The organism is Streptomyces sp. NPDC048278, assembly GCF_040652195.1.
In the GTDB taxonomy this organism is placed as follows: domain Bacteria; phylum Actinomycetota; class Actinomycetes; order Streptomycetales; family Streptomycetaceae; genus Streptomyces.
The window spans coordinates 57,672-115,342 of the sequence record NZ_JBEZLP010000034.1; the positions used below are offsets into that span (position 1 = coordinate 57,672).

47 protein-coding genes, 2 pseudogenes and 1 riboswitch (1 of these 50 only partly in view) are annotated in these 57,671 nt (G+C 72.4%); of the genes and pseudogenes, 24 read left to right on the top strand and 25 right to left on the bottom strand.

The window, feature by feature from the left end; translation table 11 throughout:
• Positions 1-18 precede the first annotated feature (18 nt).
• Both AB0D74_RS39685 and AB0D74_RS39690 read right to left on the bottom strand, forming a co-directional pair.
• On the bottom strand, positions 19-1,560 hold the full coding sequence (locus AB0D74_RS39685; protein ID WP_362598168.1) for an amidohydrolase: 1,542 nt from the start codon (positions 1,558-1,560) through the stop codon (positions 19-21).
• A 156-nt stretch (positions 1,561-1,716) separates the two neighbouring features.
• A complete protein-coding gene (locus AB0D74_RS39690) occupies positions 1,717-2,469 on the bottom strand; it encodes an SDR family NAD(P)-dependent oxidoreductase (protein WP_362598171.1) in 753 nt (250 codons plus the stop codon).
• Between the two features lie 330 nt (positions 2,470-2,799).
• Here AB0D74_RS39690 and AB0D74_RS39695 point away from each other — a divergent pair, with 330 nt between their 5' ends.
• Positions 2,800-4,314, top strand: a complete 1,515-nt coding sequence (locus tag AB0D74_RS39695) for an NAD(P)/FAD-dependent oxidoreductase (protein WP_362598174.1) — start codon at positions 2,800-2,802, stop codon at positions 4,312-4,314.
• A 37-nt stretch (positions 4,315-4,351) separates the two neighbouring features.
• Here AB0D74_RS39695 and AB0D74_RS39700 read toward each other — a convergent pair whose 3' ends face one another.
• Both AB0D74_RS39700 and AB0D74_RS39705 read right to left on the bottom strand, forming a co-directional pair.
• On the bottom strand, positions 4,352-5,185 hold the full coding sequence (locus AB0D74_RS39700; RefSeq protein WP_362598176.1) for an isocitrate lyase/phosphoenolpyruvate mutase family protein: 834 nt from the start codon (positions 5,183-5,185) through the stop codon (positions 4,352-4,354).
• A 37-nt stretch (positions 5,186-5,222) separates the two neighbouring features.
• Positions 5,223-5,309, bottom strand: coding sequence for a hypothetical protein (locus tag AB0D74_RS39705; protein ID WP_362598302.1), 87 nt, complete (start codon positions 5,307-5,309; stop codon positions 5,223-5,225).
• Positions 5,310-5,393: 84 nt separating this feature from the next.
• Here AB0D74_RS39705 and AB0D74_RS39710 point away from each other — a divergent pair.
• From AB0D74_RS39710 to AB0D74_RS39730, 5 genes and pseudogenes are all read left to right on the top strand, one after another.
• Positions 5,394-5,525, top strand: a pseudogene (locus tag AB0D74_RS39710) (IclR family transcriptional regulator); the annotation flags it as partial.
• 59 nt (positions 5,526-5,584) lie between these two features.
• Positions 5,585-5,800: riboswitch (cobalamin riboswitch) on the top strand.
• Positions 5,801-5,952: 152 nt separating this feature from the next.
• Positions 5,953-8,262: a 5-methyltetrahydropteroyltriglutamate--homocysteine S-methyltransferase gene (gene metE / locus AB0D74_RS39715; protein WP_362598179.1), complete on the top strand. Its 2,310-nt coding sequence runs from the start codon at positions 5,953-5,955 to the stop codon at positions 8,260-8,262.
• 139 nt (positions 8,263-8,401) lie between these two features.
• Positions 8,402-8,953, top strand: coding sequence for a histidine phosphatase family protein (locus AB0D74_RS39720; protein WP_362598182.1), 552 nt, complete (start codon positions 8,402-8,404; stop codon positions 8,951-8,953).
• 95 nt (positions 8,954-9,048) lie between these two features.
• A complete protein-coding gene (locus AB0D74_RS39725; RefSeq protein ID WP_362598185.1) occupies positions 9,049-9,408 on the top strand; it encodes a DUF6204 family protein in 360 nt (119 codons plus the stop codon).
• A 227-nt stretch (positions 9,409-9,635) separates the two neighbouring features.
• A complete protein-coding gene (locus AB0D74_RS39730; protein ID WP_362598304.1) occupies positions 9,636-11,099 on the top strand; it encodes a hypothetical protein in 1,464 nt (487 codons plus the stop codon).
• 7 nt (positions 11,100-11,106) lie between these two features.
• Here the strand turns inward: AB0D74_RS39730 and AB0D74_RS39735 are convergent, their stop codons facing one another.
• Positions 11,107-11,541 (bottom strand): MazG nucleotide pyrophosphohydrolase domain-containing protein, encoded by a 435-nt coding sequence (locus tag AB0D74_RS39735; RefSeq protein WP_362598188.1) that lies wholly within the window; start codon positions 11,539-11,541, stop codon positions 11,107-11,109.
• A 118-nt stretch (positions 11,542-11,659) separates the two neighbouring features.
• Here AB0D74_RS39735 and AB0D74_RS39740 point away from each other — a divergent pair, with 118 nt between their 5' ends.
• Complete coding sequence (locus tag AB0D74_RS39740; RefSeq protein WP_362598191.1) at positions 11,660-12,658, top strand: TAXI family TRAP transporter solute-binding subunit; 999 nt, start codon at positions 11,660-11,662, stop codon at positions 12,656-12,658.
• A 97-nt stretch (positions 12,659-12,755) separates the two neighbouring features.
• Here the strand turns inward: AB0D74_RS39740 and AB0D74_RS39745 are convergent, their stop codons facing one another.
• The gene (locus AB0D74_RS39745) at positions 12,756-14,153 is read right to left on the bottom strand and encodes a HAMP domain-containing sensor histidine kinase (RefSeq protein ID WP_362598194.1); all 1,398 of its coding nucleotides are present in this window, start codon (positions 14,151-14,153) and stop codon (positions 12,756-12,758) included.
• A gap of 9 nt (positions 14,154-14,162) precedes the next feature.
• Entirely contained in the window at positions 14,163-14,855 is a 693-nt protein-coding gene (locus AB0D74_RS39750; protein WP_362598197.1) for a response regulator transcription factor, read from the bottom strand.
• A gap of 317 nt (positions 14,856-15,172) precedes the next feature.
• On the opposite strand from AB0D74_RS39750, the gene AB0D74_RS39755 reads away from it, so the two are divergent.
• The 8 genes from AB0D74_RS39755 (at position 15,173) to AB0D74_RS39790 (ending at position 21,750) form a co-directional block, all read left to right on the top strand.
• Positions 15,173-15,949: an amino acid ABC transporter ATP-binding protein gene (locus AB0D74_RS39755; protein ID WP_362598200.1), complete on the top strand. Its 777-nt coding sequence runs from the start codon at positions 15,173-15,175 to the stop codon at positions 15,947-15,949.
• 155 nt (positions 15,950-16,104) lie between these two features.
• On the top strand, positions 16,105-16,941 hold the full coding sequence (locus tag AB0D74_RS39760) for a glutamate ABC transporter substrate-binding protein (protein WP_362598203.1): 837 nt from the start codon (positions 16,105-16,107) through the stop codon (positions 16,939-16,941).
• Between the two features lie 168 nt (positions 16,942-17,109).
• Entirely contained in the window at positions 17,110-17,775 is a 666-nt protein-coding gene (locus AB0D74_RS39765) for an amino acid ABC transporter permease (protein WP_362598307.1), read from the top strand.
• On the top strand, positions 17,772-18,674 hold the full coding sequence (locus tag AB0D74_RS39770) for an amino acid ABC transporter permease (RefSeq protein ID WP_362598206.1): 903 nt from the start codon (positions 17,772-17,774) through the stop codon (positions 18,672-18,674). The genes AB0D74_RS39765 and AB0D74_RS39770 overlap by 4 nt, the downstream gene beginning before the upstream one ends.
• A gap of 236 nt (positions 18,675-18,910) precedes the next feature.
• A complete protein-coding gene (locus AB0D74_RS39775) occupies positions 18,911-20,548 on the top strand; it encodes an FAD-dependent monooxygenase (RefSeq protein ID WP_362598209.1) in 1,638 nt (545 codons plus the stop codon).
• A 78-nt stretch (positions 20,549-20,626) separates the two neighbouring features.
• Complete coding sequence (locus tag AB0D74_RS39780) at positions 20,627-20,698, top strand: putative leader peptide (RefSeq protein ID WP_311737274.1); 72 nt, start codon at positions 20,627-20,629, stop codon at positions 20,696-20,698.
• A gap of 72 nt (positions 20,699-20,770) precedes the next feature.
• Positions 20,771-21,325, top strand: a complete 555-nt coding sequence (locus tag AB0D74_RS39785; protein WP_362598212.1) for a cysteine dioxygenase — start codon at positions 20,771-20,773, stop codon at positions 21,323-21,325.
• Positions 21,322-21,750: a rhodanese-like domain-containing protein gene (locus AB0D74_RS39790; RefSeq protein WP_362598215.1), complete on the top strand. Its 429-nt coding sequence runs from the start codon at positions 21,322-21,324 to the stop codon at positions 21,748-21,750. The genes AB0D74_RS39785 and AB0D74_RS39790 overlap by 4 nt, the downstream gene beginning before the upstream one ends.
• Before the next feature lie 16 nt (positions 21,751-21,766).
• Here the strand turns inward: AB0D74_RS39790 and AB0D74_RS39795 are convergent, their stop codons facing one another.
• Positions 21,767-22,570, bottom strand: a complete 804-nt coding sequence (locus AB0D74_RS39795) for a TetR/AcrR family transcriptional regulator C-terminal domain-containing protein (protein WP_362598219.1) — start codon at positions 22,568-22,570, stop codon at positions 21,767-21,769.
• A gap of 128 nt (positions 22,571-22,698) precedes the next feature.
• Between AB0D74_RS39795 and AB0D74_RS39800 the strand changes: the two genes are divergently transcribed.
• Positions 22,699-23,088 (top strand): VOC family protein, encoded by a 390-nt coding sequence (locus AB0D74_RS39800; RefSeq protein ID WP_362598222.1) that lies wholly within the window; start codon positions 22,699-22,701, stop codon positions 23,086-23,088.
• A gap of 11 nt (positions 23,089-23,099) precedes the next feature.
• Here AB0D74_RS39800 and AB0D74_RS39805 read toward each other — a convergent pair whose 3' ends face one another.
• From AB0D74_RS39805 to recA, 3 genes are all read right to left on the bottom strand, one after another.
• Positions 23,100-25,628 (bottom strand): ABC transporter permease, encoded by a 2,529-nt coding sequence (locus AB0D74_RS39805; RefSeq protein ID WP_362598225.1) that lies wholly within the window; start codon positions 25,626-25,628, stop codon positions 23,100-23,102.
• 97 nt (positions 25,629-25,725) lie between these two features.
• Positions 25,726-26,580, bottom strand: coding sequence for a recombination regulator RecX (recX, locus tag AB0D74_RS39810; RefSeq protein WP_362598228.1), 855 nt, complete (start codon positions 26,578-26,580; stop codon positions 25,726-25,728).
• Between the two features lie 4 nt (positions 26,581-26,584).
• Complete coding sequence (gene recA, locus AB0D74_RS39815) at positions 26,585-27,718, bottom strand: recombinase RecA (RefSeq protein ID WP_362598231.1); 1,134 nt, start codon at positions 27,716-27,718, stop codon at positions 26,585-26,587.
• A 448-nt stretch (positions 27,719-28,166) separates the two neighbouring features.
• Here recA and AB0D74_RS39820 point away from each other — a divergent pair, with 448 nt between their 5' ends.
• The 4 genes from AB0D74_RS39820 (at position 28,167) to AB0D74_RS39835 (ending at position 31,629) form a co-directional block, all read left to right on the top strand.
• Positions 28,167-28,442: a polyprenyl synthetase gene (locus AB0D74_RS39820; protein WP_362598234.1), complete on the top strand. Its 276-nt coding sequence runs from the start codon at positions 28,167-28,169 to the stop codon at positions 28,440-28,442.
• On the top strand, positions 28,435-29,487 hold the full coding sequence (locus AB0D74_RS39825) for a polyprenyl synthetase family protein (protein ID WP_362598237.1): 1,053 nt from the start codon (positions 28,435-28,437) through the stop codon (positions 29,485-29,487). Before AB0D74_RS39820 ends, AB0D74_RS39825 begins: the two co-directional genes overlap by 8 nt.
• 65 nt (positions 29,488-29,552) lie before the next feature.
• The gene (locus tag AB0D74_RS39830) at positions 29,553-30,713 is read left to right on the top strand and encodes an oxygenase MpaB family protein (protein ID WP_362598240.1); all 1,161 of its coding nucleotides are present in this window, start codon (positions 29,553-29,555) and stop codon (positions 30,711-30,713) included.
• Between the two features lie 112 nt (positions 30,714-30,825).
• Positions 30,826-31,629 (top strand): hypothetical protein, encoded by an 804-nt coding sequence (locus tag AB0D74_RS39835; RefSeq protein ID WP_362598243.1) that lies wholly within the window; start codon positions 30,826-30,828, stop codon positions 31,627-31,629.
• 30 nt (positions 31,630-31,659) lie between these two features.
• Here the strand turns inward: AB0D74_RS39835 and AB0D74_RS39840 are convergent, their stop codons facing one another.
• Complete coding sequence (locus AB0D74_RS39840) at positions 31,660-32,931, bottom strand: AI-2E family transporter (protein ID WP_362598246.1); 1,272 nt, start codon at positions 32,929-32,931, stop codon at positions 31,660-31,662.
• Between the two features lie 60 nt (positions 32,932-32,991).
• Positions 32,992-33,186 (bottom strand): DUF3046 domain-containing protein, encoded by a 195-nt coding sequence (locus tag AB0D74_RS39845; RefSeq protein ID WP_362598249.1) that lies wholly within the window; start codon positions 33,184-33,186, stop codon positions 32,992-32,994.
• Positions 33,187-33,266: 80 nt separating this feature from the next.
• Here AB0D74_RS39845 and AB0D74_RS39850 point away from each other — a divergent pair, with 80 nt between their 5' ends.
• Entirely contained in the window at positions 33,267-34,211 is a 945-nt protein-coding gene (locus tag AB0D74_RS39850; protein ID WP_362598252.1) for a hypothetical protein, read from the top strand.
• 48 nt (positions 34,212-34,259) lie between these two features.
• On the opposite strand, the gene AB0D74_RS39855 is transcribed toward AB0D74_RS39850, so the two are convergent.
• The 3 genes and pseudogenes from AB0D74_RS39855 to AB0D74_RS39865 all read right to left on the bottom strand — a co-directional run.
• Positions 34,260-34,568 carry an AzlD domain-containing protein gene (locus tag AB0D74_RS39855; RefSeq protein ID WP_362598255.1) on the bottom strand — a complete coding sequence of 103 codons (309 nt, stop codon included), beginning with the start codon at positions 34,566-34,568 and terminating at the stop codon, positions 34,260-34,262.
• Positions 34,565-35,341, bottom strand: a complete 777-nt coding sequence (locus AB0D74_RS39860; RefSeq protein ID WP_362598258.1) for an AzlC family ABC transporter permease — start codon at positions 35,339-35,341, stop codon at positions 34,565-34,567. Before AB0D74_RS39860 ends, AB0D74_RS39855 begins: the two co-directional genes overlap by 4 nt.
• 28 nt (positions 35,342-35,369) lie before the next feature.
• A pseudogene (locus tag AB0D74_RS39865) lies at positions 35,370-36,203 on the bottom strand (AraC family transcriptional regulator); the annotation flags it as partial.
• Positions 36,204-36,586: 383 nt separating this feature from the next.
• Here AB0D74_RS39865 and AB0D74_RS39870 point away from each other — a divergent pair.
• The 3 genes from AB0D74_RS39870 (at position 36,587) to AB0D74_RS39880 (ending at position 43,338) form a co-directional block, all read left to right on the top strand.
• Positions 36,587-41,602 carry a DEAD/DEAH box helicase gene (locus tag AB0D74_RS39870; protein ID WP_362598261.1) on the top strand — a complete coding sequence of 1,672 codons (5,016 nt, stop codon included), beginning with the start codon at positions 36,587-36,589 and terminating at the stop codon, positions 41,600-41,602.
• Between the two features lie 96 nt (positions 41,603-41,698).
• Complete coding sequence (locus tag AB0D74_RS39875) at positions 41,699-42,541, top strand: DNA-formamidopyrimidine glycosylase family protein (RefSeq protein WP_362598264.1); 843 nt, start codon at positions 41,699-41,701, stop codon at positions 42,539-42,541.
• 32 nt (positions 42,542-42,573) lie between these two features.
• The gene (locus tag AB0D74_RS39880; RefSeq protein WP_362598267.1) at positions 42,574-43,338 is read left to right on the top strand and encodes an SDR family NAD(P)-dependent oxidoreductase; all 765 of its coding nucleotides are present in this window, start codon (positions 42,574-42,576) and stop codon (positions 43,336-43,338) included.
• On the opposite strand, the gene AB0D74_RS39885 is transcribed toward AB0D74_RS39880, so the two are convergent.
• The 9 genes from AB0D74_RS39885 to AB0D74_RS39925 all read right to left on the bottom strand — a co-directional run.
• Positions 43,286-43,564 carry a hypothetical protein gene (locus AB0D74_RS39885; RefSeq protein WP_362598270.1) on the bottom strand — a complete coding sequence of 93 codons (279 nt, stop codon included), beginning with the start codon at positions 43,562-43,564 and terminating at the stop codon, positions 43,286-43,288. The two genes, AB0D74_RS39880 and AB0D74_RS39885, sit on opposite strands and share 53 nt — an antisense overlap.
• 470 nt (positions 43,565-44,034) lie before the next feature.
• Complete coding sequence (locus AB0D74_RS39890; RefSeq protein ID WP_351484950.1) at positions 44,035-44,409, bottom strand: helix-turn-helix transcriptional regulator; 375 nt, start codon at positions 44,407-44,409, stop codon at positions 44,035-44,037.
• Positions 44,410-44,518: 109 nt separating this feature from the next.
• Positions 44,519-45,064 carry a CinA family protein gene (locus AB0D74_RS39895; protein ID WP_362598273.1) on the bottom strand — a complete coding sequence of 182 codons (546 nt, stop codon included), beginning with the start codon at positions 45,062-45,064 and terminating at the stop codon, positions 44,519-44,521.
• The gene (pgsA, locus tag AB0D74_RS39900) at positions 45,061-45,876 is read right to left on the bottom strand and encodes a CDP-diacylglycerol--glycerol-3-phosphate 3-phosphatidyltransferase (RefSeq protein WP_362598275.1); all 816 of its coding nucleotides are present in this window, start codon (positions 45,874-45,876) and stop codon (positions 45,061-45,063) included. The genes AB0D74_RS39895 and pgsA overlap by 4 nt, the downstream gene beginning before the upstream one ends.
• Positions 45,873-47,345 (bottom strand): 30S ribosomal protein S12 methylthiotransferase RimO, encoded by a 1,473-nt coding sequence (rimO, locus tag AB0D74_RS39905; RefSeq protein ID WP_362598278.1) that lies wholly within the window; start codon positions 47,343-47,345, stop codon positions 45,873-45,875. The genes pgsA and rimO overlap by 4 nt, the downstream gene beginning before the upstream one ends.
• 92 nt (positions 47,346-47,437) lie before the next feature.
• Positions 47,438-48,280, bottom strand: coding sequence for a RodZ domain-containing protein (locus AB0D74_RS39910; protein WP_362598281.1), 843 nt, complete (start codon positions 48,278-48,280; stop codon positions 47,438-47,440).
• A 291-nt stretch (positions 48,281-48,571) separates the two neighbouring features.
• On the bottom strand, positions 48,572-51,355 hold the full coding sequence (locus AB0D74_RS39915) for a DNA translocase FtsK (RefSeq protein ID WP_362598284.1): 2,784 nt from the start codon (positions 51,353-51,355) through the stop codon (positions 48,572-48,574).
• A gap of 124 nt (positions 51,356-51,479) precedes the next feature.
• Complete coding sequence (locus tag AB0D74_RS39920) at positions 51,480-52,163, bottom strand: response regulator (RefSeq protein ID WP_362598287.1); 684 nt, start codon at positions 52,161-52,163, stop codon at positions 51,480-51,482.
• A 274-nt stretch (positions 52,164-52,437) separates the two neighbouring features.
• On the bottom strand, positions 52,438-57,671 hold the 3' portion of the coding sequence (locus tag AB0D74_RS39925) for a HAMP domain-containing protein (RefSeq protein WP_362598290.1). Its footprint extends 223 nt past the window's final position; the window shows 5,234 of its 5,457 coding nt (coding positions 224-5,457); its start codon lies beyond the right edge, outside the window — the gene reads right to left on this strand; it ends in the stop codon at positions 52,438-52,440.

The window sequence follows — 57,671 nt, forward strand, 5'->3', positions numbered from 1 at the left end:
TCCGTCCGGCGGGCGGTGTCAGCAGGGGCCGTGGGTCCAGCGGCCGGCCGTCATCGTGGCGTGCACCGGCATCGCACGCAGGGCGTCCGGGCCGGCCGTCAGCGGATCCACGTCCACGACCACCAGGTCCGCGGGGTCCCCGACCCTGACGAGCCGGCGCCCGCGGGCCGCCGCGGCCAGCGCGTCCCGCACCGGCAGCCGCTGTTCCGGGTGCCAGGCGGGGCGGTCGTCGTCGGTACGGGTGACGGCCGACGCGACGGCGAGCCAGGGGTCCAGCGGCGAGACGGGGGCGTCCGAGCCGAACTCCAGCCGTGCCCCGGCGGCCAGCAGGTCGGCGTAGGCGAAGGCGCGTGCGGTGCGTCCGGCCCAGTACCGGTCCGCGACGTCGCGGTCGTCCGTCGCGTGCCGGGGCTGCACCCCCGCCGTGACGTCCAGTTCCGCGAAGCGCGGCAGGTCCTCGGGGCTGAGCAGCTGCGCGTGCTCGATCCGGCCGCGGCAGCGCACGGCCTCGAAGGCGTCCAGGGCCACGGTGTTGGCCCGGTCGCCGATGGCGTGCACCGCAGGTTCGATGCCGTGCGCGGCGGCCCGGCGCATGAGCCGTACCAGCTCGTCCGGTGCCGTCTGCTCGATGCCGTGCGCGCCGTCCGTGTTCTCGAGCCCCGGGTAGGGGTCGCGGCACAGCGCGGTACGGGTGTTGAGCGAGCCGTCCGTGAAGAGCTTGAGCGGGCCGACCCGCACCAGGCCGTCGGCCGCGCCGGTGCCGGAGCCGATCGCCGAGCCGGTGCGCAGCCCGCGCGCCACGGCCGCGTCCAGGTGGCTCGGGTAGACGGCGGCGGACACCCGCACGGCCGGCGGGGCCTGTGCCGAGCGCCGTTCCCAGGCGCCCACGGTGTCGCCGTACTGGAAGTCGATGACCCCGGTGACCCCGCGTGCGGCGGCGGCCCGGCAGGCGTCGGCGACCCAGTCGTCCAGGGTCTCGGCCGGCACCTCGGGCAGGGCCGCGAGCACCTCGTGTCCCTCCGCCTCCCGGATCAGTCCGGTCGGGTGGTCGCCGCGGCCGACCAGTGCCAGGCAGGCGGAGTTCAGCCACACGGCGTGCAGGTCGGCGCTGACCAGGACGACCGGGCGGTCCGGCAGGGCCGCGTCGAGGAGGCGCCGGTCCGGGGCGTCGGGCCAGAGCCCGTCCCGGAAGCCGTATCCGAACAGGACCGTTCCGGCGCCGGGTGCCGTACGGCCGTGGGCGCGCACCCGGTCGGCGACCTCGCGTGCGGAGGCGGTTCCGGAGAGGTCGAGCCGGCGGCGCGCGCTCGCCCACTCGGCGAGGTGGACATGGGCGTCCCACAGTCCGGGCAGCAGGACCCGCCCGTCCAGGTCGACGACCCGCTCGTCCGCGGCAGGTCCCGCGGGTCCGGCGGGCCGCACGGCCTCCTGCCCCGGGACCACATGCGTGACCCTGCCGCCCGCCACCCGCACACCGGCCAACGGGCCGCCCGCCCCCAGCCGTACCCGGGCGAGCGTCACCGCGGCCGACCGGCGCGGGGTGGTCGCGAAGTCCGTCATCGAGCCTCCCTCCGTGGCGGCAGACCCGCCCTCGACAGCGAAAAGAAGATGAACTTAGGCTTACCTTACCCATCACGGATCCGCCGCGGTCGCCCCCTTCCGCGCACGGCCCGCCGTCTCGGGAGGCGGGCCGGTGCGGGCCGTCCACCCGGCGCGTCAGACGGCCGTACGGCCACCGTCGACCGGCAGGACCGCGCCCTGGACGTAGCTCGCCGCGTCGCTCACCAGGTAGGCGATCGCCTCGGCGACCTCGCGCGCCTCACCGGGCCGGCCGGCGGGCGCCTGTGCGGCCAGGGCGGCCAGGTCGTCACCCATGCCGGCCGTGCCCTCGGTGCGGATGGGACCGGGCTCCACGGCGTTGACCCGCACCCCTCGCGGGCCGAACTCGGCGGCCCACGCCTTGGTCAGCAGGTTGACCGCCGCCTTGCTCGACCCGTACAGCGCCATCCCCGCGATGCCGTACTCGGCGGCGACGGTGCTGACGTTGACGATGGCGCCCCGGCCGCGTTCGGCCATGGCCGGGGCGAGCTCGCCCACCAGGCGGAACGGCGCCTTCACATTCAGGTCGTAGACGCTGTCCACCTGGTCGGCGGGCGTCTGCGCGGTCGGTCCGAACGGGTAGATCCCGGCGTTGTTGACAAGGATGTCGACACGGCCGCCGCCCAGCGCGGTGGCCTCGCGGGCCAGGCGCCGCACCGAGTCGGCGTCCCTCAGGTCGGCCGCCAGGAAGTCGGCCTTGCCGCCGCGCTCCCGGACGCCCGCGACCACCCGCTCACCACGGTCCGCGTCGCGGCCCGCGACCAGGACGTGCGCGCCGCGCTCGGCGAGCAGCGTCGCGGTCGCGGCGCCGATACCACTGGTCGCGCCGGTCAGCAGGGCCACGCGTCCGGTCAGGTCAGCAGAACTCACGAGGTGTCCTTAGGGTATGGAAAGTGGGGCAAATCCATCGTCCCGCCGCCTGCTCCGTGCGGCGACGGGAGTCCACGGCAGCAGCGGTGTTCCTCGGATTCGGCGCTCCTCGTCAGCGGATCCGACGACCTTCACGAGCGCCCCGTGCACCGGCCGGTGCGGGGCGGGGCGGGGCGGCGGCCGGAGGACGCGCTGGTGGCGGCCCTTCACCGGGCGCCCGGCCGCACCGCGATCAACTGCACACGTCCCGCGCTTACATGACCCGTACGGCTCGGGGCCCCGGCGGCCCGGAGCGGTGCGGACCGGCACCGATCGTCAGGTGAGGCAGCTATGAGCGAACCGAACGCAGCACCGCACGAAGCACCCGGCGCGGCAGCGGACGCGACCGGGGCGAGCAGCACGTACGACGTGATCGTCGTGGGCGCGGGCCCGGTCGGGCAGAACGTCGCCGACCGGGCCCGGGCCGCCGGGCTCTCGGTGGCCGTCGTGGAGCGGGAACTCGTCGGCGGCGAGTGCTCCTACTGGGCCTGCGTCCCCAGCAAGGCGCTGCTGCGGCCGGTCCTCGCGGTCGCCGACGCCCGCCGCGTGGACGGCGCCCGGCAGGCCGTCACCGGACGGCTCGACGACGCCGCGGTCTTCGCCCGCCGCAACCGATACGTCACCGACTGGGACGACAGCGCGCAGGCACTGTGGGTGAAGTCCATCGGCGCCGACCTGTTCCGCGGCCAGGGCCGGCTCGACGGGCCGCGCCGGGTCACCGTCGGCCGGGACGACGGCACCCGGCAGACCCTCGTCGCCCGGCACGCGGTGGCCCTCGCCACCGGCAGCCGGCCCGCGCTGCCCGGCATCCCGGGCATCGAGGAGGCCCGGCCCTGGACGAACCGGCACGGCACCGACTCCAGCACCGTGCCCGGCCGGCTGGTCGTGGTCGGCGGCGGCGGGGTCGGCGTGGAGATGGCGACCCTGTGGCAGGGGCTCGGGTCGCAGGTCACGCTGCTCGTCCGGCGCCGGCTGCTGCCCCGCATGGAGGCCTTCGCCGGGGAGCTGGTCACCCAGGGGCTGACCGAGGCCGGCGCGGACGTGCGGACCGGCGTCCAGGTGACCGCGCTGCGCCGCCCGGAACCGGACGGGCCGGTGACGCTCACCCTCGACGACGGGAGCGAACTGGAGGCCGACGAGGTCCTGTTCGCCACCGGACGCACGCCCAACACGGACGACATCGGCCTGGAGACCGTGGGCCTGACCCCCGGCACCTGGCTGGACGTGGACACGACCTGCCTGGTCGACGGGGTCGACGGGGCATGGCTGTACGGCCTCGGCGACGTCAACCACCGCGCGCTCCTCACCCACCAGGGCAAGTACCAGGCCCGCACGGCCGGGGACGCCATCGGGGCGCGGGCCGCCGGGCAGCCGCTGGACGACGGGGAGTGGGGCGACCACGCCACGACCGCCGACCGGCATGCCGTGGCCCAGGTCTTCTTCACCGACCCGGAGGCGGGCGCGGTGGGCCTGACCGCCGAGCAGGCGACCGCCGCCGGGCACCGCGTCGAGACGGTCGACCTCGACCTCGACGCCGCCCAGGGCGCCAACCTGTACGCCGACGGCTACACCGGCCACGCCCGGCTCGTCGTGGACGTCGACCGGGACGTGCTGCTCGGGGTGACCATGGTCGGGTCCGGGGTCAGCGAGCTGCTGCACGCGGCCACGATCGCGGTCGCCGGCGAGGTCCCGCTGAAACGCCTCCGGCACGCCGTCGCGCCGTTCCCCACGGTCAGCGAGATCTGGGTGTTCCTCGTCGCCGCGTACCGGCACCGGCGGGCGCAGCAGCAGGCGGACGCCGGCTGACACCCCGTCGGCCGTGACGGCCGCAGCGCCCGGTTCGTCAGCTGCGGAAGAGCTCGTTCAGGTCCGACTGGGAGATCTGGTCCCGGGCGTAGGTGAAGGTGCCGCGCTCGGCCAGCTCGCGGGCCGCGGCGAGCAGGTGTGCGTACATCGCCCGGGCGATGCTGCCGCCCACCGTGACCCGGCGCACGCCGAGTTCGCGGAGGTCGGCCAGGGACAGGGCGCCTCCGGTCAGGCCCATCACCACGTTCAGCGGGCCGTCGATCTCCCGCACCAGGCTGCCGATCGTCTTGGCGTCGGCCGCGCCCGGCACGAACGCGCAGTCGGCGCCCGCCGCCAGGTACGCGTTGGCCCGCCGGACCGCCTCGTCGAGCGGGCCGCCGGTGAGCAGCACGTCGGTCCGGCCGACCAGGACGAACGGCTCGCCGGCCGCGTCGATCGCCTCGCGCGCGGCGCGGATCCGGTCGGCCGCGAGCTCCGGCTCGTACAGCGGGCGGGAGCGGTCGCCCGTGAAGTCCTCGATGTTGCCGCCGGCGGCCCCGGCCGCGAGGGTCGTCGAGACCGTCTCGGCGACGGTCCCGGGCGCCTCGCCGAACCCGTCCTCCAGGTCCGCGCTCACCGGGATCCGGACCTCGGCGGCGATCTCACGGATCCGGCCCACCATGGTGGCGCGGTCGACCCGGCCGCCGCCGTAGTCGTGGTCCGCACGGCCCAGGGAGAAGGCGATGCCCGCGCTGGTGGTGGCCACGGCCGGGAAACCGGCCGACTCCAGGACGCGGGCGCTGCCCGCGTCCCAGGCGTTGGGGAGCAGGAAGCAGCCCTCCCGGTGCAACTCCACGAAGCGTGCGGCCCGTTCCCTGCGTTCAGTGTCCACGTCCGTCAGTGTGTCAGCCGGCACCGACAATCAGGCGTCAGCGGCTCCCCGAGATGTCCAGGGCGACGTCCGTGACCACGTCCCCCGGCCCGCCGACCAGCTTGCGACGCCCCGCCTCGACCAGGACGGTCGTACGACGACGGCGGCGGCGACCGCCATCGTGCCGAGCGCGCCGGTCGGGACGGTGTCACCGGCCCGCAGCGGGGGGGGTGGCAGCTGCATCGCGACCCCTGGCTTCGCCGGGTCCACGGCGGTCGCGGTGCTCTCGGTGGCGGTACCGTGCGACCGCTTCCGCCCTGCACAGCCGGCCCCGGCGGTGCGGACGGCGGCCCTGGGCCTCCCGGGCGCTGCGGAGCGGTGGCACCCCTGGGACGGGGACACGGCCCGTGCGTACGTCGTAAGGTGGCCCTCGCAGCTGGTTCGCCCTGTCAGCCGGACAGGGTGTCGCAAGAGGGAACCCGGTGGGAATCCGGGACTGCCCCGCAGCGGTGAGCGGGAACGACCGCCGTCATACGCACTGGATCCACCGGATCCGGGAAGCGACGGCCAGTAGGTGTCCTCCGGAGGAGGGCGTGCCCGCGAGTCCGAAGACCTGCCAACTGCCCGTGCGCGAACCACTCGTGCGCGGACATCCCGGTGACCTCGTGGGCGGGTCGGCGTGCATACCGAGCGGACGGCCACGGGCCGTCTCCGTCCGGTCCGTCACCCCTTCGCGCCCCCGTCCCGTCGCCGGGATCTCAGGGAATCGTCTCGCGAAGGAGATCTCCGTGACCACCGAGTCCGCAGCCGCGGCAGCCCGGGCCACCGTGTACGGCTACCCCCGCCAGGGGCCGGCCCGGGAACTGAAGAAGGCGACCGAGAGCTACTGGAAGGGCCGGCTCACCGCCGACGCCCTGCGGGCCTCCGCCGCCGAACTGCGCCGCTCCACCTGGCGGCAGCTGGCCGAGGCCGGCATCCACGAGGTGCCGACCGGCGACTTCTCGTACTACGACCACGTCCTCGACACCACCGTGATGGTCGGCGCCGTCCCCGAGCGGCACCGGGCCGCCGTCGACGCCGACGCGCTCGACGGCTACTTCGCCATGGCCCGCGGCACGCAGGACGTCGCGCCGCTGGAGATGACGAAGTGGTTCGACACCAACTACCACTACCTGGTGCCGGAGTTGGGTCCCGACACCGTCTTCGCCGCGGACTCCGCCAAGCAGGTGGGCGAACTGGCGGAGGCGCTGGCCCTCGGGCTCGCCGCCCGGCCGGTGCTGGTCGGCCCGGTCACCTATCTGCTGCTCGCCAAGCCGGCGCCGGGCGTGCCCACCGGCTTCGACCCGCTGACCCTCCTCGACCGGCTGCTCCCGGTCTACGCCGAGGTGCTCGCCGACCTGCGGGCGGCCGGCGCGGAGTGGGTGCAGCTCGACGAGCCCGCCCTGGTCCAGGACCGCACCCCGGCCGAACTCAACGCCGCCACCCGTGCCTACCGCGATCTCGGCGCCCTCGCCGACCGGCCGAAGCTCCTGGTCGCCTCCTACTTCGACCGGCTCGGCGAGGCCCTGCCGGTGCTGGCCAAGGCCCCGGTCGAGGGGCTCGCCCTCGACTTCACCGGGACCGGCGCCGCCAACCTGGACGACCTCGCGGCCGTCGGCGGGCTGCCCGGCAAGCGCCTGGTCGCCGGTGTGGTCAACGGCCGCAACATCTGGGTGAACGACCTGTCGGCGTCCCTCACCACCCTCGGCACCCTGCTGGGCCTCGCCGACCGGGTCGACGTCGCCGCGTCCTGCTCCCTCCTGCACGTCCCCCTCGACGCCGCCGCCGAGCGGGACATCGAGCCGCAGATCCTGCGCTGGCTGTCCTTCGCGAGGCAGAAGACGGCCGAGGTCGTCACCCTCGCCAAGGGCCTCGCCCAGGGCACCGACACCATCGCCGCCGAACTCGCCGCCAACCGCGCCGACCTGGTCTCCCGGGCGACTTCACCGATCACCCGTGACCCCGCCGTGCGCGCCCGCGCCGCGGCCGTCACCGAGTCCGACGCCCGCCGCTCGCAGCCGTACGCCGAACGCTCCGCCGCCCAACGCGCCCATCTGCGGCTGCCGTTGCTGCCCACGACGACCATCGGGTCGTTCCCGCAGACCGGCGAACTGCGCACCGCACGCGCCGACCTGCGCGCCGGACGCATCGACACGGCCGGGTACGAGGACCGGGTGCGGGCCGAGATCCAGGAGGTGGTCGCCTTCCAGGAGAAGGCGGGCCTGGACGTCCTGGTGCACGGCGAACCCGAACGCAACGACATGGTCCAGTACTTCGCCGAACAGCTCACCGGCTACCTCGCCACCCAGCACGGCTGGGTCCAGTCCTACGGCACCCGGTACGTACGCCCGCCGGTCCTGGCCGGCGACATCTCCCGTCCCGAGCCGATGACGGTGCGCTGGACGTCGTACGCCCAGTCCCTCACGGGCCGCCCGGTCAAGGGCATGCTCACCGGCCCCGTCACCATGCTCGCCTGGTCCTTCGTCCGCGACGACCAGCCCCTCGGCGACACCGCCCGGCAGGTCGCCCTCGCCCTGCGCGACGAGGTGAACGACCTGGAGACGGCCGGCACCTCCGTCATCCAGGTCGACGAACCCGCCCTCCGGGAGACCCTGCCGCTGCGGGCCGCCGACCGCCCCGCCTACCTCGCCTGGGCGACGGAGGCGTTCCGGCTCACCACCGCCTCGGTCCGTCCGGACACGCAGATCCACACCCACATGTGCTACGCCGAGTTCGGCGACATCGTCCAGGCCATCGACGACCTCGACGCCGACGTCATCAGCCTGGAGGCCGCGCGCTCCCACATGCAGGTCGCCCGCGAACTCGCCGCCCACGGCTACCCGCGCGAGGCCGGTCCCGGGGTCTACGACATCCACTCCCCCCGTGTACCGAGCCCGGCGGAGGCCGCCGCCCTGGTGCGGACCGGCCTGGCGGCCATCCCCGCCGACCGGCTCTGGGTCAACCCCGACTGCGGCCTCAAGACCCGCGCCTGGCCGGAGGTCCGCACCTCCCTGGAAAACCTGGTCGCGGCAGCACGAACGGTACGCGCAGAGCTGTAGCCGACCCCCGGCGCAAACGCCGGACGCAGGACCCTCAGTACGCCGTCCGGCACTCGCGGGTGCCGGACGGCGTACTGTCGTGCGCGGCCGGCGCCCGTCGTCGGCGAGCGCTGTTTCGTCCGAGGAGGAACGTACGCCCGTGACCTGCCGAGTCATCCTCATAGCCCCCGCCTTCACCCCCTCGCTGCGGCGGGCCCGTTTCTACGACGGTGACTCGATCGAGAAGCCCGAGGCGGTGGCGCTGTCCCTGCCGGCCGCCGGCGAGACGGTCAGCTCCCCCAGTGTGCGCTGCCGGGAGACGGCCGCCGCGCTGGGCCTCGGCGCCTCGGCGGAGCCCGAGTTGTCGGGCCTGGACGCGGGCCGCTGGCGGGGGCGGACGCTGGAGGAGGTCGGCACCGCCGAACCCGACGCGCTGCTCCAGTGGCTGACCGACCCGGGGGCCGCGCCCCACGGGGGCGAATCGGTACGGGAGTTGTGCGCACGGGTCGCCGGCTGGCTGGACCGGACGGGCCTGACCATCGGCAGGACGATCGCCGTGGTGGAGCCGGAGGTGGTGCGGGCCATGGTGCTGCACACGCTGGGGGCGCCCGAGGCCGCGTTCTGGCGGGTGGACGTACCGCCGCTGTCCGCGACGGAGATCACGGGCGGCCCCGGGCGCTGGAACCTGCGGCTCGGCCAGGTCGGAGGCTAGCCGGAGGCGGGGGGCCGGCGGAGGGCCGGCGGGGCGCCGGCGGGACGCCGGAAATGCGGTGGAGCGGTGCGCCCCGTCCTGCCTAGGGTCGCGCCATGACCTCCCGCACCTTCCGCGTCACCGTCCGCGGCGTCTTCGACGGCCTCGGCGCCGAGCAGCGCGCCGAACTCCTCTCCCGGGCCGCCGAGCACGACGTGCTGCGCGCGGCCTTCACGGCCGAGGGCCACCTCAGTTACGACATCGCCGCGCGTCCGGCCTTCACCTTCCGCTTCCAGGACACCGGGGAGGACGAGGAGGACATCCTGGAGGCGACCGAGCGCGCCGAGGAGGCGGCCAGGACGTGGCTGACCCGGCGCGGCTACGGCTACAAGAACCTCCGGTCCAGCGCGGAGGACCTCTCCCAGGCACCCCTCAGCAAGCGGCAGCGCCGGGCGGCTGCGCAGCGGCAGGACTGACGCCCGCTCTCGCGGAAACGGCCACGGCGGCCTGAAGTCGCCGTGGTTCAGGTCACGTCGGGATGTGGCCGGATTGTGGGGAGCCTGTGCCGCGGGCGTGGCATGCTCGGGGCCACACCGAGTTACTGGCCAGTTCTACTTGCCGGTAACCATGAGCGGTGTCTCTTCGTCACCCCCCACCCTCAGGACTGACCTTGCGCAGACGCACAAGGCTCGGGCATGCCCTCATGCCCGCCTTCGCCGTGACCGCCCTCCTCCTCGCCGCGGGCTGCTCCTCGCCGCAGCACCGGGCCTCCGCCGACGATCACGCCCGGGAGGCCGCCCAGGTCTCCGACGACTCCACCGCCGCCGCCCGCACGGACGGCAGGACGCTCGCCGTCGCCGCCGCACCGGCCACCGCCGCGACCACGGCCGCGGGCTCGGCGGGCGCGGGCCGCCCGGCCCACCGCACCACGCTCACCGTCGCCTCGTACGACAGCAGGACCCGACGTGCCGTCATAGCCCCGGCGGCGCAGGGGAACGCACCGGGCCACTCTCCTGGCCGTTCGCCCGGCGGTTCGGGGGACGAGACGAGCCCGGCCTCCCCGGCCGTCTCCCCCAGCCCCGCGGCATCGCCGTCGGCATCGGCATCGGCCGCCGCCCGGCAGGCCGCCGTCGGTGACGTCATCGCCAGTGCCCCCGCGCCCGGCGCCCCGGACGGGCTGCTCGCCAAGGTGACCAAGGTGCTCGGCGAGACCGACGCGGGCACCGAGGTGCAGACCGAGCCCGCGACCCTCGACGCCCTGCTCGGCGACGACACCGCCAAGGGCACCGTGCCCGTCGACCCGGCCGCCTTCGACGTCGACAAGCTGCTGCCCGACGTCAAGGTCTCCTGGTCCAAGGCAGGCGACGTGCACGTCGGCCCCGAGGGTGCCACCGTGCCGCTCGGCAGCCTCCGCCTGGACGTCAGCACCGAGGTGCCGGCCACCGTGGGCGGGTCGGCCTCCGCCGCGGCCTCGGTCTCCGGCTACGTCCAGGTCGCCCCGCAGGTCGACTTCGCCTACGGCGGCGCGGGCACCGGCACCGCGCCCGGCACCGCCTACCTCGGCGTCTCCGGCGACTGGGACTCCGGCTGGGCGGTCAAGGGGCGGGCCGGGGCCTCGGCCACCCCGCTGCGCATCCCGTTCGCCAAGCTGCACGCCGACCCGGTCCTCCAGGTCGGCGCGGTCCCCGTCGTCGTCAACCTCGACCTGACCTGCTACCTCCAGGTGAGCGGCGACGGGAAGATCACGGTCGACGTGGAGCAGAACGTGAAGGGCGACTTCAAGGCGGGCGGCACCTTCGGCACCGCCCAGGGCTGGACGCCGGTGAGCAGCTCGACCATGGCGAGCACGCCGGTGCACACCGCGGTGACCACGTCGGGCAGCGTCCGCACCACGCTGGGCGCCGAGGCCTCCGTCGGCCTCTACGGCACCGTGGGCGTCACCGCCGACCTGGCGCCGTACCTGCGCGGCGAGGCCACCGGCACGGTCACCGCCACCTCCGCCACCCCGGGCGCGGACGCCCAGGGAACCTGGAACCTCTACGGCGGTGTCGACCTCTCCGGCACCCTCCGCCTCCAGCTGTCGGTCTTCGGCACACCGGTGCTGGAGCGGAGCATCCCGCTGGGCACCCTGCACCGCGAGTGGAAGCTGGCGGGCGGCACCCTCTGACCCCGGGTCAGGCCGCGCCACCCGGTATCCAGCCCTGGCGGCGCAGCACCGCCGAGACGTCCGGCGCCCGGTAGTGCTCCCCCTTGAGCACCTTGCCGTCGGCCCGGCGGGCCACCTGCCCGTCGGGCCCCAGCTTGCTCATGTTGGACCGGTGGATCTCGGCGAGCACCGCGTCGAGGTCGATCCCGTGCACCAGCGCGGTGCCGTACGCCACGTACACCACGTCCGCCAGCTCGTGCGCGAGCCGGTCGAGGGGTCCGTCGACCGCGACCTCGGCGACCTCCGCGGCCTCCTCGGCGAGCAGCTCTCCCCGGTGCGCGGCCAGTTCGGGCGACACCTCGGTCGGCGTGGTGCGGGTGTCCAGGCCGAAGGCGTGGTGGAACTCCCGGACGAGGCGGGCGGGCGAGGTACCGGTCGGGGTACCGGGGACGGAACTGGTCATGCGAACGACTCTAACGGCCGCCACCGACAGTCCCGGTCCGCCGCCGTGCCCCCGGCCCCGCCCGGGCCCCCGAACCCCGCCCTGGTCAGGACGGTGACCGGCTGGCAGGATCGCGCGCATGTCCAAGCTGCTCCCCCGTATCGGCAGACGCCGCGCCCTCCAGTGCGCGACCGCCGGCGTCGTCGCGTTCGGCCTGCTGCTGTGGTGGCTGCTGCCGCTCGGCGAGAAGCCGCCGACCGGCACGATCGTCTTCAGCACCGGGACGCTGCGCGGCGTCTACCAGGAGTACGGCGAGCGGCTCCGCACCGAGCTGCGCAAGGACATGCCGGGCCTGAAGGTGCAGCTGGTGCAGAGCAACGGGTCGTACGAGAACGTTCGGCGGCTGGCGACCGGCCACGCCGACTTCACCATCGCGGCGGCCGACGCGGTGGAGACGTACGAGCTGAACGACGGCCCGGACGCGGGGCTGCTGCGCGGGGTGGCGCGGCTCTACGACGACTACGTCCAGCTCGTCGTGCCCCGCGACTCGGGCATCACCGACGTGGCGCAGCTGCGGCACAGGCGGGTGGCGGTCGGGCTGCCCAACTCGGGGGTGCGGCTGATCGCCGACCGGGTGCTCAGGGCCGCCGGGGTGGATCCGGCGAAGGACATCACACCGGTGTCCGAGGGGATAGACACCGGCCCGGACCAGCTGCGGCGCGGCAAGATCGACGCGTTCTTCTGGTCGGGCGGGCTGCCGACCAAGGGGCTGCTGGACCTGGCGAAGAAGTTCAGCTTCACGTTCGTCCCGATCGACGGAAGCCTCGTCGCCAAGCTGCACACCGAGGGCGCGGCCTCGCTCTACTACCGGGCGACCAACATGCCGGAGTCGGCGTACCCGTCCGTGCAGCAGGGCACGACGGTGCCCACGATCGCGGTGTCCAACGTCCTGATGACCCGCAAGGACGTCGACCCGCGCCTCACCGAGTGGGTGACCCGCACGGTCATCAAGAGCCGCGACGACATCGGCAACCACGTCCACTCGGCCCAACTCGTCGACCTGCGCACCGCGATCTACACGGACCCGCTACCGCTCCAGGAGGGCGCGCGACGCTACTACCGCTCGGTGAAGCCATGAAGGACCCCGCTTGAAACGCCCTTGGCTGAAGCGCCCCGCCAGGGGCGCTGGGGGTACCCCCGGCCGAAGGCTGGGGGAGGAACTGCGCGACAAGCCCTCACCCACCCCGCGGCACCGACACGGTCACCCGCAACCCCCGCGGCTCATGGTGCTCGTACTCGATCGCACCCCCACCCGCCGCCAGCAACGCCCGCGTGATCGACAGCCCCAGCCCCGACCCCTTCACGTTCTGATGCCGTCCGCTGCGCCAGAACCGGTCCCCCACGCGCGCGAGTTCCTCGTCCGTCAGCCCCGGTCCGGAGTCGGTCACCACGACCGTGGCAACGTCTCCGCCGGCGGCCACGGTCACCTCGACCAGGCCGCCCTCCGGCGAGAACTTCACCGCGTTGTCGATCACCGCGTCCAGCGCGCTGGACAGCGTGACCGGGTCGGCCCACCCGGTGGCCGGCGGGCAGTCGCCGGTCAGCCGGACCCCCTTCGCCGCGGCGGCCGGCGCCCACGCGGCGACCCGCTCCTCGGCCAGCCGCCCGAGGTCGGTCGGCATCAGGTCCGCCTCGGCGTGCTCGGCCAGCGCCAGGTCGAGCAGGTCGTCGAGAACCTGTGCGAGCCGCTTGCCCTCGGTGCGGACCGAGGCGATCTCCTCGTTGTCCTCGGGGAGTTCGAGGGCGAGCAGTTCGATGCGCAGCAGCAGCGCGGAGAGGGGGTTGCGCAGCTGGTGGGAGGCGTCGGCGACGAAGGCCCGCTGCTGCTCCAGCACGTCCTCGACGTTGTCCGCCATCTCGTTGAACGCCCGGGCCAGCCGTCTGAGTTCCGGCGGGCCGCCGGCCGCCGCGACCCGGGACTTGAGCCGGCCGCTGGCGATCGCGTGCGTGGTGGCGTCGAGCACCCGTACCGGCCGCAGCACCCACCCGGTCAGCCGCAGCGCCGCGCCGAGGGCGAGCAGCATCGCCGCGCACTCACCGGCGCCGATCACCAGCCAGGCGCGCACGGTGCGGGAACGCATCGGGCCGGTGGGCGAGTCGGTGACCACCACGGCGACGACGTCGCCGTCCCGGATCACCGGTGAGGCCACCACCAGCCGGCTGCGCTGCCACGGCCACACCTGCGCGGGGTCGTGGCTGCGGCGGCTGAGCAGGGCCTCGTCGAAGGCCTCCCGGACCTCGCCGGTCGTCGGCAGCACCCAGTCGTCGGGCGCGTTGGCCATGGAGGAGGCGTTCCGGTAGAAGACGCCCGCGCGGATGCCGTAGACGCCGTAGTAGCTGGCGAGTTCGCGGCGCAGGGTCTCCAGACGGTCGTCCGTGCGGACGGGGCGCGCGGTGGTGGGTGTGTCGGTCACGAACTGGGCGAGAGCCGCGAACCGCGCGGTGTCGTCGATACGGTCCACGACGACCTTCTGCTGCTGCGCGGAGGCCGTGCTGACGGCGAGCGGCACGCCGAGCGCGAGCAGCACGGCCGCCATCAGGACGATGAGCAGCGGAAGGAGTCGTGTGCGCACCCGTCCCCGCTACGCGGCCGGGGCGACGAGCCGGTAGCCCACGCCGCGTACGGTCTCGATGAGCGCGGGCATGCGCAGCTTGGCGCGCAGGGAGGCGACGTGCACCTCCAGGGTGCGGCCGGTCCCCTCCCAGCTGGTCTGCCAGACCTCGCTGATGATCTGCTCCCGGCGGAAGACCACACCGGGCCGCTGCGCGAGCAGCGCGAGCAGGTCGAACTCCTTGCGGGTGAGCTGGACGACCTTGCCGTCCACGCTGACCTGACGGGTGGGCAGTTCGATGCGGACGGCGCCGAGCCGCAGCGCGCTGTCGCCGTCGGCGCCGGCCTGGCCGTCCTCGTGATGGGTGCGCCGGCTGACGGCGTGGATGCGGGCGAGCAGTTCCCCGGTGTCGTACGGCTTCACCACGTAGTCGTCGGCGCCCAGGTTGAGGCCGTGGATGCGGGAGCGTACGTCGGAGCGGGCCGTGACCATGATGACCGGGGTGCTGGTGCGCTTGCGGATCTTGGCGCAGACCTCGTAGCCGTCCTGGTCGGGCAGGCCGAGGTCGAGGAGGACGACGTCGTAGCCGTCGCTCTCGGGGACGAGGGCGCGGAGCGCCTCCTCGCCGCTGCGGGCGTGGGTGACGGAGAACCCGTGCCGGGCCAGGACCGCGGAGAGTGCGGCGGCGACATGGTTGTCGTCCTCGACGAGCAGCAGTCTCATCCCGGCCCCCTCCGGTTCAGCGGTCGTACGGTCGTGGTTCGCCGTCGGCTTGTCCGCGGAAAACCCGCGCGTTGTAGAAATCGCGCACGCGCGCGTGCACGAGGAGCAGTCACGCTGATGGACGCCGACGGCGTCAAGTGGGTTCCGGTGGCGGGCGGGTTCCGTTACGCGGCCGATACCCGGGCGGCCGTCGGCACTACGGCACGTGTCCGCCTGCGACCGGATCGTGATGCTCAGATCTCCCTCAGATGTAATGACGCTGGTCATTCGCCGTTACTACATTCCTGCGCAACCGAGGAGGACGGAGCCCGAAAGCGATGACCGAAGTATCGGTGGCCAAGCAGGACGTGGCCGCGACCGGCGACCTGGTTGTCCTGAAGAATGTCAACAAGCACTTCGGCGCGTTGCACGTGCTCCAGGACATCGACCTGACGATCGCCCGCGGTGAGGTCGTCGTGGTGATCGGGCCCTCCGGGTCCGGCAAGTCCACGCTGTGCCGCACCGTCAACCGCCTGGAGACCGTCGACTCCGGAACGATCACCATCGACGGCAGGCCGCTGCCCCAGGAAGGCAAGGAACTGGCCCGGCTGCGCGCCGACGTCGGCATGGTCTTCCAGTCCTTCAACCTCTTCGCACACAAGACGGTGCTGGAGAACGTGATGCTGGGGCAGGTCAAGGTCCGCAAGACGGACCGCAAGCAGGCCGAGGAGAAGGCCCGCACCCTGCTCGACCGGGTCGGCGTGGGCACCCAGGCCGACAAGTACCCGGCACAGCTCTCCGGCGGCCAGCAGCAGCGCGTCGCCATCGCGCGGGCGCTGGCCATGGGCCCGAAGGTCATGCTCTTCGACGAGCCGACCTCGGCCCTCGACCCCGAGATGATCAACGAGGTCCTGGAGGTCATGCAGCAGCTGGCCAGGGACGGCATGACGATGATCGTCGTCACCCACGAGATGGGCTTCGCCCGCTCGGCCGCGAACCGGGTGGTCTTCATGGCCGACGGCCGGATCGTCGAACAGGCCACCCCGGACCGGTTCTTCAGCAACCCGAGCAGCGACCGGGCCAAGGACTTCCTGTCGAAGATCCTGCACCACTGAGGCACGGCAGGCCCCGCTTCTTTTCACAGACGTCCCCACAGACGTCCCCACAGACGTCCCCGCTGACGCCCGCACAGCCGTCCGCACAGCCGCCCGCACAGCCGTCTCCGCAGCCGTTTCCACAGCCGTCTTCACCAGAACGAGGGATGTTCATCATGCAGCTCCGCAAGGTCACCGCCGCTTCGGCCGCCGTGCTCGCGCTCGCCCTGTCCGCCACGGCGTGCGGCAGCGGCGACAAGGACGACAGCGGTTCCTCGGGCGGCGACAAGATCAAGGTCGGCATCAAGTTCGACCAGCCCGGTCTCGGCCTCCAGGAGCCCGACGGCTCCTTCTCGGGCTTCGACGTCGACGTGGCCACCTATGTCGCCGGCCAGCTCGGTTACAAGCCGAACCAGATCGAGTTCGTGCAGACCAAGAGCGCCGACCGGGAGAACGCCCTGGCGCGCGGCGACGTGAAGTTCATCGCGGCCACCTACTCGATCACCGACGAGCGCAAGGCGAAGGTGGACTTCGCCGGCCCGTACCTGCTGGCCCACCAGGACCTGCTGGTCAAGAAGGACTCGACCATCGCCAAGGGCGAGGACCTCAACGGCAAGAAGCTGTGTTCCGTGACGGGTTCGACCTCGGCGCAGAACATCCAGCAGACGATCGCCCCGAAGGCCAACCTCAAGGAGGTCGGCACCTACTCGGAGTGCATCGCCGGCCTGCAGAGCGGCTCCGTCGACGCGGTGACCACGGACGACTCGATCCTCGCGGGCTTCGCCGCGCAGGACAAGTACAAGGGCCAGTTCAAGCTCGCCGGCCTGAAGCTGAGCAACGAGAACTACGGCATCGGCGTCAAGAAGGGCGACTCCGCCACCGTCGACAAGATCAACAAGGCGCTGGAGAAGATGGTCGGCGACGGTTCCTGGGACAAGGCCGTCACCAAGAACTTCGGCCCGGCCGACTACAAGAACGAGCCCGCCCCGAAGATCGGCGCGATCGTCAAGTAAGGCTTCGCGCACAGCGGAACCCGCCCCCGCACGGGTCGCGGGGATCCGCCGACGCAGGGACCCGGCAGCCCATCGCGCGGTTCCTCGCGCGCGCCGCCGCCACCGCTTCCCCGGCGGCGGCGCGCCATGCCCTCCACGTACGCCACACACCCGGAAGCGCGGGAGATCGTGTTCGACTTTCTTCAAGGCTACGACGTCCTAGGGGCGTTCTGGACGACGGTGGAACTGACCGTCCTCTCCGCCGTCGGCTCCCTGGTCTGGGGCACCCTGCTGGCCGCGATGCGGGTCAGTCCGGTCCCGCTGATGCGCGGATTCGGCACCGCCTACGTCAACATCGTCCGGAACATCCCCCTGACCGTCATCATCATCTTCACCTCGCTCGGCCTCGCCGACATCTTCGGCATGACGCTGGGCGCCTCCGACTTCAAGGTCCAGGGCTTCCGCCTCGCGGTGCTCGGCCTGACCGCCTACACCGCGGCCTTCGTCTGCGAGGCGATCCGCTCGGGCATCAACACCGTGCCCGTCGGGCAGGCCGAGGCGGCCCGCGCGATCGGGCTGAACTTCTCGCAGAGCCTGCGGCTGATCGTGCTCCCACAGGCCTTCCGCGCGGTGATCGGCCCGCTGGCCAACGTTCTGATCGCGCTCACGAAGAACACCACGGTGGCCGCCGCGATCGGCGTCGCCGAGGCCGCCGCCCTGATGAAGACGATGATCGAGAACGAGGCCCAGACGCTGGCCATCGGCGCGGTCTTCGCCTTCGGCTTCGTGGTCCTGACCCTCCCGACCGGCCTGTTCCTCGGCTGGCTCGCCAAGCGCCTGGCGGTGAAGCGATGAGCTCCGTCCTGTACGACACCCCCGGGCCCCGCGCCAAGCGGCGCAACGTGGTCCTCTCCGTCGCCTTCGTGCTGCTCCTCGCCCTCGCGGTCTGGTGGGTCTGGCAGAAGATGGACGACAAGGGCCAGCTCAAGTGGGACCTGTGGCAGCCGTTCACCACCTCCGAGGCATGGTCCACGTACCTGCTGCCGGGCCTCGGCAACACGCTCAAGGCCGCGGCGCTCGCCATGGTCATCGCCCTCCCGCTGGGCGCGGTCTTCGGCATCGCCCGCATGTCCGACCACGCCTGGGTGCGGATACCGGCCGCCTGGATCGTGGAGTTCTTCCGCGCGATCCCGGTCCTGCTGCTGATGCTGTTCGCCAACGAGTTCTACGTCCGCTCCACCGACGTCGGCAGCGACGAACGGCCGCTGTACGCCGTCGTCACCGGCCTGGTGCTCTACAACGCCTCGGTGCTCGCCGAGGTGGTGCGGGCCGGCATCCTCGCACTCCCCAAGGGGCAGACGGAGGCGGCGTACGCGATCGGGCTGCGCAAGGGGCAGACGATGACCGGCATTTTGCTGCCGCAGGCGGTCACCGTGATGCTGCCGGCCATCGTCAGCCAGCTCGTGGTGGTCGTGAAGGACACCGCGCTGGGCGGCGTGATGCTCCAGTTCACGGAACTGCTCACGGCGCGCGGCACGCTGGCCGCCAACTACGCCAACGTCATCCCGAGCTTCGTCGTCGTCGGCGTCGTCTTCATCGTGCTGAACCTCGCGCTCACCACGTTCGCCTCCTGGCTGGAGAAGCGGCTGCGGCGCAGCAGGCGCGGCACCGGCGCGGTGCTGGGCCCCGAGGACGTCCAGGACCTGAACGCCGCCGAAGTGGCCGGCTCGTACGGCACGGGAGCGTCCGTCTGACCCAAAGTCAACACGTGCACCGGGTACGGAGGCGGTGGCCGCACGGCCGCCGCCTCCGCCGTCTTCCGGCGCACCGACGGGGTCCGCGCGCCCGCCATGCTGACGTGTCCCCGGGTGCGCCGCTTGACCGGGTGGCGCCCAGTCTGTTGCATACGTTCTGTGATCGTGCACCCTGCTCCACCCACTTGTTCATCGATGTCCGTCGGGACTTGCGTACGGGCAGGGGGCGCCGCGCCGTGGACCCGGTGATCATCGTCGGAGCGGGGCCCGTCGGGCTCACGCTCGCCCTGGCGCTGGCCCGCCAGGAGGTGCCCTCCGTCGTCCTGGACGAGGGTCCGGGCAAGGACGAGCCGCGCCCGGCGCGCACGGTGGTGCTCCGCGAGGACACCGCCGCCCTGGTGACGCGCCTGTCCGGCGCCCCGCTGGAGGAACTGGGCACCCGCTGGACCGGCTGGCGGTCGATGCGGCGCCGCCAGGTGCTGCGCGAGGTCGTCTTCGACGACACCGGCGAGCCGTCCCCGCTGCACCTCGCCCAGCACGTGCTGACCGACGCCCTGCGCGCCGCGATCGCCGACGAACCGCTGGTCAGGATCGCCACCGATAGCCGCCTGGACGCCGTCGAACAGGAGCGCTCCGGAGTCACCGCGCACACCCGCGGCCCCAAGGCCACCTGGTGGCGCGGCAGTTACCTGGTGGGCTGCGACGGACCCCGCTCGACCGTGCGCAAGCTCCTGGACATCCGCTTCCCGGGCCGCACCGCGGTGGAACGGCACGCGGTCGCCGCACTGCGCACGGAACTTCCCTGGCCCGGTCAGGCGTTGCTCCATCGGACCCCGCCGTGGCGGACGTCCGGGCCCTCGGCCGCGGAGGTGACCGCCCGCCCCCTCCCGGACGGCGTGTGGCGCCTGGACTGGCTGCTGCCGCCCGGCAAGGACCTGGTCACGCCCGAGCTGCTCGTGGCCCGGATCCGCGAGACCCTCGCGGGCTGGACGGGCGGCACCACACCGCCGTACGACCTGCTCGACACCGGCGTCCACACCGTGCACCACCGCCTCGCCCGCAGGTGGCGGGTGGGCCGGGTGTTCGTCGCCGGGGACGCCGCGCACCTGCTCGGCGCGCTCGGGACACACGGCCTGGACGAGGGACTGCGGGACGTGGACAACCTCGCCTGGAAGCTGGCCCCGGCCTGGCACCACGGCCCGCACGAGGCGCTCCTCGACAGCTACCAGACGGAGCGACGCGCGGTGGTCGCCGCCCGGCTGCGCGCCGCCGACCAGGTGCTGCCGGTGCTGCGCGGTGGTGGCGGGCTGCGCGGGTTCGTCCCGGGCGCGTCCCGGGGGCACGACGCACTCCTCACGGAAGGCCACCTGGGGCACGGTCCGCTCGGCGCGCCGGGGGCGTACGCCGACTCGCCCCTCGCCCCCCGGCACCTGGAGCACGAGATCCCGGTCGACACCCCGCCGGGGACACCGGTCGCCGACGTCCGAGTCACCGCGGAGGACGGCACCTTCGTGCAGCTGCGCTCCCGCCTCGGCCGCGGCGCGCTGCTCGTCGTCCTCATCGCCCCCGGTACCGGCGTCTGGGACCGCAAGCACTGGGTCTCCGCCGGGATCATGCCCCGGCTCGCGGCGGCCGTGACCGCGCTGCCGCACCCCGCCGAGCTGCTGGTCGCCGAGGCCTACCCGGGCGCCCCGGCGCACGCGGTGCTGCTCGTGCGCCCCGACGGCCATCTGGTCACCGCCCTCAACGGCGTCCGCCCGGCCGACCTGTACGCGGCGGCCGAGGCCACGCTGGGCGGCAAGGACCAGGAGGCGGCCGAGCAGGCGGAGCAGCGGGCGGAGGCGGAGGCACCGGCCGGTTCCCCCGTGCGGTGACCGGGCCGTCCACATTCTGACGGTGAGTTGACCGGCCCGCACCGGCGTGGTGTACTCCGCATCGTGAACGACACCACTGTGCGCCTGTGGCGGAAGGTCCATGTGGACCTGGTCCGCTATGCGGGCTGCGTGTGTCTTCCGTCCTGCTGACTTCGCATATCTCTCCTCTCTCCGGGCGCCGTCTGCGCCCGCTTCTGCGAACCCTCGTCAGGATCGGTGCACGTGTCTGCCTCCCTCTCTTCCTCCTCCCCCTCCGTTTCTCCGTCCGCCTCCGCGCCCGGCGCCGCGCCCACCCAGGCGGACCTCCTCGACTTCGTCCGGCGTACGGCCGCCGACGCCGAGCTGATCGCCTCGCTCCCGCTCGACCCCGAGGGCCGCACCTGGGTCCGGCTCGACGGCCCCGCCGGCAGCGAGGCATGGCTGATCGGCTGGCCGCCCGGCTCCGGCACCGGCTGGCACGACCATGCCGAGTCGGTCGGCGCCTTCCTCACCGCGAGCGGTGAGCTGAAGGAGTACTCGCTGGCCACCCGGCTGCCCACCGACGGCTGGAAGACCCTGGAACTCTCCGAGGGCGTCGACCGCGAGCGCCGGCTGCCGGCCGGCAAGGGCCGCTCCTTCGGCCGCGACCACGTCCACGAGGTACACAACGAGTCCACCGAGCGCCACGCGGTCTCCGTCCACGCCTACTACCCGCCGCTGCCACGGATCCGCCGCTACAGCCGCACCGGACAGGTGCTGCGCCTGGAGCAGGTCGAGCGCCCGGAGGACTGGCAGTGAGCGGCACGGAACCGGCGGAGTCCCGCCCGGTGGGCGTCGACGAACTGCTGGAGCGGGTGCGCGCGGGCTACCAGCGCATCGACGCGCGGGAGGCGTACGAGGCGGCGCGCTCCGGCGAGGCCCTGCTCGTCGACATCCGGTACGCGGCGCTGCGCGACCGGGACGGGCTGATACCCGGTGCGCTCGTCATAGAGCGCAACGAACTGGAGTGGCGCCTGGATCCCCAGGGCAGCCACAAGACCCCGGAGGCCACCGGCCACGACCTCCAGGTCGTCGTGATCTGCAACGAGGGCTACGCGTCCAGCCTGGCCGCCGCCTCCCTGCACCAGCTGGGCCTGCACCGGGCAACGGACCTGATCGGCGGCTTCCAGGCATGGAAGACAGCGGGCCTCCCGGTCACCCCCCAGCCACCCCAGCCGTCCTGACCCCACGCCCCACGCCCTACGGCTCCCCGGTCCCGTCGGCCCGGTGGTTCCCGGTCGCGTCCGTGCGGCCGTCGATGAGCACGGCAAGACCGTCGAGCACCCGGCCGAGGCCGAACTCCCAGGCGTGACCGGGGCTGTACGCGGCACCGTGCGCGGTACCCGCCGCCGTGCCGACGCGGACGGCGGTGGGGTAGGTCCGCGGGTCGAGAACCTTTTCGAGCAGCGGGGCGTTGGCCGCCCACCACTGCTCGTCGTCCAGGGCACTGTCCTGCCGGGCGGCGCGAGCCTCCGCCGCCGAGCGGGCGTTGGCCTGAACGAAGGTGAGGAGAAAGGTCAGGGCGGCGTCCATCTCCACGTCGTCGAGCCCGAGTCCGTCCAGTGCCGACAGTTCGTGTTCGTACTTGGCCATCATTCCCGGCCCCAGCGGCGGACGGCCGGTGGAGACCGTCGCGGCCCACGGGTGCGCCTCGAACAGCGTCCGGTTCTCCTCGGCCACCGCGATCAGCCGGAATCGCCACGGCCGGCCCGTGGTGTCGGCCCGCGACATCCGGACGTAGGCGGTGTCCAGCATGAGGTCCAGGAGCTCGGCCTTGCCCGGCACATAGGTGTAGAGGGTCATCGGGACCACCCCCAGCTGCTGCGCGACCCGGCGCATCGTGACCGCGTCCAGACCCTCGGCATCCGCCAGTCCGATGGCGACGGTGACCACCGTGTCGATGTCCAGCCGCTGCCGCGGGCCGCGTCGCGGTGCGGCGGGGACCCGCCAGAGCAGTTCCAGGGAGCGGGCCGGATCACCGGCCCCGCTTCGGTCGAGAGGCATCTGGACATCCTCCCCCACCGACCGCCCTGCCCCCATCAATTACTCTGTACGCGGTACAATGTACAACGTACAGAGTAATTCCAGGTCGCCTGGTCACCTGCCCACCAGGCCAAGGTCAAGGAGCTCTCGTGTCGATCACCGCTTCCGCCGTCTCCCTCAACGTCGACGACGTCGTGGCGTCCAGCGCCTTCCTCACCGACCACTTCGGGTTCCGCGAAGAACTGGCCGCGGACGGTTTCGCCTCACTGACCCGCGACGACGCCGGGATGAACGTCGTCTACCTGCGGCGCGGCCTGGCCTCGCTCCCCGAGGACCAGCGCGAGGACCACGCCGACGGGGTGATCCTCGCCTTCGTCGTCGACAACCTCGAAGCCGAACTCACCCGCCTGACCGCCGAGGGCGTCGCGATCACGATGCCGCTGCGCGAGGAGCCCTGGGGCGAGCGCGCCTTCCAGGTCACCGACCCCAACGGCGTCATCGTCCAACTCGTCGACTGGAACGCCCCCGGCGGCCACTGAGGCGGCTCGGCCTAATCCTTCGCCGTCGCCGCCGTCACCGCCGGCACCCGCAGCGCCACCCGCCCGGGAAGGGCCGCGGCCACCAGCGCGAGCAGCCCGGCGGTCGCGACGACCATCACGTACAGCAATGGTTCGCCGACCGGCGCAGCACGGCCCGTCATGCCGACGCTGAACGCGGTCAGTACGGCGAGCGCGATGCCGCTGCCGAGTGCCGTGGCGAGTGTCAGCACGGACAGCACCTCGGTGCGCAGCATCCGCAGCACCTGACGACGGGTGGCACCGGAGAGCCTGAGCAGTGCGAACTCCCGCACGCGGTCCGCGACCGACATGGCGAGCGTGTTGACGACGGCGATGGCGGTGAAGGCGAGGACCAGCCCCATGGCCAGGAAGTCGACCTCGGCGTTGTCCTGGCGGCGGTGGGCGTCGAGCGAGTCGGCGGCGGCCGGCGAAAGAATTTCGAGCCCTGGGAACTCACGCAGCGTAGTCGCGAGTTGTGCTTTTGTACGGGCGGTGCTGACGAAGACGGAGGAGGCGAGCGGGTTGTCCACGTGGTGCGAGACGAGGTCGTGGGCGAAGGTGAGGTCTCCGAAGCCGAGACCCCGGGCGTAGACGGCGGCGACGGTGAGCGTAGCGGGCGTGCCGTCGCCGAGCGTGAGTCTCAGGGTGCTGCCGGGCCTCAGGTGCTGCTGATCGGCGGCCAGTTCACTGACGGCGACCGTGCGGTCGGTGAGCCGGTCGAGGGAGCCGGCGGTCACCTCGGGATCCCAGGTGCGGGCGAGGCCCTCGGGAGTGACGCCCTGGGCCGGGTACTTGTCGAGTCCGATGCGGACCGTCGTGCGGACCACTTCGGTGACGGCATCGCGGTGCGTGCGCAACTCCCGTGCCGCCGCGGCCGGTACCCCGGGTCCCCGGGCGGCCACGACCCAGTCGGCGGTGACGCCGGCGTGGGCCTGGGCGCGCGCGGCGGCGCCGAGGGTGGATGGGACGAACAGCACCGTGCAGGTCATGCCGACGAGCAGGGTGAGGGGGGTGACGACAGAGGCCATCCGGGCGGCGTTGCCGCGCAGGTTGGCGGTGGCGAGCCGGCCACTGTGACCGGTGAGCCGCAGCGGGCCGGCGAGCAGCAGCACGGCCGCCCTGACCAGCAGCGGACCGAGCAGGGCGACGGAGGTGGCGAGGACCACGACGGCGAGGAAGGTGACGGGAGTCGAGGCGGGTTCGGTGCGCAGGGAGGTGAGCAGCACGACGAGGACGGTTCCACCGGCGAGCAGCAGCAGACCGGTGGCGATCCTGCCCCGGGCAGGCCAGGCGGGTTCGACGCGGGACTCGACGAGCGCCTCGGCCGGCCGGATCCGGGTGATGCGCCGGGAGGCCACCCTGGCCGCCGTCCAGGCGCCGGCCAGGGTCGCGGCGAGCGCGGCGAGGGGCGGGACGACACCGGTGGTGTGCTGAAGCGCCGCAGGCACGGCGCCGAGCGCGACGAACCTGGTCTGCAGCCATGCGCCCAGGGGCAGGCCGAGGAGTGCGCCGAGCGTGCCGGCCACCGCGCCGACGATCAAGGCCTCGCGGCCGAGCAGGCGGCGGATCTGTCCCGGTGCGGCGGCGATGGCGCGCAGCATGGCGAGTTCGCGGTGGCGCTGCTGGACGGTGAGCGCGAAGGTGCCGACGACCACCAGGACCGCCACGAGCAGCGAGGTGCCGCCCATGGCGCCGCCCATGCTGACCAGCCTGACCCGGGCGGCTGCCGCGTCCAGGAACTCGACGGGGCCGCGGGCGTCCCCGGTGGAGACCTGGGCGGTGGTGCCGCGCAGCGTCCGTGCCACGGCCTGCTTCAGCCGCTGCGGATCGGTGCCGTGCGTCGGCAGCACACCGAACGCGGTGACCTGCCCGCGGTGCGCGGCCAGCCTGCGGGCCTCGCCGGCGGAGAAGAAGAGGGCCGTCTGGTGGCGTACGTCCGTGGCCGGGGCGGCGATTCCGGTGATCCGGTAGGCACGCGGGGCCTGGGTCGACTGCACGGTGAGGGTGTCGCCGGGCCGCAGGCGGGCACGTGCGGCGAGGTCGCGGTCGACGACCAGGTCGGTGTCGGCCCGGGGCGCGGTGCCGGTGACCAACCGGTACGGCGTGAGCGGGGCGGACTCCCAGGCGTGCCCGTAGGCGGTACGGCCGCCGGTGCCGGCCCGGGTCAGCGGCTGGGCGAGGAAGGTCAGTTCGGGCACGACCCGGGCGACACCGGGTGTACGGGCGAGTCCGGCCGCGAGGCCTTCCGGTAGCCAGGCGCGTTCGGCGACGGGTTTCGCCTTGCGCTTGATCTTGGTCTTGCCGTGCTTGTACTTGACCGTGGTTCGGTGGACGTACTGGTCGGCGGAGACCAGGACCGGGGTAGCCGCGTAGCGCTCGGTGCGGATCGTGCCGCGCAGGCCGGTGTCGAGGAGCGTGCCGCAGGCGGAGATCAGGGCAGCCGCGCAGAGCAGGGCGAGGAAGGCGCCGAGGAAACCGGCCTTGCGGGCGCGGACGGTCTTGAGGGCGTAGCGCAGCATCATGGCGTACACCGTCGTCCACGCGAGGGTCCCGGGGCACTGTGGTGGTCCGGTGTTCTGACGGGGGGTTAGCCCCACCCCCTCCGAGACAGACGCCCCGTCAGAAGTCGCCGCTCTCCAGGAACTCCGTGTCCTCGCCCTCCTCCTCCAGCGCCCGCCGGACGACCCGGAGGGCCATGCCCTCGGAGTACCCCTTGCGGGCGAGCATGCCGGCGAGGCGGCGGATCCGCTTGTCGCGGTCGAGGCCCCGGGTGGAGCGGAGCTTGCGGGCGACGAGTTCGCGGGCGGTCTCCTCCTCCTGCTCGGAGTCGAGTTGGCCGACGGCCTCGTCGATGAGCGCCGAGTCGACGCCCTTGGTGCGCAGTTCCCGGGCGAGTGCGCGCCGGGCCAGCCCCCGGCCGTGGTGCCGGAACTCCACCCAGGCGTCCGCGAACGCGCTGTCGTTGATCAGCCCGACCTCCTCGAACCGCGACAGCACCTCCTCGACGACCTCGTCCGGGATCTCCCGCTTGTGCAGGGCGTCCGCGAGCTGCTTCCGGGTGCGCGGGGTCCCGGTGAGCAGGCGCAGACAGATCGCCCGCGCCCGCTCAGCCGGGTCCGCTGGAGGTTCCCCCTGCTCGGCCCTCGACGAGGAGGAGGAACCCCCGTCCTCACCGGACGGCTCCCCGAAGCCGCGCCGGCGGCGCGTCTCCGGCCTCCGCGAGCCACGGCCGGGTGACCCGTGCCCGCGCGGTCCGTCCGGGTCGCCGGGCGTGCCGTCGGCGTGGAAGCCGTCGGCGTACAAACCGCCGTACGCGCCGTCTCCCCCGTATGTGCCGCCCCCGTGGTGGTCGCCGCCCGTGCCGTAGGCCTCGTCGCCGTCCCCGGTGGAGCCCGGGTCGCCCCCGGTGCCCCTCCCCCGTGGGGCACCGGGGGACGTGTACTCGTGGTCGGCCCAGTCGGTTCGTCGTGTCACGGCGTCAGCTCTTGGCGGTGGCGGCCTTGGGCTTGGTGACCTTGGCGGCGGCCGGGGCCGGCACCGTCTTCGCCGCGTCGTCCGTGGCCGCCGCGGTGGTGACCGCCGCGTCCGCGCCCGGCTCGGCGGCGGGCGTCTCCGGGCGGACCCCGACGCCCAGCTTCTCCTTGATCTTCTTCTCGATCTCGTTGGCGAGGTCGGGGTTGTCCTTGAGGAAGTTGCGCGCGTTCTCCTTGCCCTGGCCGAGCTGGTCGCCCTCGTACGTGTACCAGGCGCCGGCCTTGCGGACGAAGCCGTTCTCCACGCCCATGTCGATCAGGCCGCCCTCGCGGCTGATGCCCTGGCCGTAGAGGATGTCGAACTCGGCCTGCTTGAAGGGCGGTGCGACCTTGTTCTTGACGACCTTGACCCGGGTGCGGTTGCCGACCGCCTCGGTGCCGTCCTTCAGGGTCTCGATGCGGCGGATGTCGAGTCGCACCGAGGCGTAGAACTTCAGCGCGCGGCCACCGGTCGTGGTCTCCGGGGAGCCGAACATCACGCCGATCTTCTCGCGGAGCTGGTTGATGAAGATCGCGGTGGTCTTGGACTGGTTGAGCGCGCTGGTGATCTTCCGCAGCGCCTGGCTCATCAGACGGGCCTGGAGACCGACGTGGCTGTCGCCCATCTCGCCCTCGATCTCCGCGCGCGGGACGAGCGCGGCGACGGAGTCGATGACGATGAGGTCGAGGGCGCCGGAGCGGACCAGCATGTCCACGATCTCCAGGGCCTGCTCGCCGTTGTCCGGCTGGGAGAGGATCAGGTTGTCGATGTCGACGCCGAGCTTCTGCGCGTACTCGGGGTCAAGGGCGTGCTCCGCGTCCACGAACGCGACCTGGCCGCCCGCCTTCTGTGCGTTGGCCACGGCGTGCAGGGTCAGGGTCGTCTTGCCGGAGGACTCCGGTCCGTAGATCTCCACGACACGGCCGCGCGGCAGGCCGCCTACGCCCAGGGCGACGTCGAGCGCGGTCGACCCGGTCGAGATGACCTCGATGGGCTCCTTCGTCCGGTCGCCCATGCGCATGACCGCGCCCTTGCCGAATTGCCGTTCAATCTGTGCGAGCGCGGCGTCGAGCGCCTTCTCGCGGTCGGTTCCTGCCATGGGTTCCACCCGGTTTGCTTGAGTCGATCGCTTCACGTCAAAGACGCTAACGCCTGCCACTGACAATGCGTCCCGACGCCGGTTCGACCTGTGGACAACTCAGGTACTTCTCCGCCGAAACCGTGTCGAACTGCCGCCGGGATCCCCGCCGTGAGCCGTGCCGGAGCCTCCATAAGAATGGATGTTCGATTTTCGTGTCAAGCGCACCACGCGGTACTCCCGCCACTCCCCGCAGGGTGCTCACCCCCCTCTCACGCGGGGGCCTGAACGGGGGCGTGTGTGCCACTTCGGGGGCGGCAGCCGGAAGCGGAAGCGCGACACGGCGCTCCGCACCACCCGGCAGGGCGTTCACCCGATCGTGAGTTTCCGCCTGCCCGCGCCCGTCGTGCCGCGATGCTCGAAGAGGCGGCCGGGGCGCCGCCTCCGGGTGCCGTGGGTGGGAGAGCGCATGACACGTGAGACGGGACGACGCGGTCTGGACGAGCAGGCCGTACTGCTGGCGGCGGGGCTGGCCGATCTGGCGGTGAGCACGGTGGGCACCGCCTTCGGGACGTTACGCGGGCTGCTGCGCCGCTCGGACGCCGGCGCGCTGGCGTCCGAGGCCGAGCACGATCTGACCGCACGGGGACGCCTGGTCCTGGACCGGTACGCGGCCGTGCCCCCGGCCCATCTGGAGATCCTCGCCAGGCACGCCCTCCTGCGGCGGACCGCCGGCGATGACTGACCGGTGGGATCCGCCCGCCTTCAAGAACCGCGTCGACGACGTACTGCGCGGGTTCGTCGCCGAGGAGGCAGGCCTGTTCGCGGCGGTCGACCCGCTCCTGGCCCCGGTGGCCGAGCAGCTGGAGGCGGCGGTCGCGGACGGCAAACGGCTGCGGGCGGCGTTCTGCTACTGGGGCTGGCGCGCGGTGGGCCAGCCGGACAGCGAGGCGCTGGTGCGGGCGGCGGCCTCCATGGAACTGGTGCACGCCGCCGCCGTCGTACACGACGACCTCATCGACGACAGCCCGCTGCGGCACGGCCGCCCCACCCCGCACCTCGCCCTGCGGGCCGCCGTGGCGGACCGTCCGCGCGCCGACGACACCGCGCGGTCGCTGGCGATGCTCGTGGGCGATCTGCTGATGTCACTGGCCGGACAGCTGTTCGCGACCTGCGGGCTGCCCGCCGCCTACCTCGCCCGGGCCCGCCCCCTGTGGTCGGTGCTGGCCCGGGAGCTGATCGCGGGCGAGTGCCTGGAGATCCTGCGCACCGGAGCCGGTCCGGACACCACGGCCTCGCTGAAGGTGATCCGCTACAAGACCGCCAAGTACACCGTCGAGCAGCCCCTGTTGATCGGCGGCGCCCTGGCCGGGGCCGGCGAGCGGCTGCGCACGGGGTACTCCGGGTACGGGCTGCCGCTGGGCGAGGCCTTCCAGCTGCGCGACGACCTGCTCGGCCTGTTCGGGGCCCCGGAGCACACCGGCAAGGCCAACGCCGACGACGTACGCGGCCACCGGCCCACCGCCCTGCTCGCGGAGACCTGGCGCCTCGCCCGGGCCGACGACCGGGAGCGGCTCGGCACCCTGCTCGGCCGCCGTGACCTGGACGCGGACGGCCTCGACGCGGTCCGCGAGGTGATGTGCCGGCTCGGGGCACCCGACCGGATCGAGCACATGATCGGCGCCCGGGTCGCGGAAGCGCTCGACGCCCTCCACGAACTGGACGTGCCGGCCCCCGCCGCCGGCGCCCTGACCTCGCTGGCCCACTCGGCCACGGTCCGCCTGTCCTGACCCCCACGGACGGCCCGGACGGCCTGGACGGCCGGACGGCACCCGCGACGACAAGGAGCCCTGCCGTGATGCACACCGAGGCCTCGATGGACCCCCTGCGGCACGCCGGTGACGAACTCGCCGACGCCACGGTCGCCGCCCTCTTCGAGCGCGGGGAGGTGGGCACCTTCAACACCCTGATGCGCTACGTCTCCACCGCCGGCGCACCTCTGCCGGACGGGCTGCCCGAGGTCGCGCGGGAGTACCTGGAGGCCACCCGGGTGCCGCCGTCCTGGGTGGACTGGGGCGAGATGGAGAAGGCCCGGCTGTTCTTCATCGACAACAACGTGCACATCTCGACCGCGCTGTCCTTCGCCGCCATGCCCGCCTGTTACGTCGTCCCGCGCGTGGCGAAGCTGCTGTCGGCCACCCACGGGCTGAGGTACCCGTCCAAGCGGATGGCGGAGACCGGCCAGTTCACCGTCTACCTCATGCGGCCCGACGCCTTCGAGGCCGGTGGCCGCTTCGTCCCGGCCGCCCAGAAGGTGCGCCTGCTGCACGCCTCCATCCGGCACCACCTCAGGCGCGAGAACCGCTGGGACACCGAGGAGCTCGGCACGCCGATCTGCCAGGAGGACATGATCGGCGGGCAGATGTTCTTCTCCATGCTGGTCCTCGACAGCCTGCACCGGCTGGGCATCCACCTGTCCACGGAGGGCGCCGAGGCGTACTACTACGCGTGGCGGGTGGTGGGCGCCATGCTCGGCGTCGACCAGGAGGCCGTCCCGAAGACCCTCGAAGAGGCACGCGCCTTCCTCGACCTCTACATGGTCCGCCACATGGGCCCCTCCGAGGAGGGCGTGGTCCTGACCCGGCAGCTCATCGACCTCTACGAGGAGGTCGTCCCCGGCACCTTCTTCGACCCGATCGTCTCCGCCCTGATCCGCCACCTGGTCGGCGACACCTGCGCGGACTGGCTGGAGGTGCCGCGCACGCCGTGGGACACCGTCGTCAAGGCCGTACCGCACCTCCTCGGCGTCCTGGAGACCATCGAGGACCGCTCACCGCTGGGCGCCTGGGCCCTGGACCGCCTCGGCCATCTCACGACCGTCCTCGAACTGTCCTCGCTCACCCGTGGCCGCGTCATGCACTACGCCATCCCCGAACACCTCAAGAAGGACTACGGCGTCCAGGGCACCGTCCCCCGCACCCGGCGGTGGACCCCGCCGGCCGCCACGGTCTCCTGATCCCCTCATCCCGTCATCCCCCTCATCCCCTATTCCGCTACTCCGCACGGCGTACGGCGGGTGCCTTCGGCCGGACGACGACCGCGCGGTCGGGCGCCGGGAGGCTGGGCGCATGTCCTCCTCCCTGAAGAGTCCGCCCCGCAAGGCGCCGCCGAACCCGCTGACCGGGATCCTGAGCCGGGTGCGCCCCGCCGAGCGTCTCTGTCACGTGACCGGAGCGCTGCTCGTCCTCTCCGGTCTGGCGCATCTGGTGGTGTTCGCGGTCGACGGCGGCCCCTGGTACGGGCCGGTCTCCTGGCGCAAGCCCGTCACGTTCGGGCTCTCCTTCGGACTGACGCTGATGGCGGTCACCTGGGTCACCTCCTACCTGAGGGTCGGGGAGCGGCTGCGGACCGTCCTGCTGCTCGTGTTCGCCGCCGACTGCGTGGTGGAGGTCGGCGGGATCACCCTGCAGGCATGGCGCCGGGTGCCCTCGCACCTCGACATGGAGACGCCCTTCGACACCGCGGTGTCGATGCTGCTCGCGGTGGGCGGCGGGGTCCTGGTGGTGGTGCTCACCGTCTTCGCGGTGGTGTCCTTCCGGCGCCGGCCGGCCGGTCCGGCGGGCATGGCGCTCGCGGTGCGCTCCGGGTTCGCGGTCCTGCTGGTGGCGCTGGCCTCGGGAGCGGCGATGATCGCGCGCGGGGTGGTACTCGTCCGGACCGGGCACCAGCAGGCGGCGTACGACTCGACGGCCCCGCTCAAGCCGCTGCACGGGGTCAGCCTGCACGCGGTGCTGGTCCTGCCGGCCCTGACCTGGCTGCTGTCCCGCACCGCGTGGAGCGAGCGGACCCGGTGGCGGGTCGTGGCCGCGGCGGTGGGCTGCTACGCGGCGGCCGTCGCCGCTGCCGGGGTGTGGGCCGTACTCACCTACTGACCGCGGCTCGTCCGCGGATCACGGCGGCCGTCAGGACGGAGTGTCCCCGGAGCTCTCGGGCCGCTGCCATATCAGGCGCTGTGTCAGACGCCACGCGCGCGTGAACGGCCCGGGGCCGCCCGTGCCGCGCCGGCGGTGCCCGTGCACCCGCGGGTCGTCCGTGACGTCGTACCGCTTCACGTAGGCGCTCAGGAACGCCTGGAGCGTCGCGACCGCCGGGATGGCGATCAGCGCGCCGACCGCGCCGAGGAGCGCGGTGCCCGCGATGACCGATCCGAAGGCGACCGCGGGGTGGATGTCGACCGACTTGGAGGTCAGCTTGGGCTGCAGCATGTAGTTCTCGAACTGCTGGTAGATCACGACGAACACCAGCACCCACACCGCGTACAGCGGGTTGACGGTGAACGCGATCAGCATCGGCAGCGCGCCCGCGAGATAGGTGCCGATGGTGGGGATGAACTGCGAGACCAGCCCCACCCACACGCCCAGCACGGGCGCGTACGGCACGCCGAGGGCCTCCAGCAGGATGTAGTGCGCGATGCCGGAGATCAGCGCCATCACGCCGCGCGAGTACAGATAGCCGCCGGTCTTGTCGACGGCGATCTCCCAGGCGCGCAGCACCTCGGCCTGGCGGGTGGGCGGCAGCACGGAGCACAGGGTGCGGCGCAGCCGGGGGCCGTCGGCGGCGAAGTAGAAGGCGAACAGGGTGATCGTCAGCAGCTGGAAGAGGCCGCCGAGCACCTGTCCGGACACGTCGAGCGCACCGGCCGCGCTGTTCTGCGCGTACTTGCGCAGCCAGTCGGAGTGCAGCAGGCCCTCCTGGACGTCGACCCGCTTCAGCTCGGTGTGGAAGGTGTGGTTGACCCAGTTGATGACCGAGTCCAGGTAGTCGGGGAAGTCCTCGACGATCTTGATGATCTGCCCGGCCAGCATCGAGCCGAGCAGGGTGATGAATCCCGCGGTGGCGATCGCCAGGCCGAGGAAGACCAGGAAGGTCGCGAAGCCGCGGCGCATGCCGCGGGAGGCCATCCAGCTCACCGCGGGCTCTATGGCGAGCGCCAGGAAGAACGCGATGAGGATGTTGATCAGCAGCCCGGTGAGCTGGTGGAAGGCCCAGCTGCCGAGCTGGAAGGCGGCGACGAGGGCGAGCGCCAGCACCATGGCGCGCGGCAGCCAGCGCGGCATGCGGGCGCCCGGTACCGCGGCGCCGGCGGCCGGTGCTCCGGCGCGCGGCGCCGTGTCGGCCGTGTCGGCCGGGGATGCGTCCTGGACGGTCCGCCCGTCCTCGTCAGTGGATGCCACGGTGCAAGTCTCGCCCACGCCACTGACACCGCGTGGCCCGTATCCGATCTCCGCGCACGGTCAGCGCCTCTCCCCCGGAACGTTCATGACCGTGCAGACCACGCGCCACACGTCCTTGGCCTCCCAGCCGGCGTTCAGCGCCTCGTGCACCGTCAGTCCGCCGAGCTCCGTCATCACGTGATCGCGCGCGAAGGTGTCGGCGTACCCGGAACCGAAGTGTTCCGCCATCCGCTGCCAGAAAACCGTCAACCGCATGAAACCAGTATCCCGCCCCTGAGAGTGGGCCCTGCCCGGGACCGCTTGCCGAGACCGCTTTCCGCCCTACGGTCTTGCGCATGGCCGAAACCGGAGCTTCCCCGCTCCCCCCTACGCCCCCGGCGCACTCCCCGCTCCTGCGCGCCGAGCAGTTCATGTGGCTCACCGCGCGCGTGCTGGAGCAGCGTCTCTTCTCCTACCACTTCCTGAACGGCGGCCCCGACCCGGTGGAGACCGCGCTGGAGGCCTACCGCAACGAGGACGGCGGCTACGGACACGCCCTGGAGCCCGATCTGCGCGGCCCGGTGAGCCAGCCGCTGCACACCGGGCAGGCGCTGCGGGTCCTGGACGCCATCGGGCGGTGCGGCGGCCAGCGGGTGGAGCGCGTGTGCCGCTATCTGACAGCGGTCTCCACTCCGGACGGGGCACTGCCCGCGGTCCTGCCCGGCCAGCGCGGCTACCCGGCGGCGCCGTTCGTCCCCATCGTCGACGACCCGCCCAGCGAGCTGCTGGCCACCGGTCCGGTGGTGGGCCTGCTGCACCGCAACGAGGTCTGGCACGCGTGGCTGTTCCGGGCCACCGACTTCTGCTGGCAGGCGATCGAATACCTGGAGAAGTCGCACCCCTACGAGATCGAGGCCGCGGTCGCCTTCCTGGACACGGTGCCCGACCGCTCGCGCGCGGAGGCCGCCGCCGACCGGCTGGGCCGCCTGGTGCGCGAGCAGCGGCTGGCCGCGCTGGACCCCGGGCGCCTCGGCGCGTACCCGGTCGCGCCCGGCTACGCGCCGGGCGAGCACCACTTCCCGCACGACTTCGCGAAGTCCCCGGACTCGCTCGCGCGCGCGTGGTTCACCGACGAGGAGATGACCCGCTCGCTCGACTTCCTCACCGCCGAGCAGGCGGCGGACGGCGGCTGGCCGATCCGCTGGCGCCAGTGGACACCGGCCGCCGTCCTGGAGGCCCGCCCCAGGGTCACGCTGGAGGCCCTGAACACGCTCAGGGCGTACGGCCGCTTCGTGGGGTGACACAACGCCTGCCGGATGCCGGCCGAGGAGGTCCGGGTGACGGAAGTCTCAGCCGGTGACGGCGCGCAGCCCCGCCGTGACCAGCACGGCGACCCCGACGACGACCAGGAAGGGCGCGCGCAGCACCAGCGCCACGGCCGCCGCCCCGAGCCCCGCGGCCCGGGCGTCCAGCACCAGCGCGTGCCCCTCGGCGAAGGTCTGCTGGGCGGTGAGGGCGGCGAGCAGGGCCACCGGCAGCAGGGCGGCCAGCCGTCGCACCACCGGCCGCTCCAGCACGCCCGCGGGCACCAGCAGGCCTGCGAGCTTGACGGCGTAGCAGCCGAGGGCGGTCGCGCCGATCGCGATCCAGAAGTTCACCGGGTCTCCTCGGGTGCCTCGTCGAGTGCCTCGTCGGGTGCCTCGTCGCGGGTACGGTCGCGGCCGGACCGGCGGCCGGAGACGAACAGGGCGGCCGGTGCCGCCAGTGCGGCCACCAGGACCGGCACCCCGGCCGGCAGCACGGGCAGCAGGCCGAGCCCCAGCAGCACCGCGAGGGCGGCGACCGCGCGGTCGGTCGTGGTCTTCAGCATGGGGGCGAGCAGGGCGAGGAAGACGGCGGGCCCGGCCGCGTCCAGGCCCCAGGCGCCGGTGTCCCCGACCGCCTTGGCGCCGAGCGCGCCGAGCAGGGTGGTGAGGTTCCACAGCACGTACAGGCTGAGCCCGGTGACCGTGAAGCCGATCCGGGCGGCGCGCTTCGTCGGCTGGGCGAGGGTCACGGCGGTGGTCTCGTCGATCACCCACTGCGCGGCGAACGGCCGCACCGCGCGCGGGAGTGCCAGCACCTGCGAGAGGCGCAGCCCGTAGAACGCGTTGCGCACCCCCAGGAAGAACGCGCCGGCCGCCGCGGTGAGCGGGTTGCCGCCGGCCGCGAGCGCGCCCACCAGGGCGAACTGGGAGGCGCCGGTGAACACCAGGAGGCTGAGCGCGCAGGTCTGGAGCAGGCCGAGCCCGCTGCCTGCCGAGGTCACCCCGAAGGCGAACCCGGAGAGTCCCACGGCGACGCCGACCCCGAGGGCGTCCCTGACGACGGCGGAGTCCGGCTTCGGGCCGCCTTCGCCGCGTATGTCTGCGAGTGCTGTCTGTTGTGCCACGCCCAGGACGCTACGGGCGGCCGTCCCGCGCGTCTTGTACGTTCTTGCGCTCGCGTTGGTAGGCACCGGGCGGGACGCCGACGATCCGGGCGAAGTGCCGGTTGAGGTGCGGCTGGTCGGTGAAGCCGACGGCGACGGCCGTCGCGGCGGGTGCCGTGCCGGCGTCCAGGAGCAGCCGGGCCCGGCGCACCCGGGCGTCGGTCAGCCAGGTGTGCGGGGGCATCCCGTAGGCGTCCCGGAATGCCCGCAGCAGCGCGAACGGGCTGGTGCCGAGGTCGCCGGCCAGCCGCTCCAGGGTCGGCGGCTCGGCCATCCGCTCCTCCAGCACCGCACGCGCGCGTGCGGCGAGCCGGGCGCCGGCGGTACGGACCTGCCGCTGCGGCAGCGGGCCGCCGTTCAGCCGCAGCAGCCGGGTGACCGCCACCCGCAGCAGGGTGTCGGCCGCGAGCGCGTTGCCCTCGTCGGCGGCGCGCAGCACCCGGTGCACCAGGGCAACGCTGTACGGGTCGTCGAGCACGGGACGGACGAAGCCGGGGGTGCCCCGGATCCCGGTGGTCTCGGCGGCGATCTCCGCGACGAGGCCGGGCGACGGGTAGACCGCCCCGTACCGCCAGCCCTCGGGCACCCCGGCCCGCCCGGTGTGCGGGGTGTCCGGATTCACCAGCGCGAGCGCCCCCGCCCCCGCCGACACGTCGGAGCCCCGGTGATGGAAGACCTCGACACCGTCCGCGATCGCCGCGATCACGAAGTGCTCGTGCGTATGCCGAACGAACGTCTTACGCACATACCGGGCACGCAACAGATCAACACCGGGCAACGCCTCATACCGCCAGTGCCGCGCCTGCTCACCCACTCCCGCCATCCCCCCATTGTCAACCGCCCACCCCTGCCCACCCGCCCCCAACCGCATCCCCCACTCCCACCCAGCCACCGTCAACCACACCCCCACTCCCACCCGGCCACCGTCAGCCGCGCCCCGCGACTCCCTCACTCGCCCGCTTCGCCCAGCCCCTTCGCATAGCTGCTTCGGCCGCCCCCCTTCTTCTCTCCTTCTCTTCTTCTCTTCCTTCTCTTCTTTCTCTTCGCGCAGCCGCCGACGGCGAATCCGCCCCACAGGGGCCACCCGCACCCGACGACGAAACCGTCACGGGTGGTGCGGGTGGGAACACAAAAGGCCGAAGGCGAAGCCGAGGACGTCTCCGCAGGTCAGCCCCATTTGTCAGTGCCCGGGTGCAGGATGGACGCATGCCGAAACCCGCACACCGAGCCCTCGACGGCTTCTCCCCCGCGACCCGCGGCTGGTTCACGGGGGCGTTCTCCGCGCCCACCGCGGCCCAGGCCGGCGCGTGGCAGGCCATCGGCGCCGGCTCGGACGTGCTGGTGGTCGCCCCGACCGGCTCCGGCAAGACGCTGGCCGCCTTCCTCGCCGCCCTGGACCAGCTGGCCGCCACCCCACCCCCGGCCGACCCCAAGAAGCGCTGCCGCGTGCTGTACGTGTCCCCGCTCAAGGCCCTCGCCGTCGACGTCGAGCGCAACCTCCGCAGCCCCCTCACCGGCATCCGCCAGGAGTCCGTCCGCCTCGGCCTGCCCGAGCCGGAGGTGAGGGTCGGCATCCGCTCCGGCGACACCCCGGCCGCCGAGCGCCGCGCCCTGTCCACCCGCCCGCCGGACATCCTGATCACCACCCCGGAGTCCCTGTTCCTGATGCTGACGTCGGCCACGCGCGACGCGCTGACCGGCATCGAGACGGTGATCCTGGACGAGGTGCACGCGGTCGCCGGCACCAAGCGCGGCGCGCACCTCGCGCTCTCCCTGGAGCGGCTGGACGAGCTGCTGCCGGCCCCGGCCCGCCGGATCGGCCTGTCGGCGACCGTACGCCCGGTCGACGAGGTGGCCCGCTACCTCTCGCCGCACCGCAAGGTGGAGATCGTCCAGCCGAAGTCCGGCAAGGAGTTCGACCTCTCCGTCGTCGTCCCGGTGGAGGACATGGGAGAGCTGGGCGGCTCCCCGGCCACCGACGGCGCCGAGGGCGCGGAGAAGCCGTCGATCTGGCCGCACGTGGAGGAGCGGATCGCCGACCTGGTGCAGGCCCACCGTTCGACGATCGTGTTCGCGAACTCCCGCCGCCTGGCGGAGCGGCTGTGCAACCGGCTCAACGAGATCGCCTACGAGAGGGTGACCGGCGAGCCCCTGGACGAGCACCATTCCCCCGCCGAGCTGATGGGCGGCTCGGGCGCGGCCCAGGGCGCCCCGCCGGTCCTCGCCCGCGCGCACCACGGCTCGGTCTCCAAGGAGCAGCGCGCCCTGGTCGAGGAGGACCTCAAGGCGGGCCGACTGCCCGCCGTGGTGGCCACCTCCAGCCTCGAACTGGGCATCGACATGGGCGCGGTGGACCTGGTCGTGCAGGTCGAGTCCCCGCCGTCGGTCGCCTCCGGCCTGCAGCGCGTCGGCCGGGCCGGACACCAGGTCGGCGCGGTCTCCACCGGCGTGGTCTTCCCCAAGTACCGGGGCGACCTGGTGCAGGCGGCCGTGGTCACCGAGCGGATGCGCACCGGCTCCATCGAGTCCCTGAAGGTCCCGGCCAACCCTCTCGACGTGCTGGCCCAGCAGCTGGTCGCGATGGTGTCGCTGGACACCTGGCAGGTCGACGACCTGCTCGCCACGGTCCGCCGCGCGGCCCCCTTCGCCGCGCTCCCGGAGTCGGCGTTCACCGCGGTCCTCGACATGCTCGCGGGCCGCTACCCGTCGGACGCGTTCGCGGAGCTGCGCCCGCGTGTGGTCTGGGACCGGGTCGCGGGGACGGTCACGGGCCGTCCGGGCGCCCAGCGGCTCGCCGTCACCTCGGGCGGCACCATCCCCGACCGCGGCCTGTTCGGCGTCTTCCTGGCCGGTGCCGACCCGAAGAAGGGCGGCGGCCGGGTCGGCGAGCTGGACGAGGAGATGGTGTACGAGTCCCGGGTGGGCGACGTCTTCACCCTGGGCACCAGCTCCTGGCGCATCGAGGACATCACCCGCGACCGTGTGCTCGTCTCACCCGCCCCCGGTGTGCCGGGCCGCCTGCCCTTCTGGAAGGGCGACCAGCTGGGCCGCCCGCTCGAACTGGGCCGCGCGGTCGGCGCGTTCCTGCGCGAGGTCGGCGCGCTCCCCAAGGACGACGCCCGCCTGCGCCTGCTGGCGGCAGGCCTGGACGCCTGGGCGGCGGACAACGTGCTGGCGTACCTGGACGAACAGCGCGAGGCCTGCGGCCACATCCCCGACGACCGCACGATCGTGGTCGAACGCTTCCGTGACGAGCTGGGCGACTGGCGGGTCGTCGTCCACTCCCCGTTCGGCGCCCAGGTGCACGCCCCCTGGGCGCTCGCCCTCGGTGCCCGGCTGTCCGAGCGGTACGGCATGGACGCCCAGGTCATGCACGCCGACGACGGCATCGTGCTGCGGCTGCCCGACGCCGACCTGATGGGCCTGGATCTGCTCGACCAGGCCCCTGCGAAGGCCGGCACGCCTTTCGACACGGCGTTCGACGCCGACCAGGCACCGGTCGGCGCGGCGGACGTGGCCTTCGACAAGGGCGAGGTCGACCAGATCGTCACCGACCAGGTCGGCGGCTCGGCCCTGTTCGCCTCCCGCTTCCGCGAATGCGCGGCCCGCGCGCTCCTGCTGCCCCGCCGCAACCCCGGCAAGCGCACCCCGCTGTGGCAGCAGCGCCAGCGCGCCGCCCAGCTGCTCCAGGTGGCGAGCGAGTTCGGCTCGTTCCCGATCGTCCTGGAGGCGGTCCGCGAGTGCCTCCAGGACGTCTTCGACGTGCCGGGCCTGGTCGAGCTGATGGGCGACCTCGAATCCCGCAAGGTCCGCCTGGTCGAGGTCACCACCCCGGAGCCGTCCCCGTTCGCCCGTTCCCTCCTCTTCGGCTACGTCGCCCAGTTCCTGTACGAGGGCGACTCCCCGCTCGCCGAGCGCCGCGCGGCTGCGCTCTCCCTGGACTCCCGGCTGCTGGCCGAGCTGCTGGGCCAGGCGGAGCTGCGCGAACTGCTCGACGCGGACGTCCTGAGCGAGCTGGAGCGGGAGCTCCAGTGGCTCACCGAGGACCGCCGGATCAAGGACCTTGAAGGCGTCGCCGACGTGCTGCGGCTGCTCGGACCGGTCACCGACGGCGAGTTGGCCGAGCGGGGCGCCGAACCGCACTGGGCCGGGGAGCTCGCCAGGTCGCGCCGGGCCATCAGGGTCCGGATCGCCGGCGCCGAGCACTGGGCGGCGATCGAGGACGCGGGCCGGCTGCGCGACGCCCTCGGCACCGCACTGCCCGTCGGCGTCCCCGAGGCCTTCACCGAGCCCGTGAAGGATCCGCTCGGCGACCTCCTCGCGCGGTACGCGCGCACCCACGGCCCGTTCACGTCGACCACCGCGGCGGTCCGCTTCGGGCTCGGGGTGGCGGTCACGGACGGCGCGTTGCAGCGGCTCGCCGCGAGCGGGCGGGTGGTGCAGGGCGAGTTCCATCCGGCGGGCATCGGCCAGGAGTGGTGCGACGCGGCGGTACTGCGCAGGCTGCGCCGCCGTTCGCTGGCCGCGCTCCGGCACGAGCTGGAGCCGGTGGCACCGGCCGCGCTGGCCCAGTTCCTGCCGCAGTGGCAGCACATCGGCAAGGGGCACGGGCTGCGCGGCGTCGACGGACTGGTGCGTGCCGTGGAGCAGTTGCAGGGCGCGTCGGTGCCGGCGTCGGCTCTGGAGAAACTGGTCCTGCCGTCCCGGGTGGCGAACTACTCGCCGGCGATGCTCGACGAACTCACCGCGGCCGGCGAGCTCGTGTGGGCCGGCGCGGGCGCCCTGCCCGGCAAGGACGGCTGGGTCTCCCTGTATCTGGCGGACGCGGCGCCCGTGCTCCTCCCGCCGCCGCACCCGCTGGAGCCGACCGCCCTCCACCAGTCCGTCCTCGACGCGCTGTCCGGGGGGTACGGCCTGTTCTTCCGGCAGATCGCCGACCAGGTCCGCGCCACCACGCACCCCGACGCCACCGATCCCCAACTGGCCGACGCCGTCTGGGACCTGGCCTGGTCCGGGCGGCTCACCAACGACACGCTGGCCCCGATGCGCTCCCTGCTGGGTTCGGGCCGTACCGCGGGCTCCACCGCCCACCGCGCCAAGCGTGCCGTCCCGCGCGGTCGCTACGGCTCGCTGACGGCCGCCGCCCGCCCCGCCTCCCGTACCGGCCCGCCGACCGTGGCCGGGCGCTGGTCCCTGTTGCCGCAGCGCGAACCCGACACCACCGTGCGCGCCCACGCCCTGGCCCGCACCCTCCTCGACCGGCACGGCGTGGTGACCAGGGGCGCGGTCGCGGCCGAGGGCGTGGAGGGCGGCTTCTCGGCGGTGTACCGGATCCTGTCGGCCTTCGAGGAGAGCGGCCAGGCGCGCCGCGGTTACGTCGTGGAGGGCCTGGGCGCGGCCCAGTTCGCCATGGACGGCGCGGTCGACCGGCTCCGCGCGGTGTCCAACGCCCGCGAGCGGGGCGAGGCCCTGCCGGGCGCCGCCGGCCTCACAGGCACCGGCGCCCCCGCGTTCACCGCCCCGAACAGCGGCCACAACTCCCCGCCCCCCGCCGATCCGTTCGACCCCGCCGCCCCGCTCGACCCCCTCGGCCCGTTCGACGCGTCCGGCTTCCCCGACCTGGACGGCGACTTCACCTGGCCGCCCGAGCCACCCACCGCCCCGGGCGACTACGTCTCCCCCAAGGACCTCGCCCCCACCGACCCGTTCGCCGCACCCGGCTACGGCGGCCCCCGAGGCGGCGGCCCCGCGAACCCCTACGGCCCGAACCCCTACGGACCGAACCCCTACGCCTACGGCAGCCAACGCACCCGCACCCCCGCCGCACCCGACCCCAGAGCCGTGGTCCTCGCCGCCGCCGACCCAGCGAACGCCTACGGCGCCGCGCTCCCCTGGCCCGAGCCTCCGACCGGCGCAGGGCACAAACCGGGTCGCAAGGCCGGTTCCCTGGTGGTGCTGGTCGACGGCGAGCTGACCCTCTACATGGAGCGCGGCGGCAAGACCCTGCTGGCCTGGCCCGCCGCCGCTGACACGGACGCCACCGACGACCCCCGGCTCCGCACAGCGGCGGAGGCTCTCGCGGCCTCCGCCCGCGCGGGCACCCTCGGCACGGTGACGGTGGAGCGCGTCAACGGCGCCTCGGCCCTGACCTCTCCCCTGGGCGCCGTCCTGGAGGGAGCGGGCTTCATCGCGACCCCGCGCGGCCTGCGGCTCCGTGCGTGAAGCAGGGCGGACGCCTCACCCCCGTGGGCACCTCGCTCCGTGGACTCCTCGCCCCCGTGGACGCCTCGCCCCGCCGCTCCGTGCCACCCTTGACCCATGCCTGAAGGTGACACGGTCTGGCAGGCCGCGAGGCGCCTGCACGACGCGCTCGCCGGGCAGGTGCTGACCCGCACCGACTTCCGGGTACCCAAGTACGCCACGGTCGACCTCGGCGGCCGTACCGTCCTCGGCACCACCCCGCGCGGCAAGCACCTGCTCACCCGTTTCGAGGGCGGCCTGACCCTGCACACGCACCTGCGGATGGAAGGCGCCTGGAAGGTCTTCCGCGCCGGTGAGCGCTGGCGGGGCGGTCCCGCGCACCAGATCCGGGCGATCCTCTCCACCGCCGACCGCACGGCCGTCGGATACCGGCTCCAGGTCCTGGAGCTCCTGCGCACCGGCGAGGAGGAGCGCGCCGTCGGCCACCTCGGCCCCGACCTGCTGGGCCCCGACTGGAACCCCGAGCGCGCCCTCGCCAACCTCCTCGCGAACCCCGCCCGCCCGCTCGGCGAGGCCCTGCTCGACCAGCGCAACCTCGCCGGGATCGGCAACATCTACAAGAGCGAGCTCTGCTTCCTGATCGGCGCGACCCCCTGGCTCCCGGTCGGCGCCCTGCCCGCCGACCGCGCCGCGATCCTCCCCGGCCTCGCCCAGCGCCTGCTGGAGGCCAACCGCGACCGCGTGGTCCGCCGCACCACCGGCCTGCGCGACCACGACCTCTTCGTCTACGGCCGCGCACCCCGCCCCTGCCTGCGCTGCCGCACCCCGATCCGCCTCGCCGACCAGGGCGACGGCTCCCGCGAGCGCCCCACCTACTGGTGCCCCGCCTGCCAGACCGGCCCGGCTCCGGCCCCGGGTTCCCGGCGGGCCCAGGGAATCCGTCCCCGCCCAACTAATTGACGGACCGTCAGACACGCTCGTACCGTCCCCTCATGTCCCTCCAGGCGTACGACCTCAGCGGACGCACCGCATTCGTCACCGGCGCCGCCGGCGGTATCGGCCGGGCGTCGGCCGTGCTGCTCGCGGAGGCGGGCGCGACCGTGCACTGTGCGGACCGGGACGCGGACGGCCTGCACGAGACGGCGGCGCTGATCAAGGAGCGGGGCGGCACCGCCCGTACCCACCCCCTCGACGTCACCGACCGGACCCGGCTCGGGGAGGCCGTGCAGTCCTGCGGGCGGCTGGACGTCATGGCGGCGATCGCCGGGATCATGCACCGCAGCCCGGTCCTGGAGACCAGGGACGAGGACCTCGACCGGGTGCTGGCCGTCAACTTCAAGGGCGTGCTGTACGCCTGTCAGGAGGCGGTGCGGCTGATGCTTGCCGGGCGGAACGGGGGCAGCATCATCACCATGGCCTCCGGCGCGATCGACACCGGCGGCCCCGGCCTGCTCTGCTACGGCGCGGCCAAGGCGGCCGTGGTGCAGCTGACCAAGACGCTCGCCAACGAGGTCGGCCGGCAGGGCATCCGCGTCAACGCGGTCGCCCCTGGCTGGACCCGCACCCCGATGACCGACCGCGACGACGGCGCGGAGCAGGAGCGGACGGAGGCCCGGATGGCCCGGATGTCGCCGCTGGGCCGGGTCGGCGAGGCGGCGGACGTCGCGCACGCGGTGCTCTATCTGGCCTCCGACGCGTCCTCGTTCACGACGGGCCAGATCCTGCGCCCGAACGGAGGGGTGGCGATGCCCTGGTAGCCCCCCGGGTCCGCCAGGCAGTCCGCCAGCGCGCCGGTCCCAGGGCTCCCGCCGCCCGGGCCCTCGGCACGCAGTTCACCGGCAGCAGGCTCAGCCCCCATCCGCCGGCCGCCACGGTCCCTTCCAGCGCACCGGCGCCGTCGGCGAACGTGATCCGCAGCACGGCCCACCACCACACCGCCGCGAACACCGCCGCAACCCCCCAGCGCACTATCCGCCCCACCATGGCCGTCACCTCCAGCCGGACGCTAGAACGCCGCCCGGTCCACCGGGGAGGCGCACCGAGGGCTCATCGATGCAACGGCCGTGGACCGGCATCGGCCTCTGCTATGCGTTCTCCGCCTGGAACCTCCCGTGCCACCGCTCGGGAACCGGAACCGCCCTGCTCCCGACGGAGTCGTCCCGGGAGACCGGACAGGCCGGCACGGCCGACGCCGCTCGCTCCGGTCTTCCGGCCCGTGCCGGACTGCGGGCTCTTCACGACGTACATGCGTTCTCTCCGGTCGTCAGCCCCCGGTCAGCGTTCCTCCACCATGACCGGACCGGCGGACACCGGCAAATGGACGCATGCCGTCCGCGGACGCGCGAAGGCCCCGGCCGCACCGTCCCGGTGCTGCCCGGGAGGGCCCCGGCCGGGGCCTCGCGCACTTCTTCGACGCCAGGTCGGCGCCGCGTCGGTCTAGATCCGCGCAGACGTCACGCGGCGACCACGTCCACCGCCTCGGCGGGCGCCTTGATGGTCACCCGTTCCGGTGGCACGCCGGTCACCGAGACGGTACCCAGCATCGGGCGAACCGGCGTGGGCACGGGCTCGGTGGCCTGGGCGGACTGGGCCAGCTCGGCGAGGGCGAGCTCGTCGCTCACTTCTCGCATGAGCTCGGACATCCGTACGTCCAGCGCGTCGCAGATGGCGGAGAGCAGCTCGGAGGAAGCCTCCTTCTGCCCCCGCTCCACCTCGGAGAGATAGCCGAGTGAGACTCGGGCGGACGAGGAGACTTCGCGCAGAGTACGGCCCTGGCGCTGGCGCTGCCGACGCAGCACGTCACCCAGCAGGCGACGGAGCAGAATCATCGGTGGCTCCCTCCTCGGACCGCGTAGCCGCATCCTTCACGCCCCACCGTACCGCCTTGCGCCGCGGCCGTGCGGGGAGCGATGTCGTGTTCACTCAGGGCTGCAAACATCAAAACCCCCCGTTCTGTTCCGTATCCTGTGTCCGCTCATTCCCGGTCTGTTCGCTCGCAAGCTCCCTCAGAAGCAGTGCGAGTACGCTCCGTACACTCTCTCTACGAATTTCCGCGCGGTCGCCGTTCAACCGCAGGGCCTCCACTTTTCCGCCAGCGGCAGAACCGGAACCAGGGCCGAACGGCCCGTCCACGGCCACGAAGACCGTCCCGACCGGCCGGCCGTCCTGCGGTTCCGGTCCGGCGACTCCGGTGGTCGCGAGGCCCCAGTCGGCGCCCAGCGCCTTGCGCACTCCGGCCGCCATCTGGGCCGCGACCTGCGGATCCACCGCTCCCCGCTGGGCCAGCAGAGTGGCGTCGACGCCCAGCAGGTCGTGCTTGAGCTCGGTGGCGTAGGCGGTGACGGAGCCCCGGAACGCCTTGGACGCCCCCGGGACCGTGGTGATCTCCGCCGCCACCAGACCGCCGGTCAGCGACTCGGCGACAGCAAGGGTCTGTCCCCTCACCGTCAGTAGTCGCACCAGTTCGGCGGCCGTGGAACTCACGCTTCCGTCTCCTCCGACGCCGCCGCGCGCTCGGCGATTCCCTGCCTCCGCAGCACAATGGCCTGTCTCACGTAGTCGAGTCCGGTGACGACGGTCAGGACGACGGCCGCGGCCATCACCCAGAACCTCAGGGTCGCCAGCCACCCCGTCAGTGCCAGCACGTACATCCCGACGGCCACGCCCTGGGTGAGCGTCTTGAGCTTGCCGCCGCGGCTGGCCGGGATCACGCCGTACCGGATGACCACGAAACGCATGAGCGTGATGCCGAGTTCCCGGGCGAGGATCACGATCGTCACCCACCAGGGCAGATCGCCCAGCCCGGACAGGCAGATCAGCGCCGCTCCCATGATCGCCTTGTCGGCGATGGGGTCGGCGATCTTCCCGAAGTCGGTGACGAGGTTGTAGGTGCGCGCCAGATGCCCGTCGAACAGGTCGGTGATCATGGCGATGGCGAAGGCCGCCCAGGCGAGCGAGCGCCACGCCGGGTCGTAGCCGCCGTCGGCCAGCATCAGGGCGACGAAGCCGGGCACCAGGACCAGCCGGAGCATGGTCAGCAGGTTGGCGACGTTCCACAGGCTGGCCTGGTTGACGGCGGCAGCGGCGATCTTCCCGCCGCGTACGGGCCGCTCGCCGTCGTGCGAACCGGCGTCACGGGAACTGCTGTCACGGGAACCGGTGTCACGGGAACCGGAACCGCGGGAACCGGAACCGCGGGAACCGGAATCCGGGGCGGCACCGGAGGTGGCGGCGGAGCCCGGGGCGCCGGGCGCACCGGAGGAGCCGCCCGCGGCGGACGCCGGGACTCCGGTCATCTGCCGGCCTCCTCACTCCATGCGGGCGAGCCCTGCAGCGGCTCGGCCACCAGGTCGACACCTTCCGTACCGACCACCTTCGCCTCGACCATACGGCCGACCCGCAGTCCGGCGCCGCTGGTGAGCAGCACCTGTCCGTCCGTCTCGGGCGCCTGGTGGGCCGCCCGGCCGTAGACGCCGTCCTCGTCGTCCACGGACTCCACGAGGACGTGCACGGTCTCTCCGAGGCGCTCCTCGGCCCGCTGCGAGACGAGTTCCTCGGCGAGCCGGGAGATGTGCGCGAGCCGCTCGGCGACGACCTCCTCGGCGAGCTTGTTCTCGTACGTCGCGGCCTCGGTGCCCTCCTCGTCGGAGTAGCCGAAGACGCCGATGGCGTCCAGGCGCGCGCCGTTCAGGAAGCGCTCCAGCTCGCCGAGATCGGACTCGGACTCGCCGGGGAAACCGACGATGAAGTTGGAGCGGACACCGGCCTGCGGGGCCTTGCTCCGGATGGTGTCGAGCAGCTCCAGGAAGCGGTCGGTGTCGCCGAAGCGGCGCATGGCCCGCAGCACGCCCGGGGCGGAGTGCTGGAAGGACAGGTCGAAGTACGGGACGACCTTCGGGGTGGAGGTCAGCACGTCGATCAGGCCGGGCCGCATCTCCGCGGGCTGGAGGTAGCTGACGCGGACCCGCTCGACGCCGTCCACCTCGGCCAGCTCCGGCAGCAGGGACTCCAGGAGACGGATGTCACCCAGGTCCTTGCCGTAGGAGGTGTTGTTCTCGGAGACCAGCATGATCTCCTTCACGCCCTGTTCGGCCAGCCACCGGGTCTCGTTCAGCACGTCGCTGGGGCGGCGTGAGATGAAGGAGCCGCGGAAGGACGGGATGGCGCAGAAGGAGCAGCGCCGGTCGCAGCCGGAGGCGAGCTTGACCGAGGCGACCGGGGCGCCGTCCAGGCGGCGGCGCAGGGGCGCACGCGGGCCGGAGGCGGGTGCGACGCCCTCCGGGAGGTCGGCGGGGCCGTGCCCGGGGAGCGCGACCGCGGCGGCCGAGTCCTGCCGCTCGGCGGGGCTGATGGGCAGCAGCTTGCGGCGGTCGCGCGGGGTGTGCGAGGCGTGGATGCCACCGTTGAGGATCGTCTGCAGCCGGTCGGAGATGTCGGAGTAGTCGTCGAAGCCGAGCACGCCGTCCGCCTCGGGCAGCGCCTCGGCGAGTTCCTTGCCATACCTCTCGGCCATGCAGCCCACCGCCACGACGGCCTGGGTTCTGCCGTGGCCCTTGAGGTCGTTGGCCTCCAGGAGGGCGTCGACCGAGTCCTTCTTGGCGGCCTCGACGAATCCACAGGTGTTGACGACGGCGACGTCGGCGTCCGATGCGTCCTCGACGAGCTGCCAGCCGTCCGCCTCCAAGCGGCCTGCGAGCTCCTCCGAGTCCACCTCGTTACGGGCGCAGCCGAGAGTGACAAGTGCGACGGTACGGCGTTCAGGCATGGGCTCAAGACTACTTTGTCTCACTGACAGCCCACGTCGAAGGGGCTGGCCGATCATGGCCAACCCCTTGTGTACGTGCATGATCCGAACGATTATCCGACTTCCGGGTCGCCCTTGGTGTACGTCAGACGCTCCACCGCACCGGGCCGGAACTGGTCCTCGATCTTCTTTCCGTTGACGTAGAGCTGGATGGCTCCGGCGTCGCCGAGGATCAGGTTGATCTTGGAGCTGTCCTGGAAGGTCTTGGACTCGCCCTTCTTCAGGAGCCCGTCGAAGAGCATCCGGCCGTTGTGGTCCTTGGCCGAGATCCAGCTGCGTCCGTTGACCGCGCTGACCTGGACGGTGACCTTGTCCTGGGGCGCGGCGGCGATCGCGCTGTCGGAGGGCTCGGGGGTCTTGCCGGGCTTGCTCTCCTTCGGGGTCGGCGAGGCCGGCTTGCTGGTCGAGGGAGCGGGCCCCTCGGCGACCGACTGCTTGGCGTCGTCGCCGTTGCCGCCCTTGAAGGCGGTGAAGCCGACGAAACCGATCACGACGACGATCGCGGCGACCATGGCCGCGGTCCAGTTGGGCCCGCGCCGCTCAGGGCGGATACGTTCCGCCTCGAACAGCGGCGCGGCGGGCGTCGGCGCGGGCCGCCCACCACCGTGCTCCGCCGCGAACTGCGCGAGCAGCGGCTCGGGGTCGAGACCGACGGCCTTGGCCAGGGTCCGGATGTGCCCGCGGGCGTAGACGTCACCGCCGCAGGGGGCGAAGTCGTCGGCCTCGATGGCGTGCACGATGGCGATACGGACCCGGGTGCTCCCGCTGATCTCGTCGACGGTCAGCCCGGCGGCGATGCGGGCCTGCTTGAGGGCTCGGCCTACGGAGGGGCGGTTTTCCTCGGACACGTCTGGGAACGGACGCTCGTCTTCAGGGGAGTTGCTGCCGATGGACACGGGGGCGCCTTTCGAGCGTGTAGCCACCTGTGCTGGAGGTTCAGTCTATGGGGGGTGCGAAAGGGTGAGGCAACCGGGCGGTACGACTTTGTACGCCATCGGTATGGCCCGACATCCCGATGACGGGTCAGGTGCGCGCCCCAGCATGGGGTGCACACCTTTCCTCTCGCTCAACTTGACGTACGTCAAAGGGAAACGGTTGCCCGACGGTCCCTAACGGGTGGATCACGGCGGTGACACCACCCGGCCCACAGGCGCCCGTAGCCCTCAGACAGGTCTACCCCTTCAGGTCTACCCCTCGGACTCCCCACGGATCACAGCAAGCACCCCGTCCAGCTCATCAGGTTTTACCAATACGTCGCGCGCCTTGGACCCCTCGCTCGGCCCGACCACACCGCGCGACTCCATGAGGTCCATGAGCCGGCCGGCCTTGGCGAAGCCGACGCGCAGCTTGCGCTGGAGCATGGACGTGGAGCCGAACTGGGTGGAGACGACCAGCTCAGCGGCCTGGCAGAGCAGGTCGAGGTCGTCGCCGATGTCCTCGTCGATCTCCTTCTTCTGCTTGGTGCCCACGACGACGTCGTCCCGGAAGACCGGCGTCATCTGGTCCTTGCAGTGCTGGACGACGACGGCGATCTCTTCCTCGGTGATGAACGCGCCCTGCAGACGGGTCGGCTTGTTCGCCCCCATCGGCAGGAAGAGTCCGTCGCCCTTGCCGATCAGCTTCTCGGCGCCGGGCTGGTCGAGGATGACGCGGCTGTCGGCGAGCGAGGAGGTGGCGAAGGCGAGCCGGGAGGGCACGTTCGCCTTGATGAGACCGGTGACCACGTCGACCGACGGGCGCTGGGTGGCGAGCACCAGGTGGATGCCGGCCGCCCGCGCGAGCTGCGTGATGCGCACGATCGAGTCCTCGACGTCCCGCGGGGCGACCATCATCAGGTCGGCGAGCTCGTCGACGATCACCAGCAGGTACGGGTACGCCTGGAGCTCGCGCTCGCTGCCCTCGGGCGTCTTGAGCCTGCCGTCGCGGACGGCCTTGTTGAAGTCGTCGATGTGCCGGTAGCCGAAGGCGGCCAGGTCGTCGTAGCGCAGGTCCATCTCGCGGACGACCCACTGGAGCGCCTCGGCGGCCCGCTTCGGGTTGGTGATGATCGGCGTGATCAGGTGCGGGATGCCCTCGTAGGCGGTCAGCTCGACGCGCTTGGGGTCGACGAGGACCATCCGCACGTCCTCCGGGGTGGCCCGCATCATGACCGAGGTGATCAGGCAGTTGATGCAGGACGACTTGCCGGAGCCGGTGGCGCCGGCGACGAGCATGTGCGGCATCTTCGCGAGCGAGTGCATGACGTAGCCGCCCTCGACGTCCTTGCCGAAGGCGACCAGCATCGGGTCGTCGTCCTCGGCGGACTCGGCGAGCCGCAGCACGTCGCCGAGGTTGACCATCTCGCGGTCGGTGTTGGGGATCTCGATGCCGACCGCGGACTTGCCCGGGATCGGGCTGATGATCCGCACGTCGGGGCTGGCGACGGCGTACGCGATGTTCTTGGTGAGCGCGGTGATCCGCTCGACCTTCACGGCGGGGCCGAGCTCGACCTCGTAGCGGGTGACCGTCGGCCCGCGGGTGAAGCCGGTGACGGCCGCGTCGACCTTGAACTCGGAGAAGACGTTGGTGAGCGAGGCGACCACCCGGTCGTTGGCCTCGCTGCGCGCCTTGCCGGGGCCGCCGCGGGTGAGGAGGTCGAGCGACGGCAGCGAGTAGGTGATGTCGCCGGAGAGCTGGAGCTGCTCGGCGCGCGGGGGCAGGTCTCGGTGCTCCGCGGGCGCCGGTTTCGTCAGGTCCGCGACGACCGGCTCGACCTTGAGCCGCTCCTGCTTGGGCCGCGCGGCCGGAACCGGATTCGGGCTCGGATTCGGGCTCGGAGTCGGACTCGGGCTCGGGCTCGGCGCCGGCAGGGGTGTCGGGGTGGTCTCCTCGCGGTCGCCGACGCCGACGCCCTGGGTGAGGTCGGCGACGAGCGGCGAGGGCGGCATGCCGTGCAGGACGGCGCCGTCGAGCGCGGCGGCGGCTGCCGCCGCGACGTCCACGGCGTCCAGCCGGCGGCCCAGCTCGGGCTGCGGCACGGCGGAGCGCCGGGGCCGGCCCCGGCGCTTGGCGAGGGCCTCCTGTTCGGCGCCGTCCGGGTCGTACTCCTGGGGGGCGCCGGAGCGCCTGCGGGGGCGCGCGGGCAGCGCCTGGCGCCACTGATCGTCGTAGCGCTCGTCGTCCTCGCTGTACTCCTCGTACCCGTCGTCGGGCTCGGGGTCGTGCAGCAGCCCGAGGCGCGTGCCGAGCGCCCGCAGCCGCTGCGGGATGGCGTTCACCGGGGTCGCGGTGACCACGAGCAGCCCGAAGATCGTGAGCAGCGCCAGCAGGGGTACGGCGAGGACCTCGGTCATGGTGTAGGTCAGCGGGGTCGCCGCCGCCCAGCCGATGAGGCCGCCGGCGTCCCTTATGCCCTGCATGCCGTCGCTGCGGGCGGGCGAGCCGCAGGCGATGTGCACCTGGCCGAGCACGCCGATGACCAGCGCGGACAGGCCGATCACGATCCGTCCGTTGGCGTCCTGCTGCTCGGGGTGGCGCATGAACCGCACGGCGATCATCGCGAGCAGTATCGGCACCAGCAGGTCGAGGCGGCCGAAGGCACCGGTGACGAGGATCTCGACCAGGTCGCCGACCGGACCGCGCAGGTCGGCCCAGGTGCCGGCGGCGACGATCAGGGCGATGCCGAGCAGCAGCAGGGCGATGCCGTCCTTGCGGTGGGCCGGATCCAGGTTCCTGGCTCCCTGTCCTATGCCGCGGAAGACGGCGCCGACGGCGTGCGCGACGCCGAGCCAGAGGGCGCGCACCAGGCGGTACACGCCCCCGGTGGGGCTGGGCACCGGCTTGGGTGCCGGCGCGGACTTCTTCGCCGCGGTCCTCTTGGCGGGCGCCTTCTTGGCCGGGGCTTTCTTCGCGGCGGCCTTCTTCGCCGGAGCCTTCGAGGGAGCGGCCTTCTTCGCGGGCTGCTTCTTGGCTGCCGAGGGACGTGAGGCCATGGGTGTGAGATTACCGGGGGATGCGACAGGGGACACGTGTGCCCACAGCTTCACCCGTTCGTGTCGCCCTTCGCGGGGCGCAGAACTGACGCACGCTCATGGGCAACTGCGTCCGCGGTCGCGGTCAGTTCTGCGACGGAAGCGACGGCGCGGCGCCGCCCGTGCCCGGTTCGAGGGCGTCGAGCGCCCGGCGCAGTCCGGTGAGTTTGCGCTCCAGGTGAGCGGCCGTGGCCACCGCTGCCGCGTCCGCGGACTCGTCGTCCAGCTGCTTGGACAGCGCCTCGGCCTGCTCCTCGACGGCCGCGAGCCGGGCGGACAGCTCGGCGAGCAGTCCCGCGGACTCCTTGCCGGCGACCGCGCCGCCCTTGCCGCCGCCCTCCAACTGGAGCCGCAGCAGCGCCGCCTGCTCCCGGAGCTGGCAGTTCTTCATGTACAGCTCGACGAACACCGAGACCTTGGCGCGCAGCACCCACGGGTCGAAGGGCTTGGAGATGTAGTCGACCGCGCCCGCGGCGTAGCCCCGGAAGGTGTGGTGCGGACCGTGGTTGATGGCCGTCAGGAAGATGATCGGGATGTCCCGGGTCCGCTCCCGCCGCTTGATGTGCGCCGCGGTCTCGAAACCGTCCATGCCCGGCATCTGGACGTCCAGCAGAATCACCGCGAAGTCGTCCGTGAGCAGTGCCTTGAGCGCTTCCTCCCCGGACGATGCCCGCACCAGTGTCTGATCGAGCGCAGAGAGGATGGCCTCCAGCGCCAGCAGATTCTCCGGCCGGTCATCGACCAGGAGGATCTTGGCCTTCTGCACCATGGCCCGCCCTCCTCGCCCCGGATGTGCACCGGGCGCCGCCCCAGGGGACGACTCCCTTTCGCCGCCCGTCCTTGTGCCGGTCATGGTAGCCGCACCCCGCCTGTCGCCACACCCTGTCACCGCGATGTCACTGTGCACGTAGCAGAAACGCAGCCGGAGACCAGAAGGTTCCCCCAATCCCGCACTTCTACACGGGTTCCGCCACCCTGAGTCAGCAACTCCCCGCGCACACGGAACGTTCCCGAAACGTTCACATCACACCTGGCCGTTCCGGTCACTCCGCGCGCATCCACTGCTCCATCACCGCCAGAAGATGATCGGGGTCGACCGGCTTGGTGACATAGTCCGAGGCGCCCGACTCGATGGCCTTCTCCCGGTCGCCCTTCATCGCCTTCGCGGTGAGCGCGATGATCGGCAGCCCGGCGAACTGCGGCATCCGGCGGATCGCATTGGTCGTCGCGTAGCCGTCCATCTCCGGCATCATGATGTCCATCAGGACGACCGCGACATCGTCATGCTGCTCCAGGACCTCGATGCCCTCCCGGCCGTTCTCCGCGTACAGCACCGACAGACCGTGCTGCTCCAGGACGCTGGTGAGCGCGAAGACGTTGCGGATGTCGTCGTCGACGATCAGCACCTTCTCCCCGCCGAACCGCATGCCCCGGCGCGGCTGCGGGGACGTCGCCTCCTGCTCGGCGAGCACCGGCCACGCCTCGGCCACCGGCGCCCCCCGGCGACGGCGCCTGAAGAGCGCGGCGGCCCCGTTCTGGGTCTCCTGGTACGACTTCACCTCGGCCGGAGTCTCGATCTCCACGCCGGACGCCTCCAGGGCCAGGTGATGCGAGGCGACCAGGTCCCCGGCCTCCAGCTGGGGCACCGACTGCTGGTAGCCCTGCGGCGGCAGCTCACTGGGGTGCAGCGGCAGGTACAGCGTGAACGTGGAGCCGCGGCCCGGCTCGCTCTGCGCGTGGATCTCACCGCCGAGCAGCTGCGCGATCTCCCGCGAGATCGACAGCCCGAGGCCCGTACCGCCGTACTTGCGGCTGGTCGTGCCGTCGGCCTGCTTGAACGCCTCGAAGATCACCCGCATCTTGCTGGCCGCGATGCCGATACCGGTGTCGGTCACCGAGAAAGCGATCAGCGGCGCGTCCGGATCGCTGAGCGAACCGGCCTCCAGAAGCTGCTCCCTGATCCCCACCGGGACATCGCCGCTGGCCGGCCGGATCACCAGCTCCACCGAGCCGGAGTCGGTGAACTTCACCGCGTTGGACAGCAGGTTGCGCAGCACCTGGAGGAGCCGCTGCTCGTCCGTGTGCAGGGTGGCCGGCAGCTCCGGCGAGACCCGCACCGACAGGTCCAGGCCCTTCTCCGCGGTCAGCGGCCGGAAGGTGGCCTCCACGTAGTCCACGAGCTGGACGAGCGCGATCCGCGTCGGGGAGACGTCCATCTTGCCCGCCTCGACCTTCGACAGGTCCAGGATGTCGTTGATCAGCTGGAGCAGGTCGGAGCCCGCGCCGTGGATGGTCTCGGCGAACTCCACCTGCTTCGGCGACAGGTTGCCCTCGGCGTTGTCGGCGAGCAGCTTGGCCAGGATCAGCAGCGAGTTCAGCGGGGTGCGCAGCTCGTGCGACATGTTGGCGAGGAACTCGCTCTTGTAGCGCATGGAGACCGCGAGTTGCTCGGCGCGCTCCTCCAGGACCTGCCGGGCCTCCTCGATCTCGGTGTTCTTCACCTCGATGTCCCGGTTCTGCTGGGCCAGCAGCTCGGCCTTCTCCTCCAGTTCGGCGTTGGACGCCTGGAGGGCCTTCTGCCGGTTCTCCAGCTCCGCCGACCGCTCCTGGAGCTGCTCGGTCAGCTCCTGCGACTGCTTCAGCAGCACCTCGGTCTTGGTGTTGACGGAGATGGTGTTGACGCTCGTCGCGATCATCTCGGCGATCTGGTTGAGGAAGTCCTTCTGGATCTGCGTGAACGGCGTGAAGGACGCCAGCTCGATCACGCCGAGCACCTTGCCCTCGAACAGCACCGGAAGCACGATCACCTGCGCCGGCGGGGCCTCGCCGAGCCCGGAGGAGATCTTCAGGTAGCCGGTGGGCGCCTTCTCCACCAGGATCGTGCGCTTCTCCTGGGCGGCGGTCCCGATCAGCGCCTCACCGGGCCGGAACGACGTCGGCATGGAGCCCATCGAGTAGCCGTACGACCCGAGCATGCGCAGTTCGTACGCGTCCTCGTCCTCGGCGTTCGCGTCCTTGCCGTCGACCAGCGGCATCGCCAGGAAGAACGCGCCGTGCTGCGCGGTCACCACCGGCGTCAGCTCGCTCATGATCAGGGAGGCCACGTCCACCAGGTCGCGGCGGCCCTGCATCAGCGCGGAGATCCGGGCCAGGTTGCCCTTGAGCCAGTCCTGCTCCTGGTTGGCCACCGTGGTGTCGCGCAGGTTGGCGATCATCTTGTTGATGTAGTCCTGGAGTTCCTGGATCTCGCCGGACGCGTCCACGTCGATCTTCAGGTTCAGGTCGCCGCGGGTCACCGCGGTCGCCACGCGCGCGATGGCACGCACCTGCCGGGTCAGGTTCCCGGCCATCTCGTTCACGGACTCGGTGAGGTCCCGCCAGGTGCCGTCGACGTCACGCACGCGTGCCTGCCCGCCGAGCGCCCCCTCGGTGCCCACCTCGCGGGCGACCCGGGTGACCTCCTCGGCGAAACTGGACAGCTGGTCGACCATCGTGTTGATCGTCGTCTTGAGTTCGAGGATCTCGCCGCGCGCGTCAATGTCGATCTTCTTGGTCAGGTCACCCTTGGCGATGGCCGTCGTGACCATCGCGATGTTGCGCACCTGACCGGTCAGGTTGGACGCCATCTGGTTCACCGACTCGGTGAGGTCCTTCCACGTACCCGCCACACCCGGTACATGCGCCTGACCGCCCAGGATGCCGTCCGTGCCCACCTCGCGGGCCACCTTGGTGACCTGGTCGGCGAACGAACTCAGCGTCTTCACCATCTGGTTGATGGTGTCGGCGAGCTGGGCAACCTCGCCGCTGGCCTCGATGGTGACCTGCCGGGTCAGGTCGCCGTTGGCGACCGCCGCCGACACCTGGGAGATGTTCCGCACCTGCATGGTCAGGTTGTTGGCCATCTGGTTCACGTTGTTGCTGAGGTCCTTCCAGATGCCCGTGACACCCGGAACGCGCGCCTGACCGCCCAGGATGCCCTCGGTGCCCACCTCACGGGCCACCCGGGTCACCTGCTCCGCGAAACTCGACAGCTGGTCGACCATGGTGTTGACCGTCGTGACGAGTTCGAGGATCTCGCCCTTCGCGTCAACGGTGATCTTCTTCGACAGGTCGCCCTTGGCGACCGCGGTCGTGACCTCGGCGATGTTGCGCACCTGGATGGTCAGGTTGTTCGCCATGAAGTTCACGGACTGGGTGAGGTCCTTCCAGGTGCCCGCGACCCCCTGCACCTCGGCCTGGCCGCCGAGGATGCCCTCGGTGCCCACCTCGCGCGCCACGCGCGTGACCTCCTGGGCGAACGACGACAGCTGGTCGACCATCGTGTTCAGGGTGTTCTTCAGCTCCTGGATCTCACCGCGCGCGTCCACGGTGATCTTCTGGGAGAGGTCACCCCGGGCCACCGCGGTGGCCACCTGGGCGATGTTGCGGACCTGGGCCGTCAGGTTGCCGGCCATGCCGTTCACGGAGTCCGTCAGGTCCCGCCACACACCGGCCACACCGGGCACCTGCGCCTGACCGCCCAGCCGGCCCTCCGTACCCACCTCACGGGCCACCTTGGTGACCTGGTCGGCGAAGGCGGACAGTTGATCAACCATCGTGTTGATCGTGTTCTTCAGTTCGAGGATCTCGCCGCGCGCGTCGACGTCGATCTTCTGGGACAGGTCGCCCCGCGCCACCGCCGTCGTCACCTGGGCGATCTGCCGCACCTGCGAGGTCAGGTTGCCGGCCATGAAGTTGACGGAGTCCGTCAGCTCCTTCCAGGTGCCCGACACGCCGTCCACGCGCGCCTGGCCGCCGAGGCGGCCCTCGGTGCCCACGTCCCTGGCCATCCGCGTCACCTGGTCGGCGAAGCTGGAGAGCTGGTCCACCATCGTGTTCACGGTGTTCTTCAGCTTCAGCATCTCGCCGGAGACGTCGACCGTGACCTTCTGCGACAGATCACCGTTGGCCACCGCCGTCGTCACCTGGGCGATGTTGCGGACCTGGCCCGTGAGGTTGCGGAACGCGGTGTTGACGGAGTCGGTCAAGTCCTTCCAGGTACCGGCGGCCCCGGCCACCTGCGCCTGACCGCCCAGCTCACCCTCGACACCGATCTCCCGGGCCACCCGGGTGACCTCGGCACCGAACGACGACAGTTGATCAACCATGCCGTTGACGGTGTTCTTCAGCTCCAGCATCTCGCCGGCCACGTCGACGGTGACCTTCTGCGACAGATCACCGTTGGCCACCGCCGTGGTCACCGCGGCGATGTCGCGCACCTGCGTGGTCAGGTTCCGGAAGACCGTGTTGACGGAGTCCGTCAGGTCCTTCCAGGTACCGGCCGCGCCCGGCACGTTCGCCTGCCCGCCGAGCCGCCCCTCGCCACCGACCTCGTTGGCCACACGCGTGACCTCGTCCGCGAAGATCCGCAGCGTCTCGGTCATCTGGTTGATCGTCTCGGCGAGCTGCGCGACCTCACCGCGCGCCGGAACGGTGACCTTGCGTGACAGGTCACCGTTGGCGACCGCGGTGGTCACCTCCGAGATCCCGCGCACCTGGGCCGTCAGGTTGCCGGCCATCGTGTTGACGGAGTCGGTGAGCTCCTTCCACGTCCCCGCCACCCCCGGCACGTTCGCCTGACCGCCCAGGATGCCGTCCGTGCCCACCTCGCGGGCGACCCGGGTCACCTCCGAGGAGAACGCCGACAGCTGGTCCACCATCGTGTTGACGGTTTCCTTCAGCTCCAGCATCTCGCCGGCGACCTGAACCGTGACCTTCCGCGACAGGTCACCCTTGGCGACCGCCGTCGTCACCAGCGCGATGTCCCGCACCTGCGCCGTCAACCGGTACGCCATCGTGTTCACCGAGTCCGTGAGGTCCCGCCACGAACCGGACATACCGCGCACCCGGGCCTGACCGCCCAACTTGCCCTCGGTGCCCACCTCGCTGGCCACCCGCGTGACCTCGTCGGTGAACGTCGACAACTGGTCGACCAGGTTGTTGACGGTCCGGCCGACCTTCAGGAACTCACCGCGCAGCGGATGCCCGGCCCCGTCCGCCGACGGCGACCGCAACTCCATCCGCGGCGACAGGTCGCCCTCGGCCACCGCCGTCAGGACCCGGCCGACCTCGGAGACCGGCCGTACCAGGTCGTCCACGAGGGCGTTGGAGTTGTCGACGGCCGCCGCCCAGGAGCCCTCACAGGCGCCCGTCTCCAGCCGCTCCGTGAGCTTTCCCTCACGTCCGACGACACGCCGTACCCGGGACAGCTCACCCGTGAGGTGGAGATTGCGGTCGG

Coding starts and splice junctions, on each gene's coding strand:
- AB0D74_RS39685 (WP_362598168.1), bottom strand. CDS start 1,560: ATGACGGACTTCGCGACCACCCCGCGCCGGTCGGCCGCGGTGACGCTC.
- AB0D74_RS39695 (WP_362598174.1), top strand. CDS start 2,800: ATGAGCGAACCGAACGCAGCACCGCACGAAGCACCCGGCGCGGCAGCG.
- AB0D74_RS39725 (WP_362598185.1), top strand. CDS start 9,049: ATGACCTCCCGCACCTTCCGCGTCACCGTCCGCGGCGTCTTCGACGGC.
- AB0D74_RS39730 (WP_362598304.1), top strand. CDS start 9,636: ATGCCCGCCTTCGCCGTGACCGCCCTCCTCCTCGCCGCGGGCTGCTCC.
- AB0D74_RS39735 (WP_362598188.1), bottom strand. CDS start 11,541: ATGACCAGTTCCGTCCCCGGTACCCCGACCGGTACCTCGCCCGCCCGC.
- AB0D74_RS39740 (WP_362598191.1), top strand. CDS start 11,660: ATGTCCAAGCTGCTCCCCCGTATCGGCAGACGCCGCGCCCTCCAGTGC.
- AB0D74_RS39750 (WP_362598197.1), bottom strand. CDS start 14,855: ATGAGACTGCTGCTCGTCGAGGACGACAACCATGTCGCCGCCGCACTC.
- AB0D74_RS39755 (WP_362598200.1), top strand. CDS start 15,173: ATGACCGAAGTATCGGTGGCCAAGCAGGACGTGGCCGCGACCGGCGAC.
- AB0D74_RS39760 (WP_362598203.1), top strand. CDS start 16,105: ATGCAGCTCCGCAAGGTCACCGCCGCTTCGGCCGCCGTGCTCGCGCTC.
- AB0D74_RS39770 (WP_362598206.1), top strand. CDS start 17,772: ATGAGCTCCGTCCTGTACGACACCCCCGGGCCCCGCGCCAAGCGGCGC.
- AB0D74_RS39795 (WP_362598219.1), bottom strand. CDS start 22,570: ATGCCTCTCGACCGAAGCGGGGCCGGTGATCCGGCCCGCTCCCTGGAA.
- AB0D74_RS39805 (WP_362598225.1), bottom strand. CDS start 25,628: ATGATGCTGCGCTACGCCCTCAAGACCGTCCGCGCCCGCAAGGCCGGT.
- recA (WP_362598231.1), bottom strand. CDS start 27,718: ATGGCAGGAACCGACCGCGAGAAGGCGCTCGACGCCGCGCTCGCACAG.
- AB0D74_RS39820 (WP_362598234.1), top strand. CDS start 28,167: ATGACACGTGAGACGGGACGACGCGGTCTGGACGAGCAGGCCGTACTG.
- AB0D74_RS39825 (WP_362598237.1), top strand. CDS start 28,435: ATGACTGACCGGTGGGATCCGCCCGCCTTCAAGAACCGCGTCGACGAC.
- AB0D74_RS39835 (WP_362598243.1), top strand. CDS start 30,826: ATGTCCTCCTCCCTGAAGAGTCCGCCCCGCAAGGCGCCGCCGAACCCG.
- AB0D74_RS39845 (WP_362598249.1), bottom strand. CDS start 33,186: ATGCGGTTGACGGTTTTCTGGCAGCGGATGGCGGAACACTTCGGTTCC.
- AB0D74_RS39850 (WP_362598252.1), top strand. CDS start 33,267: ATGGCCGAAACCGGAGCTTCCCCGCTCCCCCCTACGCCCCCGGCGCAC.
- AB0D74_RS39870 (WP_362598261.1), top strand. CDS start 36,587: ATGCCGAAACCCGCACACCGAGCCCTCGACGGCTTCTCCCCCGCGACC.
- AB0D74_RS39875 (WP_362598264.1), top strand. CDS start 41,699: ATGCCTGAAGGTGACACGGTCTGGCAGGCCGCGAGGCGCCTGCACGAC.
- AB0D74_RS39880 (WP_362598267.1), top strand. CDS start 42,574: ATGTCCCTCCAGGCGTACGACCTCAGCGGACGCACCGCATTCGTCACC.
- AB0D74_RS39885 (WP_362598270.1), bottom strand. CDS start 43,564: ATGGTGGGGCGGATAGTGCGCTGGGGGGTTGCGGCGGTGTTCGCGGCG.
- AB0D74_RS39890 (WP_351484950.1), bottom strand. CDS start 44,409: ATGATTCTGCTCCGTCGCCTGCTGGGTGACGTGCTGCGTCGGCAGCGC.
- pgsA (WP_362598275.1), bottom strand. CDS start 45,876: ATGACCGGAGTCCCGGCGTCCGCCGCGGGCGGCTCCTCCGGTGCGCCC.
- rimO (WP_362598278.1), bottom strand. CDS start 47,345: ATGCCTGAACGCCGTACCGTCGCACTTGTCACTCTCGGCTGCGCCCGT.
- AB0D74_RS39915 (WP_362598284.1), bottom strand. CDS start 51,355: ATGGCCTCACGTCCCTCGGCAGCCAAGAAGCAGCCCGCGAAGAAGGCC.
- AB0D74_RS39920 (WP_362598287.1), bottom strand. CDS start 52,163: ATGGTGCAGAAGGCCAAGATCCTCCTGGTCGATGACCGGCCGGAGAAT.